The sequence below is a fragment of the Lonsdalea britannica genome, assembly GCF_002111595.1.
Classification (GTDB): Bacteria; Pseudomonadota; Gammaproteobacteria; order Enterobacterales; family Enterobacteriaceae; genus Lonsdalea; species Lonsdalea britannica.
Genome location: NZ_LUTN01000001.1, coordinates 288358 through 331568, shown reverse-complemented (window position 1 = coordinate 331568; position 43211 = coordinate 288358). Strand labels below are relative to the sequence as shown.

Below are 43211 nucleotides of genomic sequence, written 5' to 3'. Positions count from 1 at the left end.
GTCGTATTAGGCTCGAAGGAACACGCCTGTTGTTCGTTAAATGCGGGCACGTTAGACATCAACGCCAACCGAAACTTTTCCAACACCGTCCAAAACGCCTACGCCCGCGCCAAGGTCAACGCCCCGGCGCAAAAAGCGGGCTGGGGGTTTGCGCCTCGCCCGGCCATACCGCGAACCGAACCCGAGCCGACGCTTAAAGTCACCGAAATGACCGATACCACCAGTGCGACGCGTATCCATGTCCCCGTTTTGGTATATCAGTCGCCGCGTAAACCCGGTTTTAACGCTGATGGCAGCCCGGCTGCGGATATGACCTATGGCGATATGACCGAAGAAGAAATCAGAGCCATACCTAACTTTGGCCATTTACCTCTCTTCGTAAAAGACGGTTATTTATTTGGCTTCGATTCACCGACCATCAACTTTATAAAATTTAGGGTGATGGCGGCAACGTTGTTCTCTTCCGGGGATCTGAGAAACGTTATTCTCGCAATGATTGCCAAATTTGAAAAAAATGAAGGGGGCGAGTTTAGGCATCCGGCCTTAACCCAGGCCGCTCGCGCACATCCGAAAACACAGAAGTTTATGACTCTATTACTGGATGGCATGAAAAAAGCGATTAAGCAAAGCAATGGTGAAATAAACTCGCTGCAACTGGTTGATTGGATGGATAAATATGTTTATATCGATGATAAAAACAACGAAAGACCTCTTCTTCCTCCTGCATTCAATACCACAAAAGACAAATGGCTGGGATGGTGGAATGGTGGTCTGACAATCACGGTTAACGATGTATGGGGTGCTAAAGCGGAGATCGTCGAATTCGATCGTTGTGGGCGTTTCTATAAAGGAAAGGTACACGTAACGTTTTACGACCATTTCGGCTTGGATATTCCAGATATCGGTCCTGACCCGTCGAATGGTTCAATAAAATCTTATAGTGTATTAGGCGGATTTCGGTCCTGGTTTATTTTGCAACACTTGGACCGTTTTGGATATAAGCCTTTATAACCGTGATGGAAATGGATTACTCCATTAAGGGAGAGCTATGAAGTTAACCTTTGCCTTTCTGGTGATGAATTATTTATTGCTCATCATTGGACGTTTATATCAGTTCGACAACAGTACATTCCTATGGATGCACTATTCCACCATGTTGCCGCTGATCTGGCTTATCGCCCCAATATGCATCATCGTATTTCTGTGCCGTCGCTTCCGGCAGAAATGGATTTACATTGGCAGCACGCTGGCGCTTCATGTCTTTATGACAGTATGGATCAATTATATTGGTGACATTTCCGCAAAGTTTACCTTCGGGACAACTACCATTTATCCAGGCCAGAATGGTCGCTTTATTGTTGTTAATCCTCCTCATGGGCAGCAGGCTCTAATTAACTTGATCATGAGCTATTTTGAGCGACATCCCTTTGACAAAAAAGAGGATCGATATTACGCCAGTTTTTATCGCCGCAGCGTGGATACCCCCATTAGCGGTAAAATTCCATTAGCGCATTGGTGGGATCAATCACCCACTGGACCTTATGAGGATAACTTAGACACCATTGATTATAGAATGGCAGCTTTCGCTTCTTTTAATAGCCACAACACAAGCGAACTACCTGGGACTATGAGAATTTGGTTTGATGGCGACTATTATTATAGCTGCGAAAAAAACGAATTTAACATTGTCGATATTCAATCAAATGGCACCCAAGACCCCACCTGTGATTAGCCCTATTACGCTATGAAATTCACGCTTATTTTACTAATAATTAATTATTTATTGCTAATTATTGGCCGTTTATTCCAGTTCGACGACAGCACGTTTCTGTGGACGTATTACTCCACCATTTTGCCGCTGATCTGGCTTATCGCCCCAATATGCATCATCGTATTTCTACGCCGTCGCTTCCGGCGGAAATGGATTTACATTGGCAGCACGCTGGCGCTTCATGTCTTCATGTCTTCATGACGGTATGGATCAATTATATTGGTGACATTTCCGCGAAGTTTACCTTTGGGGCAGCGGCCATCTATCCAAGTCAGGATGAACGCTTTGTCGTCGTCAATCCACCTCAAGGGCAGCAGGCTTTGATTGACTTGATAATGAAGTATTTTGAACAACATCCCTTTGATAAAAAAGAAGATCGATACTATGCAAGTTTTTATCGACGTAGCGTGGATACACCGATAAGCGGTGAAATTCCGTTAACGCATTGGTGGGATCAGTCGCCCACAGGCCCCGACGAACATTACCTAGACATTACCGATTATCGGATCAGTAGCTTCGCTTCTTTTCATAATGTTAATATCAAGGGGCTGCGCGGTATTATGCGTTTTTGGTTTAGCAACTCTTATAATCTCACATGTGAGAAAAATCAGAACTCTATTGTAGATATCACCCCGAATGGTACCCAAGACCCCACCTGCGATTAACCCCTCTAGGCAAAAAACAGCGCGACGCTGGGCACCTCTTTCAGCGCCGCCTTGATATTCGGCAGCGGATCGGTATGCAGGGGGATCGCCTGCTCCGCCTGCCGATGTACCGCCATCCAGCCGTCATCGTTGAATACCGCATAGCTATCAATCGGACAGTCAATCAGACTGTCTCCGGCATCCAGCACATAAATCGTCACGCCCAATAAATTCCACTAACACATCCTTGCCTCTTCGATTGTGCCATCCTGATACAGCTGCGCGGTATTACTGTGCCTTTCACCATACCAGAGCTCATATCGCCTACCACGCAATTCATTCAGCGCGAACTGATGCTGATTTAGCCGGACTTTATCGCATGGGCAACCGAGCGCGCTGGGACTGCGGGCCAAAATCGAAGAGCAAACCGGCTGGCATAAAACCCTGTCTAACGTTGGCGTCAACGGCGTGACCGGCATTTCCGCCGACGTCTTCTGGGATCTGCAAGATCCGGAGACCGATGCGGGCCTGCTGAATCAGCAATGACGTCACCACCCTGATCCGCAAAGACGGCTTTCGCTTTTGGGGGTCGCGCACCTGCAGCGACGATCCGCTGTTCGCCTTCGAGTCCTACACCCGCACCACCTGGGTGCTGGCCGACACGATGGCCGAGGCGCACATGTGGGCCCGCGACATTATCGAGAGTATCCGTGCTAAGCTGCGTGAAATGACCACCCACGGCTATCTGCTCGGCGGCGACTGCTGAATTGATGAAGCGGCCAACACCAAAGACATGCTGACCCTCGACTACTACGACACGCCGGTTCCGCCGCTGTAAAACGTGATGCTGCGCTAGGGTGGCGTCGCCTCATTCTCCATCACGCTGGCAAGAGGACGGGCCGAGCTGTACCCGGAACTGCCAGCGAAAGTCAGTGGCTTTAAGCAGGAAATCGACGCAGTGGAGTGGACGATCGCAACGGTGACGCTCTCGCTCAGTGGGAAGGGGTTTACGACCGCGCTGGAGTTGGAGGTGAAGATTGACAACCTATCGATTGAATGATCAAATATTCGAAAATGCGAAATAATCTTGATAATTTGAATTTAAAGAGGGAAAGCCGATGATGAAATGCCCGCTGTGTGGATGCGCAGCCCACACCCGTTCCAGTCAGGAAATTACGCCGCAGACGAAAGAGCGCTACAACCAATGCACGAATATCAATTGCGGCCATACCTTTATTACGATGGAGACCTTTATTCGCTCCATTGCGATTCCTGCAAGTGTAAATACCGTGCCCGTACATACCAAAGGCGGAAATCAGAGCACATTGAATATTTAACCAGCACCACAGAATAAAAGAATTTCCTGTCGCGGTTTATTTTTCTTATTCGAAGACGAAATAATGCGCGCTCAAAAAATACCTGTCGCCACTTTTCGCTATTGAGATTTATTACAGACACAAAAAAACCGCCATAGGGCGGCCGATGACTTTTTGCTAGGAGATTGATTATTATGGGTTTTATTCAATGGTGCCCAGGGCGGGACTTGAACCCGCACAGCGCGAACGCCGAGGGATTTTAAATCCCTTGTGTCTACCGATTCCACCACCTGGGCCAAAACTGGAGGCGCGTCCCGGAGTCGAACCGAGGTAGGCGGATTTGCAATCCGCTGCATGGCCACTCTGCCAACGCGCCTTAATAACTTACCTACACTGATAACGATAATGTAGTTTTGAATGGGGACCAGATTGTCATTTCTCTTCTAACCATTTGATTAGAATCGATTTTCTTATTCCCTAACCAGGAATGGACGCTATTATGGACTGGTTAGGAATGGATGGCAAGCCCTTTGTACCCCACAAAATATCAAGTGCCTAAAAGTTGATCGCCTTGCATTATACCGCCCGTAACCACCGCAAGGAATGCTCGATTTTTATTCGGATGAAGCGGTAATACTCCTGACCATTGCTTCCCACAAGGGCGTTACCCCGCATCACCCCATGCTGTCGCTATGGAGAGGTAGACACAAGCTGACCAACTTGTCATAAAGTGCGACCTTAAGAGTAGACGATATCTCGCACCTTAACTCCCCATCCCAGAGAGTCATCAGGTTTGGCTGTCCCTCTCAACAGCGCTAGCTTGGCGTTTCATCGCCTGAAATGTCATCAGGATGATTCGCGTTCGTGATGCTCGTGTTAGCCAACTAGTCGATGTTGTTCATTCTCGCCTCTTTCCTTCTTATATATAGCACTACCCGTCACCAGACATGACCACGCTCTAGTAGAGCAAAAAAACATCAAAAGTATCGGCTGATGAATATAGGGAGAGAATGCGAGGCCAAATAAACTTCTTCAATAGCATGCTTTATTAAAAAGCCAATTATTTTGAGCTGACTATTTCCTATTCAACATGTTCAACCGTAATTAAATAACACATCGGTGATGACAGCATAATCACACTTTGTTTAAGCTCAGGATAGAAAATATAAATGGCGTGATATTCATTGCCTATCAACAAACGGATGCTGACGCCACAAGGTGTATTCAAATTAGCAAGTAAAATAAAATATGATTTTATTCAAAACACCCTCTAATTTTGATTAAGGACAGTATGTTAAAACACAGGCTTGATAAAATGTTCGTAAATGGAGAATTGGGATTTAAGAATGCGCCGGATATTTATCGCGAACAGCATAAATAAGCATTTCTCCCTAATAAATTGCCTGCTGTGTAATAGGTTATAAACGTTGCAATTACGCCTTTGTTTTGAACAGAAAATTTTATAATAATTAGAAGGATACGCATAAAATACTGAGCTAGCGAATAATATGTATTTTGAGAAATCCACATTGCGGTATATCAGTTGGCAAAGTTTGTCCGGGTTAGACTATACCGCCGATAAATCAAGTGATGACAGGTAAGCATCTTCTGCGTTCATACTTGTGATTTTCTCGTGACAATAACTTAAGATTTGTACGAAATTAATCCATCAGTAACGATGGAAAATAACTCGTGTGCGACTGTCATCGGGAGAAAATACAAATTTTAAAATAATGGCGAAGAGGTATTTACATTTTTTTATCGATTGTGTTCTTCCCGGCTTCCGAGATCACAACCGATAAATTGATGACAACATAAATCAAATATCACCGCCAAAATATTTTGCATTTCACGATGCCAATTTAGGCATTCTCAAATGAGGTATTTGGGTGGCCGTCATTTTAATGACAGATAACAGAATTGTTAATTCATAAATACTTAGAGGTCACAATGAAAACTCAGATGAAGAAGACATCGGCAGAGGCATGCCCTTTATCTCAACAGGAGGAGAAACAACGTACGCTTTCCAGGCGTAAATTCCTGCTGTATGGTAGCTGCGTCGCCGCCGGAACGGTTGCACTGGCCGGCACCGCGCATAAGACGATGGCGAAAGAGGCCGTAGCGAATGCCACCGCACCGGGAAAATGCCCTCCTGGCGTGATAGCGTCCTCCTGTGTCGCCGCCGATCCGACATTGGCTCCCGGCGCGAACCCCGCGGCGCCGAAAACCGTCACTATTACGCCTCGCGCTGCCGAAAATGTGGTGACGGAATACCCTTTCAACGGCGGACTACTGTTCGGCGTAATGGTCAGTCAGCTGCACGAATTCGACACCGCCGGGCTTTTCGCCCATCAAGATAACACCGACGTCATTCTTACCAATCTGGGCACTCAGCCGGTCTATGTCGCTGCGACAGCGCACGTCAACAGCGATTTGCATCATGACACCCCGCTGCGTCATGCCGTTCCCTCGCTACAAAGCATCATCATCCGTGCAGGAGCGGTCATCACGACGGCTGACGCCTCTGCAAACGGGGTCATCTCGCTGATCCAGGTCCGCAATACGCGCAATGTCGAATCGGATATTTTTTCACGCGATACCCAGTGGGCGAAATACGCTTTCCCAGCCGGCACCCCTGCGCTTCCGCTGTGGATCTCTAATCAGCTTCATCTGAACCACAAAATCCAGGTGAATCCGTGGCAATTGACCGGTTTACCTGCGCCTGCGGGCAGCAAGGCGTTGCCTTACGAACTGTATGTCAATCTGTGGTGGCTGCCGGCCGGTTCCGATGCTGGGATCCACGCGGCGCATGGCAGCAATCTGTTCGAGGTCCATACCCAACTGATTGGCTGTGGCCGTATGCAGAAGTTCACCGACATCGACAAAGCCCGTGCCGCGATTGCCGGCAAACGGGCCGTACTGCCGGAAGGCGGCGTTGCATCGCCGTTTGATACAGGTAAAGCCTTCCCTGAACTCTACGAAGAATTTAGACTCGCGCCCGGGAACACGCATCTGCCGATGCCGATCGTCACGGAATACGACGCCTGGAAAGGCGTGTCGGACATCGCTAAAAATGCCAGCATGGACGATCCCTGCTTCTTCTACCCGCCCCATCAGTATTACGCCGACACCGATAGCGTGTGGATTGCCTTTGAATTTCACCGTTCAGCAGACAAGCACTAATCGACTATCAAGGACAGCGTAATGATGAAAAACAGAGAACTTCCCACGTCGTGGCGTGCTTATAACACCTATGACTATGTCCCCGTGGACGATTGGTCCGTTGGCGACGACATTGAGCTTTATTCAGTCTACTGGGATGGCAAACCCCATTCCCCCAACGGTTTCGACGCGGACTGGACGATTTATATCAATGCCAAGGCCAAACCGAAATCCGGCGCGGCGACCGCCGAGCGGGACGTGTATCTCGTATTGCAGGTCACATCTTGTGAGAAAGATGCCTTCCGGGTTCGGTTTTCCCCTTCCGCCGAGAGCATCGACGACTACCCGAACAAAGTCTATGGACCGATCATAGTAGAACGGCTGGATCAGATACGTCGACACGAGCAGACGGCCGGATACCACCCGCTGCTGCGCTGGAATCGCGATGGCGTGAGCATCCAACTGAAATCTATCCAGATTCAGTTCTTACGTGACAACAACGACCTCCTGTCGATCCAGATCAAACGCCTGTCTGATGGCGCCATCACTGACATTTCATCCGGCCCGCTCTGCCATGCCAAACCCGGCGTGGGCACCGTCGCCAACATGAAGCGTAAAGCCGAGGCGGCGACTCACTACTTCGGTCTGGGCGAGATAGTTAATTACAATCTGACCGGCAAAAGCCATGCGACCGTCGGGCACGCTGTTGAGGATTGCTATAGCTACAGCGGCTATTCGCTGCTGGATCACACCGGCTCGCAGATCACCTGCTACAACTACGACAACCTCTGGTACAACCAACCGGAAGTCTTCTCAAATAAGACGAAGTACAAAGACGCGTTCAAAGCCAACGCCAGCATCCCGCTTTATCTGAACGCGCCTTTTTATATCGAGCGCGCCGTGGTGGAGGGCCACCAGCAGTTTCTTGGCGTGTTCCTGGATAATACCGGCCAGAGCTACTTCTCCCTCAAAAACCCGTCTCGCGACAAAAATGCGGTAGAAGCTGGCGTTCAGCACGGCGAATTCGACTGCCATTATATGTTCGCGGAACAGGGGGCGGGAGTAATGGATGCCTTCACCTACCTGATGGGGAAAGGCGAACTGAATGCGCCGGCGGCAAAAGACGTGACGTTGAATGACCGCGCGGTCATGCCGCCCAAATACATCTTTGGTTATTTTCAGGCCAAATACGGTAGTCCCGGCCTGCTGCGCCCGGATGATGTCAACGATCCCATCAAGGTGTATGTGGAGGACATCGTCAAAGGGCATAAAAAATCCGGTATTCCGATTGAAGGCCTGGGGATCGATATCGATATCCAGGAAGACAAAAAGGTCTTCACCATCAAGGATAGCTTCTGGACGAAAGGCAAGGTCGACGAAGGGATCTCGGTATTCGACTGGGCGGCCCAGTTCAATCTGCAATGCCAAACTAATATCACACCGTTTATCCGCGCGGACAAAGTCGCCTATAACCCAGCCGATAAAGCGAAAAAACAGTATGTCACCGCTCAGGGACTGATTGAGAAAGGCTACTGCGTCGCTAACGAGGGTGAAGCCAACATTCCCAAATTCCGGGGGCCGAAACGTGAAAGCGATTATCCTGGTCTGACTTACACCCGTATCGGCGAGGTTAACTATCCCGACCAGAACCTGTTGGTGCTGGATTACGGCATCAATGCGCAAACGTCGGAACGCGATATGATCGGCGCCGTTGTCACCGACTACGGCAACCCGGACGCCGCGCGTTTTTGGGGTGACCAATATGCCTATCTGCTCAAAAATGGGCTTGGATTCATCTGGCAGGATATGCCGGCGCCCGACTCCATGCCTCACGTTGAAGACGGTAAAAATTTCGCGGATACGGAAGCGCCGCGTAACCAATTCGGCTGGTCGCTCACCGGGGAATCGCCCGATGACGACAGAAGAAGAACCAATACTTTCAACTGGCGTAGCTACCACGGTCAGGCGCATCTGACGGATCCCCGTTTCGGCGATGGTCGTAAAACGCCGTACGTCGAGCTGCGCAACTTCCATGCCTACATGCTGGCGAAGTCCAGCTACGAGTACGGACTCAGCGCACACGAAGATATGCTCAAGGGGTACAAACGCAGCTATATCATCTGTCGCAGCGGCTACCCCGGCCTCCAGCACTATGCAGGTCACTGGGTGGGCGATAACGCCTCCACCTGGCATCACCTGCAGGCCACCCTGCCGATGGTGCTTAACCTGGGGATGTCCGGGCTGCCCATCTCCGGTTCCGACGTTGGCGGATTTGCGCCGGGTGAAGCGCCAGAAGATCCCAGCAGTATTTTCTTCGGCGCTCAGCACTGCCGCAATCACAATCCCATGGTGTATGACCGGCTGGTGCTGGGTCCCGATGACATCGACATCGGCGACATCTGCGAGCACGAGCTGATGACCCGTTGGGTTCAGGCGGCGTGCCTGTTGCCGTGGATGCGCAACCATTACGATGCGATGAAACCTTATCAGGAAATTTATCGCTACGACGAGAAGGTGCCGGGCAGCAGCGATCGTTCCTTCGCCGATATCATGACGGCCTTCGTCTGCTTCCGCGTACGCTGGCATCACCTGCTGTATGACGCTATGTATCAGAATACCCAGACCGGTATTCCGATCTTGCAGGCGATGTGTTTGTGGCAGGGCGACGACGCGATCTTCGATAAATGCAACAAGGACGTACTGGCGACACAGTGCTTCATCGACAGCTCCGTGCTTTATGCCCCAATCATGACGCGCAGCATCGCCGGGAGCGAAGCCGCCTACGTGGCGGAAAAGGACATTTACTTCCCTAATGCGGTCAAAGGGCAGACGCTGAACTGGTATCGTTACCATGTCATCGAAGACACCGTGGATATCGCCAATCCCATTAAAGGGGGCCAGCGCCGTACCGTCAGCGCAGACATCACCAACGTGCCGCTGTTTATTCGTGAAGGCGCAATTATCCCTGAACGCCACACGCAGTCTGATCTCCCTGCGCCGTTCAAGAATATTCAGGTGATGGATAAGTTCGAGCAGCCGCTGGTGCTCGCGCTCTATCCCCTCGGCGAATCTGACGAAGGCGACCATCAACTTTACTGGGACGATGGCGGCGTCACCCGTTCAGCAGAACGTCAGGGACAGTTCTCGGTGATCGATGTTCGCCAACGTCGAATCGACGGTTCGCTGGAGGTTAGCCTGACACCGCGCAAGTACGATTACCCGCTGCACGCATTTGTCTACCTGCGCCTGCGCACGGACAAACCTGCGTTGCAACGGCTGACGGTCGGCTCGTCTACCCTCAGCACTCGCGTAGATTCGACGGACGCACTCTTCAAACACGAGGGAGAGGCGGCTTATGTTGACCCACGCGGCAGCGTCTGGATTAAAGTCAGCACCCGCACGCTATCCGCAACCCACGCGTTGACGATGAATATCGTGTCATAACGCATTCGACCTCATCACGGGCAGGCTTTCCGCCTGTCCGTGATTTTTTACCGCCTTCCACCAGCCAACGCCCCACCCCATTTCTCTTCCTGAGTCCTGTTTCATTATCCTGTCATACAGCAGAGATATACCTGCCGCATTGTTCGGTTTCCACGAAAGTCAGCGCCGACAAGAAACCAAGAAAAGCAAATCGTGGAGCGTAAAGACCAACCACAGATAACAATACGGGCCTTCCATTTTGCATGGAAAGCCCGTTGATAAGACGGTCAAGCGCCGAGGATTAATGGCGCTAAAGCATGATTAGGCCAGACACATACCCGCGTCAAAACCTTCACGCGCAGCCACCAGCGCATTGCTGGTTTTCACGGCGCCACCGATGACGATCGCATCGTCGGCAACGCCTTCCAGCTCTTCAGCCAGTTCTTTGACCGGCGCGTATCCCAGTGCGATAACGACGGTATCCGCTTCTAACTCCATTCGTCCTTGCGCATTTTCGAGGATCACTTGATGCTCGCCAATTTCGCACAGCTTGGTGTTGGGGTACTGCTTCACGTCATACTCTTCCAGTACGGACATCAGATGCAGTTTGCTGACGCCATCCAGCTCTTGCAACAGGCGGTCGCGCATTTCAACCACGGTGACCTCTTTCTGCTGCATGGCCAGATGTGCCGCGGTTTCGCCACCGACTTCACCGCCGCCCGCGATCACCACGCGCTGACCGGTCACCACATTGCCCAACAGGACATCTTCCGCCAGCACTACGTGCGGCTGATTGATGCCCTTAATCGGCGGAACCGCCGGTTTACCCCCGGTGGCGACGATAACGGAGTCCGGGCGACCTTCCGCCACGATCGCTTTGGTCAGCGGCGTATTCAGCTTGATCTCCACGCCCAGTTTTTCCAGCTCCCGGCCCAGCCAGGCCGTGTAGGTCGCCAGCTCGCCTTTACCCGGAGGGAAAGCCGCAGAGCGGAACTGACCGCCCAGATAGCCGGTTTTTTCAAACAGCGTCACACGGTGACCACGCATCGCCGCCACGCGGGCCGCTTCCAGCCCTGCCGGACCCGCCCCCGCGATGAAGACGCGTTTAGGGCTATCGACCTTGCTGTAGTCCAGGCTACTTTCACGCGCCAGCGACGGGTTGACCAGACAGGTGAACGGCACGCCAAGCGGCAAACTGGCCAGACAACCCTGCATGCAGCCGATGCAGTAACGAATAGACGCGACATCACCCGCTTTCGCTTTGTTGGGCAGATGTGGGTCGGCCAACGAACCACGTCCCATCGCGATAAAGTCCGCTTTGCCCAAGGCCAAAACGTTGTCCGCCATACGCGGATCGTTAATGCGGTTCACGGTGATGATGGGCATACTCACCGTTTTTTTCAGCTCTTCGGAGAAAGAGACGGCCCAGGCATGGCCCACATACATCGGCGGCACAGTACAAGCCTTGTTGTGATCGCCATAAACGCCCATAGTCATGTGCAGCGCATCCACGCCCCACTCTTCGAAGATCTGCGCCAAAACGCGGGTTTCGGCGATATCACGCCCGCCCAGGAAACCTTCGTCAGCGGAAAGTCGGATGGTCACAGGATAGTCAGCGCCCACTTCCTTACGCACCGCCTCATAAATCTCTTTTAAGAACAGGATGCGGCCGTCGAGGCTACCGCCATATTTATCGGTACGCTTATTGGCATAAGGCGATAAAAATTCGGCAATCAGATAACCATGACCGGCATGAATTTCAACACCGTCAAAGCCCGCCTCTTTCACACGGCGAGCGCAATCTGCAAATTCTGAAACCAACTGCTGAATTTCGTCGATACCCAGTTCCCGAGGCATTTCTTTTAACGCGGGGCAAGGGATTGCCGAAGGGGCCACTGGCTGCACACCGCCGTTCACATTTTCTGACGTCTGGCGGCCCGCATGGTAAATCTGGCAGAAGATTTTACTGTCGTATTGATGGATGGTGTCGGTGAGTTTTCGATGACTGGCGATTTGCTCGTCGCGCCAGAGTCCACCGATATATTTACAGCCCATCGCATTTTCGTTGATGGCGTAGTTCTCCGTGATGATCAGCCCCCAGCCGCCTTTTGCTTTTTCTTCGTGATAGGCGATATAGCGGTCTGATGCCGTACCATCGCTGTTACACAGGTTGGTGACCATGGCAGGAACGACGAGCCGGTTCGGAATAACGCACTGATTAATTTTTTCGGGGTGAAATAATTTTTTGAACATATTTTATATTTTTCCTGCTAATGAATATAAAAGATATTATTCTAATAGCATTAGAAATGCCTTTTAAAAAATATCGTCCTCGAATTTCATTATAATAATTCACACCTTTCTCAAACAATGACTATTTATTAATACCCACCCCAACCATGAAGCACGTCAAAATAACGCTAAAAACAGAGCTCATCTGAAAAATGAATAAAAACAAAAAAGATAATAAGATGTTCTATAAATGGAGAGAATAACGTTATCAACCTGTTCGGGATTAAATAGGCTGCAATCAGTCATCCTTTGATATCGTTTTTCTGTTAATTAATTCAACAAGGACCAGTACAAAGAAATGTTATTTTTATTCGGGTTAACGGGCTGAGATTTCCTGCAGAAGAAAGATACCCATGCTGGCAAAACGCCGCGGTGAAAGATTGCCTGGGTTATCGGCACAGCGTAGGGCTGAACATACCGTGGACAGGGGCTGCTTCCCCGCCGGTGAGCCAGTGTATGAGGGTGGTTGCTGCATTCAGGCTGCCTTTCCCCTAGCTTTTATTTCTCCTGATAATGGTGATTATTTTTACTCGGTGGAAATGTTTCACCTTTTTCGACACGACGATCATAAGCTGAACCCGCGCATGAATTATCCGTGTCATGATACTGCCCATCGGTTGCTGTTTTGGCGCGCGTTTTGGCAGTTCAATGTTTAGGCATAATTAACGCCTCATTTAATTTAACTTGAACACGGGTAAGATAATTATGGATTGTGATATTTTCGTGAAGGCCTATGTTTTTATTTTTAAATAAGCGGTTTTATGTATCTATCCCGCCATTGTCGATATAGTATTTTCTGAAAATATTATTCTTCAATGCGTTTATGGAAAAGACTCACCATACCATTGAGCCTCTGTATGACTTTCTTTTTGACAACACGTCTTGAATCGCCCAATTCACGACTCATGCTAACTTGCGATTTTTTCTTCCCTGATAGCATCATTTTATCCAGCGAGTCAATGCTGAACCCGCGTCATATAGATACATCCTCCCTTTCACGACAGCCGCGTTTTGATAAGCGGTTTTGCAGGTTGGCTCACCGGTGAATACCCTATTCGGTTGGAATATCAGACCTATTGCGCCATACAAATCGCGTCTCGGACGCGTGAAAACGAACCTCACAAAACACCACAAAATGAGAGGTTTTTTGTTAGAAGAGAACACTGATAACATCAGAAGATATTTATCAACGGAAGCCGTCCATTTTAGCCAAGCGGGTACCGACTCTTTTCGGGAAGTGAAGCACGATAAACAACGTTTCGCTTCCCAGAACGACAACAAACTGAACGAAAAATCAGGGGGAAAAATGTATAAAATAGAGCAGGTTGGCTCTTTGCTTAGACCAGAATGGTTAAAAGAGGCACGAGTGCGTTTTCAGGCAGGCGAAATCTCTGCGGTGGAATTCAAGCGTATCGAGGATCGCGCGGTACGTGAGGCCGTCGCCGTTCAGGAAGCGGCTGGCGTCGAGGTCGTGACCGACGGCGAACAACGTCGTTCGATGTTTTTCTCATGGTTTTTTGATGCGCTGTCCGGATTTGATCTTACCGCATCCTCCAATTTTCCCGGTCTGGAATGGCGGGGTCTGAAAGGAACAGCGCAGGCGACGAATGCGAAAACGCCTGTTGTGCCTGTCGTAACCCGCAAGCTTGCCCGTAAGAAAGCGGTATCGGTCGAGGAGTTCACTTTCCTGCGCGCTATCACTGACCGGCCCAAGAAGATCACGCTGCCCTCTCCGCTTCTTGCCTGGTCATTCTGGTCTGCATCGCATTCAGCTGAAGCCTATCCCGATATCTTCGACCTTTTCCATGATGTAGCCAGACTGCTGCGGGAAGAAATCGAAGAACTGCGCGATCTCGGCTGTGAATATGTGCAGATCGATGCGCCGGAACTGGCGATCCTCATCGACCCTCAGCTAAGGGAAGACGTGAAAGCTCAGACGGGCATTGATACTGAGCGCTTACTCGAAGAGGGGATCGCGTGCATCGACGAAGTGGTCAACGGCCTCGAGGGCATCACCACCTGCCTGCACATCTGTCGCGGCAACAATGCGGGACAGTTCTACGCGGAAGGCGGTTATGAGAGCATCGCCGAAGCGCTGTTTAAAGGTGCGCGGAGCTTCGACCTTTATTCTCTGGAATATGATGATCTCGCTCGGGAAGCTTTGAACCTCTGGCATTGGTTCCGAAAGGCAAAGGGGTCATTCTCGGGTTAATCTCAACTAAGCGACCCGATCTGGAAGCAAAAGATCTGCTCAAGGCGCGCATTAGCGAGGCGACCCGCTTCATCCCGCTAGAACGTATTGGCCTTTCACCTCAATGCGGTTTCGCATCAACATGGGAAGGCAATCCGTTAACCATGGACGATCAGACCAAAAAGCTGCAGCTGGTCCGCGAGGTAGCGGAAGAGGTACTGCAAGCGCCGTCGACTGAATCCTCTTCAGACTAACAAAAACCCATAAAGTGATGGGGGCGGCGTAACTGTGCAGATGGTCAACCTCCCCCATCCACCTTATCAGCCCATAGGATATGAACATTTCTATGGGCTGTTTACTTTTAAGTTTGCGATGCTTGGGTCAAAAGAAATGAACGACGCTGATACGCTACCGGCGTCCCAATGCGAGACCCGCTGATTTGATTTTACGAAAAGTTCTGGGATGAGTACTTCAGCTAACAACGAGCAAACGTCGCTGCTAGTCATAACGATGTTGAAAGGCTGGGGTAGATAATTGAGATTGACGTGCTTCAGAAACAAAAAAAGAGCTTTCGCTCTTTTTTTTTGATTCTGCAGACTTAAGGAGCCATCTGCAGATAAGAATTGGAGCGGGAAACGAGACTCGAACTCGCGACCCCGACCTTGGCAAGGTCGTGCTCTACCAACTGAGCTATTCCCGCGTAACAGATTGACTTCATCTGTTAAAGTGACTGACAAGCCATGCTTGCTGTCGATGCGGTGCATTCTACTGACCTATCGCAGCGAGTCAATGAAATTATCGGCCGAAATCACTCACTCGCTGATTTTTGCGTCAGCTCGATTAATGTTCGAACAAATCGTGCCGCGAAGCGTTCAAGTATTGGAACATTGACCAGAACGTTAACACCGCAGCCACGTATAACGCCGCAACGCCAACACCCTGGACCAACATATCAGGACGCCACAGCAAAGCGAACAGCGCCAGCATTTGGGCGGTCGTTTTCACTTTTCCGATCCAGGAAACGGCCACACTACTCCGCTTTCCAATCTCCGCCATCCACTCACGCAGCGCGGAAATAATGATCTCACGGGCGATCATCGTGGCAGCGGGCAAGGTGATCCACCAGGAGTGGTAATGCTCGGCGACTAAAACCAAAGCAACGGCAACCATCACTTTATCCGCTACCGGGTCGAGAAAAGCCCCAAAACGGGTCGTTTGTTTCCAACGACGCGCCAAAAATCCATCAAACCAGTCAGTGACCGCCGCTCCGACAAAAATGACGGCGCAGGCCAGAGGTGCCCAGGCGAAAGGAAGATAGAACGCCAGCACAAAGAAAGGAATTAATGCAACGCGAAACAGGGTAAGCCACGTAGGTATATTAAATTGCATAGTTCTTTTGATAACTGTCTGGCCGGAGTGGGTATTGTGAGTATGTTGCTACATTGTCCCTAGTGTTTCAATGCATAGTAAATTTTTTCTGCCAAAGCTGAAGAAATTCCCGGCACATTAGCAATTTCTTCGATACTGGCATTCTGAAGCGGTTGCAGCCCGCCCATATACTTAAGCAACGTTTGACGACGCTTCGGCCCCACCCCCTCGATCAGTTCCAGGCTACTGGTATTTTTGACCTTGGCTCTTTTCTTCCGATGACCGGAGATGGCGTGATCGTGGGAATCATCGCGAATGTGCTGAATGACATGTAGCGCAGGCGAATCGGGCGGCAAGGCGAAGCCTCTCCCGTCGCCTCAAAAAACAGCGTTTCCAGCCCGGCTTTTCGATCGCTCCCTTTCGCGACGCCCAAAAGCAGCGGCTGTGTTTTATCCCAGGGAACCTGGAGTTCATCGAAAACGGCTTTAGCCTGCCCCAACTGCCCTTTCCCGCCATCAATCACGATGACATCCGGAATTTTACTGTCATCCAGCGCTTTGCCGTAACGCCGTTTCAGCACCTGAGTCATCGCCGCGTAATCATCGCCTGGGGTGATCCCGGTAATATTATAGCGCCGATACTCGGAACGAAGCGGTCCGTTTGCGTCGAAGACACGCAGGATGCGACCGTCTGCTCCCCCATCGTGTGGCTGATGTCGAAACATTCCATGCGTTTGATTTCGGGCAGCTGCAAAACATTGGCTAATGCCGTCAAACGCTGATGAATAGTTGATTGCTGAGACAGTTTGCTGATCAGCGCGGTATTGGCATTCGTTCGCGCCAGCTTGAGATAACGAGCGCGGTCGCCGCGAGGACGGCTTTGGATCTGCACTTTGCGTCCTGCGATCTCGGTTAATGAGTCCGTCAGAAGCTGTTGTTCCGGCAACGAAAAATCCAACAAAATTTCGGTAGGCAACGTCCGGGAAAGACTTCCCTGCAAGTAGAATTGCCCCACGAAAGTTTGTACGACTTCAGCCAGTTCCGTGCCTCCCGGAATTTTGGGGAAGTAACTGCGGCTACCCAGCACCTTGCCCTGGCGAACGAACAAAACATGTACGCAGGCCAGACCCGCATCGAAGGCAACGCCGATGACATCGAGATCTTCGCCATCTCCTGCGCCGGAAACGAACTGTTTTTCCGTTACCCGGCGTACCGATTGAATTTGATCGCGTATCCGCGCCGCTTCTTCGAAGTTCAGCGTTTTGCTTGCGGCTTCCATCTGAGCGATTAGACGCGTCAGCACCTGCTGGTCTTTTCCCAGCAAGAACAATCGGACGTATTCCACCTGCTGACGGTACTCTTCATCGCTGACGAGTCCGGAGACGCAGGGGCCGAGACAACGACCAATCTGATATTGCAGACACGGACGGGAGCGATTGCGATAAACGCTATCTTCGCACTGACGAATGGGAAACAGCTTTTGCAGCAGCATCAAGGTTTCGCGTACCGCATTCCCATTGGGGAAAGGCCCAAAATATTCGCCCTTCGCATGCTTGGCGCCGCGATGAATGGAAATTCTGGGATGTTTATCAGAGCTCAGGAAGATCAGCGGATAAGATTTATCATCGCGTAATAACACGTTGTAGCGAGGCTGGTAACGCTTGATGTAGGTATGTTCTAGCAGCAGCGCTTCCGTTTCGGTATGCGTGATGGTCACATCGATCTGATGAATGCATTTGACGAGCGCCTCTGTTTTGCGGCTACCTACGTTGCGACGGAAGTAGCTGGAGAGACGCTTTTTCAGGTCCTTCGCCTTACCGACATAAATAACCGTATCGTCAGCATCATACATACGGTAAACCCCAGGTTGGCTGGTTACCGTTTTTAAGAACGCCGGGGCATCAAAGCTTTCACTCACTACTGGTCAACGTCTCCGCATTAAAAAGACCATGCCGGATGGCAAGGTGGGTCAACTCCACGTCCCCGCTGATATTCAATTTACTGAACATTCGATAACGATAACTGTTCACCGTTTTAGGACTGAGGTTCAGTTTATCTGAAATCTCGACCACTTTCTGCCCCTTAGTGATCATCAGCATAATCTGTAATTCGCGGTCGGAAAGGCACTCCAGGGGAGTTTTTGTTTGCGGAGCCAACTGACTCAGCGCCATCTGCTGAGCGATGTCAGATGCGATATAACGTTTCCCGGCGTGCACAGAGCGAATGGCGCAGATCACTTCCTGAGGCGTCGCGCCCTTGCTCAGATAACCTGCGGCACCCGCCTGCATCACTTTGGCGGGAAGAGGACTCTCTGTATAAATAGTCAGCATGATGACTTTTATTTCAGGAGAAAATCGCACGATTTTGCGTGTTGCTTCCAGACCGCCGATACCCGGCATGTTCATGTCCATCAGGACAACGTCCACGCTATTGTTACGGCACCATTTGGCCGCATCCTCGCCACACGCGGCCTCGCCTACCACTTTGAGGCCTTTGATGTCGTCAAGAATGCGCCGTATCCCTGCCCGCACCAATTCGTGGTCATCAACAAGAAAAACGCTAATCAAAGAACAATTCTCCAAAAAGAGAGTAACACTTAAAATTGCTAATTCCCGTGGTGATACTCTATGGCTTAATTACAATGAATACACTTTTCCATCAAAAATGTATTTTTATTGACTATGTGCAATAGATTTCATATTGGTTATATGTTCTCGCGACGTCAACAGCAATCTGTTTGACTACGATACAGCATGATTATTACAAAAACCGGATTTTTAAGAAAAAAGGGACAATTGTCACCTTAAAATAAAAAACAATGCCAAATCAACATATTAAGAATAATCTTTCTTCATATATATGTTGTGACTTTGCTAACGGAACGATTATAGCCGCACTTGTGCCTCAGGGCGACTATTTTCTACAGCATAAAATGCATCCTAAAAATACCAAAATAATGCCATATAGATACATCTTTTTCATATTTAAGTGGGAAGGTACATTTAGAAAAATATAACCACCAGCGAAATAATATCTCTAATTCCATATATAAAAACAGGCTATTCATTATCTGAAACCGAACAGCGATTACCTATGTTATAATGCGCCCCAATTTTTTGGTATGTCGGTCATCTCAGGGTCCTGGCGACATAACATATCGATCTTACTGGACTTATCTCTATAAGGAGCAAATATGAATAAGGCCGATTTTTCGACAGAAACCTCTGTCGAAGCTCTAGCTCATGAAGTCACCTGTCTTAAAGCTGTACTCACACTGTTGCTGAAATCCATCGGACAGGCCGATGCAGGTAAAGTGATGGTGAGAATGGAAAAATATATCGATCAATTAGAAGACCAAAATCAGTCGGATGTTCTTAGTCATACGATGAAACAAATTAAAACGGTTTACCGCAGATAACTTTCTTCCTGCCGGTCAGTATCAGCCGATCGGCAAGATATCCTCTACTCCTGAGCTCCCTCGACATAAAAAATCAACGTAGACAGCCCCCACCGTGTTCAGATTAACGCGATCACTCTTTTGGCAGGCCAACCCCGTAAATGACTTTTTACGCGGTTAACATTCCAAACACATATTAGAAATAAAATACATTTAAGATAATAATGAAAAATTAACTATTGGAAGAGAGTCGATAGATTTAGATGAGGAACTGGAATTGAAATATAATAAAACACGAGGTAATAAAGGGGTGTTGGTGGGTCGTCGGGGCTCGAACCCCGGACCAATTGATTAAGAGTCAACTGCTCTACCAACTGAGCTAACGACCCAACGGGACGGATTATTCACTCTCCACTACTTCATGTCAAATGGTTATTATTGTTTTTTGTATCCAGCGACAAAAAAGAAATTGAATTAAACATCGGCGACTTCATGGTTCGGCTGGTTTCACCATAGCCAGAAGTATCATCTTTATATTGAAGGCCCACCTAAAATCTTGATTGCTATTATTCTCACCTGTCTGAGCATTATTTCATCATGCTTGAATCACGCTGTTTTACTCCTATATCAGCATCTATGAGCATCGCCGTCACAATGTGATATTATTCCCCGCTTTCAGCATCACAAGCCAAGAGCCACTCAAGAGCTCAACAAAACACCACATCACGGACAAGAACAGGAAACACACTTGAATGTCTGAACAATCCAAAACGGTTAACCAGACCGCCGAAGCGAAACCGCAAGGCGACCTGCGGAGAAACCTAAACAACCGACACATTCAGCTCATTGCCATCGGGGGCGCGATTGGTACCGGTCTTTTCATGGGGTCGGGAAAAACAATCAGCCTGGCCGGCCCCTCCATCATTTTCGTTTACATGATCATCGGCTTTATGCTGTTCTTCGTTATGAGAGCGATGGGCGAACTCTTACTCTCCAACCTGAACTATAAATCCTTCAGCGATTTCGCCGCGGATTTATTGGGACCTTGGGCCGGCTTCTTCACCGGTTGGACCTATTGGTTCTGCTGGGTCGTCACCGGGATCGCCGATGTCGTGGCCATCAGTTCCTACGCCCAGTTCTGGTTCCCAGGACTATCACAATGGATATCGTCCCTACTGTGTGTGCTGCTCCTGTTAACGTTGAACCTGGCGACGGTCAAACTGTTTGGCGAAATGGAGTTTTGGTTCGCCATGATTAAAATCATCGCCATCGCCGCCTTGATTATAATCGGCGCCGGGCTGGTGTTCATGCACTACCCGTCACCCTCAGGAAATATCGCATCCTTCACCAACTTGTGGAGCCACGGCGGCATGTTCCCACAAGGGGTAACCGGATTTTTTGCCGGATTCCAGATCGCGGTGTTTGCTTTCGTCGGTATTGAACTGGTGGGAACGACCGCCGCTGAGACCAAAAACCCGACGGTCGTTCTGCCACGAGCCATCAACGCAATCCCTGTCCGCATCATCATGTTCTACGTTTTCTCGTTGGTGATGATTATGTCGGTGACGTCCTGGGATCACATTGCACCCGATCGTAGCCCGTTCGTGGATATGTTTATCCTGGTCGGCCTACCCGCAGCGGCCAGCGTCATCAACTTCGTGGTGCTGACATCCGCCGCGTCCTCCGCCAACAGTGGCGTATTTTCCACCAGCCGTATGCTGTTCGGGTTGGCCAAGCAAGGCGACGCTCCGCGACGTTTTAGTGTGCTATCGAAACGCGCCGTCCCCTCAGCAGGACTCCTGTTCTCCTGTACCTGCATGCTATCTGGCGTCGTGCTGATTTATTTAATCCCGAACGTCATGACCGTGTTTACGTTGGTTACCACCGTCTCAGCGATCCTGTTTATGTTTATCTGGAGCATCATCCTCTGCTCCTATCTCGCCTACCGTAAACAGCGACCAGAGCTGCACAAAAAGTCCCAGTACAAAATGCCTCTGGGAAAATTGATGTGCTGGGTGTGCCTTGCGTTCTTCGCGTTTGTCTTGGTATTGCTGACGCTTCAGCCGGATACGCGCCAGGCGCTCATCGTGACGCCGCTATGGTTCCTGGTACTAGCCGTCGTTTATATCTTTATGCGCAGGAAAAAACAGAACGCCTGATCCACAATGGCCATCGAGACCAGAGATTTTATGGTCAGCTTGATTATCGAAGAGATAGATATATCGGGTGGGTTATAAGAAGAACGGCCAGCAATGAATTGATTGCTGGCCGTTTTCTTTTTCAGACGTTAACAGTCTGTCGAACTCCGTTAACGGCCGTCTTAGCTTGTTCGCACTGGTGTAAAATGGCTTGCGCATGGGAATATAAAACTTTACCTGCATCAGTCGGGGTAACGCCACGGCGACTGCGCACCAGCAATTGCTGTTCAAGTTCGCTCTCCAACGTGGCGACTTGTTGACTCAGCGCGGGTTGCGCAATGTGCAGCATCTCTGCTGCCTGCGTGAGGCTACCGATATCTACAATTTTCACAAAGTATTTGAGCCGTCTTAGATTCATGCGTACCTCCAGAATGGTTACCTCACAAGAGGTAGCAAGAACTACGCCAAATCCAAATCGTTCAGGGAAAAAATGCGTTTTAGGACTTAACTCACTTATAAATAAGTAAAAGCAATGGTCAGCGAGTGCGACGCTTCCACCTCAGAACTGACCGATTTCAGTCCACCCCACCTGACGGCACCATGATGGTGCAATCGCTGCCACGGTGAAGTGCATATGGCGTCTATCGCCATAGTGCTCACAATCGAATACGTCCACTAAATCCGAAAATTCAATGAGTTGATTATAAGTTCATCAAACGATCACGGAGATTCATATCTTGCTTTGACAAGCCCCGGCACTCCCGCTATCATCCACCGCACTTACCGATTCCTCTGTAGTTCAGTCGGTAGAACGGCGGACTGTTAATCCGTATGTCACTGGTTCGAGTCCAGTCAGAGGAGCCATATTTAGAAAATCCCGCTTAAGGAAACTTAAGCGGGATTTTTGTTTTTCATGTGTCTGAGCAAGTTTTCGTATCGCTTTGATGCGGTAAGGTAACGAGAACGCTTTCAACTGCGTTTTAGGCTTTTTCTCCGCATCGGGAAAAAATGGTGGTCAGATTTGGGGTCAGGTTGGTTTGGACTGCCCCCAACTCTTCACTTGGAATAGCAACTACCTGACGATCATCGTGGCCCGAAGCAAGCAGTGAAATAAGTTCGAATCTACCCTTCGCGCTTCTGATAGCCAGACACAATCTTCACCTTATTGATTGGGCTCGTGAACGGGGGGCGCATTGACTTCGCGCTACCGGGCACGACAACGGATGCACGAATTAATATCCATCCCCCTCTCGTTCAGCCAATGGCGCTCATCAGTTCATCAATGTGGCTCTCTTTCAGTAACTGATAGTGGTCTGCTTTCAAGGTGATTATGTTGGGGGGGACAACAGAAAAGCATTCGCTGCCTTCGATAAATGAGTAATCATCACCCTGTGCTTTTATCACGGTCACTGGCGCCTTTATTTTGCGTTGATTGAGTTCATGGAAGCTGTAAGTAAACTCGAATGTCTGCCCCACAATATTCGTTATACGTGCGATCTGCTCGTACACTAGCGCTTCATGGTGCCTGGCAATGAAATCAATAAAGTCATCACGTGTTGTGACCTGCAATAGGCACTGTTCCAGCAATGGATGCTGAATGCTTCCCATAAAAACCGAGAACAAAATTGTCAGGTAAGTTGGATTGGTAAAACTAGCTTCATAAGCATGAAGTGCAGCTGATTCTTGACGCACTGTTGGCGATCCCGGCGCGATTAGAATCAGCTCTTTCACTTGTTCGCCTGCACATTCAAGTTGCCAGGCGGTTTCAAATGCCACACGCGCACCAAATGAGTATCCCCAAAGCACATATGGCCCCTGCGGCTGTTTTTGTTTGATAAGCTGAATATCGCGTTCCGCCATTTCTTTTATGGTTGGGAAGATAGCTTCGCCAGCGTTAATACCACTGGCCTGAATGCCGTAAAATGGCCGAGTTGATGAAAGCGTAACAGCCAGCGTTCTCAGGTTCATGCAATAGCCGCCTAAACCTGGCCAACAGAATACCGGGTTCTGGCGCCCCCGCGGCTGCAAAGGGATCAATCGTGAAGTATCAGCAGCGTCTAATGAACTGGCGACAATATACAGAGCCAGTTTTTCGATGGTCGGCGCAGTAAAAATCACCTGAACCGGTAAATGACAATTCAGCGATTTATTTAAGCGTGTCAAAAAAGCCACGGCGATGAGCGAATTGCCACCGGCTTCAAAAAAATTATCGTCGATTGAGTATTGCGGTTGTTTGAGGCAGGTTTGCCATATCTCCGCAATTTGTTTTTCTAATGCTGTACGAGGTAAAACAATCGTCTTATGGGCAAGCTCAATCTTATGCGCGGACAGACTCTGAATATCAATTTTCCCGTTTGCCGTCTGCGGCAATTTCTCTAGCACGATAATCTTATTTGGCACCATATATATGGGCAGGAAACGCACTAGATCATCTCGCAAAATCTCCGCAGGCCCCTTCATATGAACAATGTCTTCTTTCATTCCCTCGCTTTGTTTTTGCTGTTCGGTAATACGTCCGCCTACACAGAAATAGGAAGCTCCGCGCCGCATTGAGAGAATGTTCTTTAATACAATGGCGGAAGGCAAATCATTACCGGTTTCAGAGCTGTAGCCTGACGCCATTAGCCCCATTAGCCCCATTAGCCAGTTATTACTCATCAGGCGCTGCATTTGCCTCCCCAAGGTGACATATTTCTGCCAGCCCGTTTGTTCCCTACTCAGCAGGGCAATACCAAAGGAAGCGTTTTCGTACACTTTCTGGTTAATCGCGATAACGTGTTTTTTCTGCACCAGCTGGCGGCTTACTAATTGGAATGTATTATTTTGATAGCGATAGAGACCTGCCTCCAACCCGGCAACTTTATCCGACATCGCCTGCACCAGAATATCCACCGGCAGTGGCGGATTCTGCCGATAGCTATCGATACGACAACTGGTCAGATAATAGTCCTCATCCGCAGCGCCGAGGTGTAACTTCACTTCAGGACAAGGCTGTTGAGCAACGATGCTAAAACCAAAACCCGGCAGAATATAGTCCAGCACGCCCTGCATGTGCCCCGCCTCAAAATTGAGCACCTCCTCAATATTGTTTTTATAAATAGGTTCTATCGCCATTTTTTTGCCGATGAAGTGGCAGCGGAAAAAAGGTGATTCGTCAACTAAGGTCTCAGAGCAAAATACCAGCTGATGTTTCACTGGATGATAATAATAAATCCCCTTCTCAAGACTAGCGATACCCACCAGTTCGACATAAAGCTGGGTTGCATATAATGCTCCCGGCGAGGACCAGGTATATTTCGGCAGAATACGTTCATCGCTCGTAAAACGCCCAAAGTAGCGCAGTAGCGTTCCTAAAGAAGCCAATGACAGTGTGGAAAGCTCCGCCGGCTGCCCTAATGGCGGCTGTTCACTAAGCATATTCCGAAGATCTTGTTCGCTAACAATTCCGCCTTCATAGTGACGATAAGTTTTACGGCCAAACGCCATCGCCCGCTGCTGCGGCGTTTCCTGAGAACCCGGTAGGTTGATAACCCAATCATTTTCGTTTTCATCGCGACATCCTGTATTCGCGAGTTGCATATAAACCTGAGCCTTATTTGCCTTTGAATAATGATGACTTTCCGCATTCCCTTGGTCCATCAGCGTGGCTTCTTTATTATTCAATTCGACGAAACTAATTAAATTCTGGTAGCCCGTGTGAGGATCATTTTTGACGATAACGGCGGCGTTTCTGACCCAGTCATGTTTCTCAATGGCGGAGCGTATCTCATCCAGCTCAATGCGGTAGCCGCGTAATTTAATCTGGTTGTCAGTACGGCCAGAATAACTAACGGTGCCATTCTCCCCCCAGCGAGCCAGATCGCCCGTTTTATACATCCTTGCCAACCGGTTTCCCGTCTGAGAGGGATCGAGCAGGAAACGTTCTCGGGTCATTTCAGGCCGGTGCAAATAACCCCGCGCTAATCCCACCCCGCTGATATACAGCTCCCCCGTTTCTCCCGCCTCGACCGGACGCAACGTTTCATCCAAAATAGAGTAGCGCATGTTATCAATGGGACGACCGATCGAAACCATGTCTGATTCTTTTTCCAGCACCTCTTTATTAACGGTCAGAGCCGAGCTATTAATCGTACATTCTGTCGGCCCATAAAGATTCACCAGCTGACAACGGGGTAATGTCTCAAGACAGAGCATCGCCAAACGTTTATGCAGTACCTCACCGCCGCTGAAAATCTGCTTAAGGCTGACACATTGCAGAATGTCATCATCATCCAAAATAGCCTTTAAAAGGGTGGGAACGCATTGCAAGGCCGTCACCTGGTAGCGGCGAATAGTGGCGATGAGACGCGGAGGGTCTTTATAAATACCTGGCTCTCCCATAATGACGGTGGAGCCGCAGGCCGGAGCGAGAATTTCCCATTGCGCCGCATCAAAACTCATCGGCGTTTTTTGCAGAATACGCGTTTGTGCATTGAGCTGATATTCACGGGCCAGCCATTGCATTTGATTGACGATGCTACGCTGCTCAATCATCACGCCTTTCGGTTTGCCTGTACTACCTGAGGTGTAAATAACGTAAGCCAGCGTATCTGGTGATAAGGGATATTCCTCCCGTGCTGTTATTGAGGAAGTCAATTGCGCCAAATATTTCTTCACATCCTGTTCGGTAAAAATATGAACCTCAGGCGGCGCTAATTGTGCAAGCTGTGGACGCAGGTGCTCCTGGGTAAAAACGACGGCCGCCCGGCTGTCTTCCAGCATATAGCGCAAGCGTTCCTTAGGATATTCGGGGGACAGCGGCAAATAGCCATTACCGGATAACATAATGCCCCATGCCCCGCTTATTAGTGACACGGATGGCTCAACAAACAACCCCACGCATTGGTCTTTGCAGTCAACGTTTTCCATCAGATAACGAGCCATTGATGCGGCTTGTTGCCAGAGATTTATTCTGGTCACAATTTCCTGGCGGAATATGATGGCAGGAGCTAAGGGTTCATATTCCATTTGTTGTTTAAATAAAGAAATAAGCGTAGCAGCAGAATCAACAACAAACGGACGAGCGTCATCAATGACCCTGGCCAAGTCACTATTATTTGTATTCAGAGACATTATTAACTTCCTCGAAAAATATAACGTATTTCTTCTAATATCAGTCTAATGACAGTGCCATTTTATTATCTTTAAATACTATCATCGGCTTGCTGTAAAAAACTTTCCGGAAGTTCAGGTGTCGTAGTAAAAGAACCGGCTGATTCGCGATAAATAGAGAGCCCGTGCGTTCTTTCCCATAATTTTCGCATAACATAAACCAATTTTGGATTATGCTCTTCTGCTTCAGCAATCGCGGCGGTAATAATGTTTTGCCAGTATTGTTGCACGTCCGGTTTCTGCATATCGTCAAACTGATTTTTAAGTCTGGAATCCAGATGGGCCATCGTCTGTGCATCAGGAAAATCACCACTGGAGAACAGAATGCCCATCATCCCCTGCCAGTATAGCCGCACGACGTCACGATGCTGGTGCTCCGGAAGCTGGCTGGCGATGTGTTCCATCGCATGCAGTGAGGTAATTAAATGCAGATTAACGAAATCACCAGGCCGCGCCAGATAAATAATGGCAACAGCGTAGTAGAGTTGCTGCCACACTGTGTCCATTTGTCCATGGCATAACCAGCCGGGTACTGCATCCATAAGCGGGTGGCCTTCCGCAACCGACATTGCAATAAGATATTGCAAACCCGAGCGTTTCAATTCCGAGTGGCAAGCGGCTTTTTCTGGCGCGATCTCGCCATTCTGAACCCGCTGCACCCACGTCTGATATTCAGTATTGCGCTGTTCCAGCGCTGTGCTGATAGCGATCAGGGACTCGAGAGCCGTGGCATCCCCGGTAAGACAAGATGCGGTTTGACGTTCCGGATGACACGAAACCCATGAGAACGCCATGTACGCCATTCCTTCGGTAATCATGCGTGGATGCCCATAGTCCAGCCCCCACCCCAAGTGGATCGTCGCATGCGTAAAAGCGCCAACCCAGCCGGGTAGCAGGACGGGCATCCATTTTTCCAGCACGGCAGGCAGCCCCTCCCGTTCCGTAAGGGAAGAAAAATAGTGACACCAGCTGGAAAAACTGGTCCGTCGCCCTAGCAATGACAGACAGTTTTCATCAGTCACCGTGTAACGTGAAGGTCGTTTGGGCTCGAGGCCAAAGCCATAAGTCGTTTCTTTAGCATACTGGTAATAATATTCTTCGATTCTGTTCGCTGACGCGCCCAGTCCCGCCAGCGCCACGACGGCATGCTTACTATGATTCGAAAGGTGCCCATTAAATTCAATATGATGGGAAGTATCAGCCAACAGTGCATCAATTCGTGCCTCACGGGACTGACCGGCGTCAGTCATCCTCTCAGCAGGGGAGATAGTAGAAGCCATAACGTATTCGTCCACTCGCAAACGCAAAATACTTTGTTGTTGAAGCTATTTTGCTGAGGTTAAAGGTCAGTCAGGCGCCCGTTGAGTTTGCATCGTCAGAATCGCATCGACTGTTTGATCAAAAGTGGTGGCGATCTGTCGTGGTTGCCGTCGCCCGAGTTGTTCCCTGCTATGCACGCCCCACGCTACTCCCAGCCCGATAATTCCCGCCTGTTGCGCCATCAGCAAATCATGGGAAGTATCGCCGACCATACAGGTTTGGGCGGCGGGGACCTGAAAGGCCGCCATCAAAACCTGCGCCATTTCAGGATGGGGTTTCGGATGAGCCACATCATCAGCGCCCAGGACTTTGGCAAAAAAAGGTGATAACCCTGCTGCTTCCAGCAAAGCATGCGCGCTTTTAGACACTTTACTGGTCGCCACGGTAAGGATAACGCCACGAGCCTGCAGTTTTTTCAGCCCATCGATAACCCCAGGGAAAACAAGTTGCGCAGCCCGGGGCAGAACCTGCTGACGAAAAGCCTGCTGGTATGCAGCCACCAGTTGCGGCATCCGCGAGTCCTCGGCGGGAATATCCATCAAATGCGTGAAGGCGATTTCCAGCGGTAGTCCAATAGTTTGCCGGATATCCTGTTGATGAATGGCGGGCCGTCCGTTCTCGCGCAAGACACTGCTGAAAGCCTGAACAATGCCTGAGGGCGTATCCACTAATGTTCCATCAAGGTCGAAAATGGCCAGCACCGGAGACATGTTCAGACCTCACCCTGTAGGAGGCGCGCATGAGCAGCCGCCAGCCGTGCCCCGACACCCGCATTGCTGATCAAGACTGAAATATTGGCTTTGACGGTTTTGCCTTTAGTCGCTTTGGCGACCGCGCGCATCAGGTAAGGCGTTGCGCCGGGACCGTGAATACCCTCCCGCTCAGCCTGTTCCGCAGCCTGCTGAATAATACCCTCAACTTCATCGCGATCGATCGCGTCCGCTTTGTTAACAGGCGCAGTAATCAGTACGGCGCTGTTATTTCCCAGCCGCCAGTGTTGCTCAATAATACTGGCGACCTGCATGTCGTCATCAATGCGATGTGGACTACGGAATCCGCTGCTTTCGCAATAAAAAGCCGGAAAATCATCCGACTGCCAGGAAATGATGGGGACACATTGCGTTTCTAAATATTCCAGCGTTAAGCCAAGATCCAAAATATTCTTGCTCCGGCGCACACCACCGCCACTTTCGAACGGGTAAACTGAATAAGGTCGGCGGATATATCCATACTTTTCTCTGCGCCACGATGCACCCCGCCAATGCCGGCGGAAGCAAGAAACGCAATACCTGCAAGTTCTGCCGCCACCAGCGAAGAAGCCACCGTCGTCGCGCCCATTCCACGCTGCGCCATAACAACAGGTAAATCCCGGCTGGTGATTTTCGAAATACCTTTCGCCGAAGCGAAGCGATCGATCTCTTTTTCTGTCATGCCAATGAGGAATTTGCCATTTTCCAGCCCGATAGTAGCGGGAGTAGCGCCTTGATGTCTGACCTCTTGTTCTATTTTTAATGCTGTGGCCAGATTTTCTGGATAGGGAAGGCCGTGAGAAATAAAGGTCGACTCCAGCGCAACAACGGGTTTCCCGCTATTTAATGCGTCCAGGACCTCTTCACTATAAGATAATAAATCAGTATTTCGATACGGTTTCATTTCGATGCCTTCTCCGTGGTGACGTTATAATTAGGAAAAGTATGCGTGAATTGCTTTTTCTGTAATATTTCATTCTGATAAATGTCATTCATCCATATTTCAGGTTCGACAGGCTCAAAAGCTACAGAAATAAATTCAGGCGGGCAGTTAACAATACGGCTTATTTCATGAATAAAGATACTGGCGAGATCATCGCGCTGTTTATTAGTTAATGACGGGAAATGCTTCATGTTGATATGCGGCATAAGTCAACCCACTCCATTGATATCCTAATAAACCGTAGAATGGATATTATGTGGTTGGTCACATTTTACTAGCTGATATCAAGGAAAATAACAGTTTCCTTTAACTCAACAGTTTTATTTTTTTTATATAAATCGAAATTATTATGTTTTTCATGCCAACGATGGGCTATAGATTACCCGTCAACTACCGATTTCAAATACCCTGCCGTGATAATCATCAGTGTAAGTTTTCCCCTCACATCTCCCACATCATATTTAAGAGAAACCTTATGGATAATAGCCAACTTGAAGCAAGCCCATCGGCAAAATACGCTTAGTCGATAATTAGACCATTTTATATTGCGACTGCAGCCACTCATCTTCACACCTAAATCGCCAGCATAAGCCATCGGGAGTGGGGTCTTAAATCCGATATTATTGTGAAAAAAATGAAACAGAAAGCGCTTCTCTGTTATTGCCGGCAGGATGATGAAGGGAGACGAATAGACCACTGCGTCAGGCAGATAATAAATCGACGCAGCCTAAGTTGAGCGTAGATGAAACGCGCCCTAATAATCCAAACCGTGACGCATGCATCATCAAAGATCTTTCTCTTTATGTTTATCCTTAAACAATAACGGCTGTGCGCTTTTTTTTGCCGATGATATTTTCGATACCCAAATACCTGAAATAATGAGCACTACCGCGAGTAAATCAAGCCACACGTTATTTGCTGGATGGATAATCTGATCGATCACCACACCGGAAATCATCTGACCACTGATAATCATCAATGCCGCCTGTGTCGACCCGGCTCGTGGCAATACGAAGCTGTTAATCGCCACAAACAGCGCCCCCATTGCCCCCCCTAAGTACGCATAAAAAGGCGCATCAAAATGAAAAGAGGAGAAGCCTTTCCCTGAACGACAATGATAATGGTCAGGAAAACAAAACCGACAATGTGGTTCCACAACGAAGCATAGAAAGCGTTACGCTCCATGCTCAGACGACCATTGATGGAGCGACTCAGGCTGATACATACGCCATTAAACAGAGCAATAACGATGAAAGTTATCATAAGATTATCTATATATTATCAGCAACGCGCTGCCGCTTAGGATGAGCGAGAGAGAGAGAAGATCCAGCCCAGAAAAGCGGCACTTGATGACGCCAAACCATCCTCGCAGGTCCGATAACAAACCGAAAATGATCTGCCCCGTGAGCATGAGTCCCAGTGTTCCGGCAAGTTCTAGTGGGCTGTTTACCGCAATGGCCGCCAATAGTACCGTGAAGGCCCCGGGGATCCCGCCGAGATAGCTCCACGTCGGCGCTTTACCCTGTCCGGGATGCGCAAAAACGTTTTTGCGTCTGCTCAATCCCAACAGCAACAGCCAGGCGACGATAGCGCCCGAACCATGCGCAAACCAGGAGGCTATCAGCGGTGAATTCCATGTCGCAAGGTAGCTGTTAGTCGTGATCATTACGGTTAGCAACACCCCCGCGCCGACAGCCAGTGAGAGAATACCGCCAGTGGTACGCATAACTTAAACACTCCTGAACAATTCAGTAATATTTTAAAAAAAAATCAGATAAGGTATAAGCCAATCCGAAAGAAACACATTGTTTACGAGTGGTTGCCAATAAAATGGATAATTTCGATACAATTCCGTTTTTCATTGCGGTGGTTGAAACAGGAAGCTTCTCGAGCGCAGCCCGTAAACTGGCGGTCACTAAGTCCGCAGTGAGTAAACGAATCAGCCAGTTCGAAGACGAACTCGGTATCAGATTACTAAACAGAACCACGCGTAAAATCAGCCTGACAGAAGCCGGCCTGAAATATTATGAATATGCCAGGGCCGCTAATTTGCTGGTCAAGGAGGGGCAGGACGCGATATCCAAAATGCAGGACACCGCGCAAGGTCTGTTGCGGATAACCGTTCCGATGGTATTCGGCAGGCTACATATCTCTCCGCTTATTCCGCGGTTTCTGCAGCAAAACCCACAAATCGAACTGCATATGTCAATGGACGACAGGATGGTGGATTTAGTCGGTGAGGGATTCGATATGGGGATTCGTATTGGACAGCTCAGTGACTCTTCCCTTATCGCCCGCCCTTTGTCACCCTGTACCAGCGTTCTTTGCGCCTCCCCCCAGTATCTTCACCAGTACGGCACACCCAACACGCCAGATGAATTAAATAAGCATAACTGCCTGCTCTATTCTTATTATCGTGGTGGCGCGGCCTGGACCTTTGATGGCCCGTATGGCCAGGAGCGTGTCTTCCCCCGTGGCAACTATAAGGTAAACAATAGTGAGGTACTGTATGAAGCCTTGCTGACCGGGACTGGGATCGCTCAGATGCCGACATTCATCGTTGGCCCGGCGCTGGCTGACGGTCGGCTCGTGCCCCTGCTCCCCGGTTATCTGCTGCCGCAGCATCATATTTTTGCGGTCTATCCACACCGCCGCTTTATGCCGGAAAAAATGCGTCTGTTACTGGATTTTTTCTTACGCGCTTTTGATGAGGATTCAGCGTACCGAAAACGGTATGAATATAAATCTGCTGAACATCCAACTCTCTGAATTTGAGGGCAATCAGTCAGATCGAACGCCGTAAAATCTATCTCCCTGGACTGGCTTTGTTATGAGACTCAATCAAGGTCATGGGCTCATTAGCCCGTGACTGACAGAGACTGTCCCAGCGCGAGAATCTCCAATGAGAAAAGCCCGCGCAGGGAAACTTAAGCGGGCTTTTTGTTTTCTGTGTTGACTGTCAGATGCGAGCGGTCAACGGGCGTGACGTTCTCATTCAGGCACTCCTGCCGCAGCCTGCCGTTAAAAGACTCCACCGTGGCATTATCTGTGGGGGGCCCGGGTCGGGAAAAGTCAATCCTTACCGCCCGTTCTTACCCCCATTTATCCAGCATTTTCCCTGCAAATTCAGAACCATTGTCGGTTTTCAAGTAACTGTGGCGAAGGTCGCCTGAGCGCTATGCTGTTCAGCATCGCTGCAACTTCGCTTGAGCGAAGATTCTGACCCATGCAGATCCCCAAACATTCGCGTGGATGGAGGTCAATCACTGTCAGCAGATGCAACCGACGCCCGTAGAACAAGGCGTCAGAGACAAAATCCATGCCCCACACGAGGTTTGGATAGGGGTATCCACTATTTTTCGTGAGCACCATCGCGTAAGCCACTTGCCAGTAACGTGAATACCTCAATCATTTTTGGGAGCGCCTGCTGCGGATCGTCGCTCGTCGCTATCCAAAGTGCGGCGTTCATCGCGGCGCTATTTAACAGATGTGCAGCGGCATCCGCGTTTACAGATTTGAGCACGCCGCGTTCTATCATATTTTCAATACTCTGTCGGGTGGACTCCAGGCAGCTGTTCTGGCTGGGCCATTGTGAGGGGTCGCCGAGAAAAGCCGGACCATCGAGAAGAACGATGCGGCGCACTTCTGCATCCAGCGCCATCTGGATATAAGCAATGCCTTCGGCCAAAAGTCTCTCCCAATCGTCATCGGCAGAGGCCGCAGCCGCTTTCGCGCGTTGCGCCATTTCACCATCAACCTGCGCGACAACTGCGGCCAGCAATCCTTTCTTATCGCCAAAATTGTGATATAGCGCCCCACGAGTCAAACCGACGCTCGCGGTCAGGTCATCCATAGATGCGGCGGCAAACCCCTTGTCAGCGAATGCTTTTCGCCCTGCCGCGATTAATTTGACGCGATTCTCTTCCATTTTTTGAGTACGGCGTTTAGCAACCATGCGATCTCCTTTTCACATACGTGACGTATGCAATTTTACATACGCTCCGTATGTGTGCTAGTTTTAATATACGCCGCGTATATTAAATCACTTACACGCGCCTTGCATTGCCCACGACACGCTGATTAAAGAAAAAGGAAACACGATGACCCAACCTGAACCCATTTTTCCCGCTGGCCGCCATGCGCTTTATGAAGAACACGGTTATTCCGCAGCAATGCGCTCAGGCGATATGCTGTTTGTTTCTGGTCAGGTCGGCAGCCGCCCGGACGGTACGCCGGAGCCGGATTACGCCGCACAGGTACAGCTTGCTTTCGATAACCTCAAGGCAACTCTTGCCGCCGCAGGATGTACATTTGACGATCTGGTGGACGTGACCACTTTCCATACGGACCCTGATAATCAATTTTCGACGTTTATGCGGGTGAAAAACGTTATTTTTCCTCAACCTCCTTATCCAAACTGGACTGCCGTAGGTGTTAACTGGCTGGCGGGATTCGATTTTGAAATCAAGGTGATTGCCCGAATTCCAGCGCGTCAGCAATAACGCCCAGACATGTTTCTGTGCAAAGCTCGCTAGCACCGGAACAGGCGTAAAGTGCGCAAAATATGAATACGATGCTTTCGCTTAGCGAGATCAACTTCAGTACCAAAACGCATTGCGCGTTGTTTAATTCATAGATCAAAACAACGACCTATTCATATTATTATTCATCATGTTAGCAGGTGAAATCTGTCCTAATATGTGCGGCTTCCGCATCCAATAAAGCGCGATTTAGCGACGCCATTAACGCGGTATATGCCATCCCCCTGAATACAGGTGAGTGTCTTATTCTTTTAAAGTTAATGACCAAATTACCGATGATAATTTAAGCTTAGAGTTAAGTCGCAGTTCGTTCCTTTTTCTTATATTGAATAGGAGAACAATATGGATGTATCGCAAATCGCTTCACTGGCTACCAGCCTTGATAGCCAAGAACTTAGTAGCCAGGTGAGTACCGCTCTACTGAAAAAGACCTTGGATAACCAAGAGTCCACCGCAGCCAGCCTTCTCAACTCTATCCCGCAGTTACCTGCGAATCCGGCGGTGGGACGTAATATCAATACCACCGCCTGAATAGCGTTTTGATTGGCTGATCGGCGAAATCAAAACTAAAAGGCCGCTTTAGGAAACTGAAGCGGCCTTTTGCTTTCTGGCATCAAGCGACAGATACCCTCATGAGTTAACGCCTGCCTACGCGGCGCTTACCGAGGATCATTGCGCGCTCCCCTCCCCCTCATCAAACGCCTGCCGCGCAGCTTCAACCTGAGGGAGATAATTCCGGGTCCATGCGCACAGCGCCTCGATAGGTTCCTTCAGCGTGCGGCCTAACGGGGTTATTTCATATTCCACCGCAATAGGTGACGTGGTGATAATTCGCCGCGTGATGATGCCGTTGCGTTGCAGCCGCCGGAGAGTTTGCGTTAGCGACTTTTGGGTGATGCCTCTCAGCTCGCGTTTCAGCACGTTAAAACGCAACGGTTTTTCACATAGCGAATCAAGGATCAGCACTGACCATTTATCCGCTATCTGGTCGAGCAGCAGGCGATGGGGGCATGGCGTTAGGGAGCAGTCTGCCGCTTGTTTCAGCATCGAAGTTTCCTCAAAGATACCAGGTAGCATCAGGGTACCTGATTGACGAGTGGTATACATAATATACTATAAACGGCGCTAACCTAACCGGAGAGATACTATGGCTTCATCCAAAGTCGACGTCCTGTTTCAGCCTTTTCATTTTAAAAATCTCACCCTGAAAAACCGCATCGTGATGGCGCCAATGACCCGTTCATTCGCCGTCGGCGGCGTACCGGATGAACACATCGCGGCCTATTACCAACGCCGCGCCGAAGGCGAGGTGGGCCTGATTCTTTCTGAAGGCACGGTCATCGACCGACCGGCTTCACGCAACGACGCTCAAATCCCCTTTTTCCACGGTGAGAAAGCCTTAGCGGGCTGGAAACGAGTCATCGACGATGTTCATGCCGCAGGCGGAAAAATGGGGCCGCAGCTGTGGCACACAGGCTCCACCGTCAGCTTTTTGACGGACTGGACGCCGGATGCCGAGGTGGAAAGTCCTTCCGGCCTGATTGCCCCCGATCAACCGCGCGGTGTGGCGATGAGCGAGGAAGATATCGCCGATACGGTCGCCGCCTTCGGTCAGGCCGCGGCCGACGCCAAGCGTCTGGGCTTTGACGTCGCGGAAATTCACGGCGCACACGGTTATCTGATCGATCAGTTTTTCTGGGCGGGGACCAACCTGCGCACGGACGGCTACGGCGGCGCGACGCTGAAACAGCGCTCCCGTTTCGCGGCCGAGATTGTGAAGGCTATGCGTAAAGCGGTCGGGCCTGACTTCCCTCTCATCCTGCGCGTCAGTCAGTGGAAGCAACAAGACTACGCGGCGCGTCTCGCGCCAACGCCTGAGGAAATGGCGGACTGGCTGGTTCCGTTGGTGGATGCCGGTGTCGATATCCTTCACTGTTCACAGCGGCGGTTCTGGGAACCTGAGTTTCCAGAAGTAGACGGGGAAAAAGGACTAAACTTTGCCGGTTGGGCGAAGAAACTGACCGGGGCGGCGACAATCAGCGTCGGTTCCGTTGGCCTGTCGAGCGACTTCATGAGCGCTTTTGCCGGTGAAGGCGCCAAACCGGATAATCTCGACAATCTGGTTGAGCGGATGGAACGTGACGAGTTTGATTTGATTGCCGTCGGCCGCGCTTTGTTGAGCGATCCGAACTGGGTCACCAAAATCAAAACGGGCCGGCAGGACGCATTGGAAGATTTCACCCCCGAGGCGCTGAAGACGCTGGTTTAACACCTCACACCGTTTTCCCCCAGCCCGGGCGTGTATCGCTAACGCCCTCTTCCCGACGGTCAGCGTTTAGCTGGCCGTTTCTTATTGGGCAAGTACGCCTATCCTCTGAACCGAAGCTAACTCCCAAAAATCGCCGTCACATCAATAATCCTCGCGTCAGATTCGCAACACGCTCAACGCGTCGTAACGCGGCTCCCATACCGATGAACCCGCCTCCATGGTTCTCCCTAAAGGATAAAACGCGGGTCTCTATCACCTTCTCGCCTGCGTAATACCCTCGTTTGATAGACCTACGCATTGGCGGTTATGTTGTCTTCCCAGCGTTTTAGAGGCGACACCGCTCCCCCGCCTTCGCCTCATTAACGGCACACGGAAACGTCCACGTTGCCTTTCTTTAGGCTGGTCAGCAGATGATCTGCGGGCGTGCTGTCGGTGATCACGCGATCGATCGACGACCAGGTGGCGTAGCTGGAAGGAAATGCCATGTCGAATTTCGAATGATCCACCACGACCATGCTCTGGTTCGAACGTTGGATCATGGTGTTATAAATAATGCCGCAATCGATCAGGGCTTCGCTTGGCCCGCCAGAGGTCACGCCGCTGGCGCCAAGAATGGCGTAGTCGGCGTAATACTGGTGCAGGAAATTCAGCGTTTGTCCGCCGACCATCGCCCCTTCCGAAGCGATGTAATCGCCCGGCGCGACGATGACCCGAATGGTGGGATTCATCGACAGCACGGTCGCCACCCCGAATGAGTGCGTGATGACGGTGATATCGCGGAGATCGACCGCCATCCGGCGCGCGACATGCACGGTCGTTGCCCCCGACCCCATCATGAACAGTTTGCCGTCGCGCAGATACTGCATCGCTTCCCGGGCAATGTGTTCACGCTCTTCCGTAAACAGGCGATGACGTTCTGTGACGGTAGGCTCTGTATTCATCGCCCGTACCGCGCCGCCGTAGGTGCGATTTAACAACCCTTGTTGGGTCAGCTCATCCAAATCGCGCCGGATGGTTTCCGTTGAAACCTGATGAGCCCGCGCCAGATCGACAATACGCAAACTGGGCGATTCACTCAGTTCGCTCAGTATGTTCTGCTGGCGTACTGTTTTCCTTTTTGACATTGACCGTCATCTCTCCTGATAAAACGTCACCGGAACGCCAGTATATCCGGCGCCGTCAGGCAACAAAAACGCAAAGCGCCGGTTATCACGTATTACCGCCGTTTTTTTAATGCTGTCGGCGGCGGCTCATGACGGCGGAGAATTTATCGATAAAAAAGTTGGCATTGCTGGTGCTGAAACACAGCGGAGGACGGATTTTCAGGCTGTTGCCATACGCCCCCGCTGCCCCGATCAAAATGCCCTCTTCTTTGAGTTCATTGATCACCCAGCGCGCCAGCGCCATGTCCGGTTCCTGGCTATCCGGGTGCCGGAATTCGACTGCGTTAAACAACCCCGCTCCGCGCACATCGCTTATCGCCGGATGAAGCTTCGACAGGCTGCGCAGCCCGGCTCGCAGATAGTGGCCGCAGCTATCCGCGTTGGCCAGCAGCGCTTCTTCCTGAATCACCTGTAACACGGACAGGCCGGTGGCCGCGGCCACCGGGTTGCCGCCAAAGGTGTTGAAATACTCGGTTTGCTGACTGAATCGGTCGAGCAGTTCCGGTCGTGTGATAACCCCGGCCATTGGGAAACCGTTCCCCATCGGCTTGCCGAGCGTCACAATATCCGGCACCACGTCATGGCGCTGGAAGCACCAGTAATGCGAGCCCGTGCGGCCGAAGCCGGGCTGTACCTCATCAGCAATGAAGACGCCGCCGTTTGCCCGAACGCGCTCGACGGCCTGACCGAGGAACCCCGCGGGCTCGGCGTAAACGCCATCGCTTGAGAAAATGGTATCCACCAGCAAAGCGGCACAGCCGAAGCCGTCCGCATTCAGCGAATCGATGGCCGCTTGCACCGCATCGGCAAAGACCTGCGCCACCGGCTGTCCTGGCTGCGACGTATTGGCATCCGGCGCCGGCACCGTGCGGACATAAGGCGGCAACTGAGGCCGTTTATGCCCGGATGGCGACACTTCCATCACCGCCGTGGTATTACCGTGATAGGCCGTTTCGGTCACGATGATGCCCTGCTTGCCCGTCGCCATTCTGGCGATACGCAGCGCGATATCATTACTTTCGCTGCCCGTGCAGGTGAAAATGACGTTGGTGAGCGGCGCGGGGAACGTCGCCAGCAGCGCTTCCGAATACTGCTCCAGCACCGGGAACAAATAGCGGGTGTTGGTGTTGAGCAACCCGGCCTGACGGCACATAGCTTCCACCACGCGCGGATGACAGTGGCCCACGCTCGGCACATTGTTATACATATCCAAATAGCTGTTGCCCGCCGCATCGAACATCCAGACGCCGCGCGCGCTGACCATTTCAATCGGCTGCTGGTAGAACAATACCGACGAAGCGCCCTGCGTGTGTTGGCGACGAACAATCTGTTCGGTCAGCGCCGCATCGAGCGTCACGACATCGCTTTTCTCGAAGCGATTGAGGCCGAGAATCTGTTTTTTCTCTTTCATTGCGAAGGCTCCTGCTGCGCGCTCCGCGCGACGCGTTGTGTCTGTCCACGCAGATACTGCCGGGCCAGCGCCACGGTGCCTGCGGGATAATCGGCGGCTAACTGCCGGGCGGTGGGGGTTTCGGCATGACTGGCGATCCAAGCGCTCAACTGAAGCCGACGCAGCATGACCAGCGTGGGCAAGATGGCCTCGTCCTGAGGGTCAAGCGGACGGACGCTCCGATAGCCTTCCACCCATGCCGACTGGTAATCCGCCAAGAGCGGATCGTTTTCGATGAAACTCACCGCGGTCGCGAAGTCCCAGCCAAACCAGCAAATACCGCAGTCATCAAAATCGATAACCGTCATCTTATCGCCGTCCACCAGCAGGTTAGCAAGTCTCATGTCGCTGTGTACCAGCCCGAAGCGGTTCGGTGAGCACCCATAGTCGTCTAGCCGCGTTTCCAGCACGGTTTCGGTCTCTTCCAGCAGGGCGAGATCATCAGGCGCAAATTCACTCAGGCAGCGCCAGTCCCCCCAGAGCGCCTGTTGGCCAATAATGGTGTCAAACGTCCATACCTTGCGGGTGAAGGTCGACGGCCTTTGCCAACTCAGGCTATGCAGATGCAGGCGGGCCGCAATTTGCCCCAGATGGCGATACCACGCAGACAGATCGCACGCGCTATCCGGCTCCGCGCCGGCGATAAACTCAAACGCCACCACAAAGGTCTCAGCCGTTTCATCCGCCAGCCGCGCCACGCGTTCGCCATCCAACTGTGGAAGCGGCGCCGCCACGTCGATAACCCCGCTGCTTTTCAGAGCCAGCAGCCAGTCGAGCTCGGACACAATTTCAGCGTGGTCGCAATAATTGGGCCGATGCACACGCAAAACCAAGCGGTGACTGGTGATCGCATCCGTCACCAGAAAAGTGGCATTTTCGGAAAAGGTCAGCAGCGCGAGATCAGAACCTTCACTGACGCCCCATCGAGGCAATTCTGCGCGCAGTAACCGGCTGATAGTCTCTATATACGTTTCGTCATAAAGCATTAGTGAACATCCAACAACTGACAGAAGTACAACATTTTTATGTTGAAGCTGGATTTTATGCAAGAACAACGACAAAAATAGTTATCATCCAATACAACCACTCCAAATATAACCTTTTATATTAATGGCTTAATAGAAAATATGATCACTAATAAGATCAGACGCCCCGCAATGGGGCATGTTTTGTATATTATCGGCTATTGCGTATAAACCGCAGCCAGAAAAACCCGATAAAATAAATATAATCAACAATATAAAAATCCCCTTATCGCACCAAAACAGCTCACCATTAAGTCGCAGATTAAACCTTGCGAAAACCCAGCAAATAATGTTGATCATTCAACATTTACGTGATTATTCTTTATCGACATTGGCAATCGTTTCCCGGCGGCATCTGTGAAAAGCGGCGGAGCGATGATTCCCTACACAGCCCGGTCTGACGTAAGCAAGGAGACCCACATGTTCGACGATATACGCGGCAAGAACGTACTGATTACCGGTGGCAGCAGCGGCATTGGGCTGGGGCTGGCGCTGAATTTTGCTCGTCAGGGGGCCCATGTGGCGATCACCGCAAGAAATGCGGCCAAGCTGGAGTCCGCCCTCCAGCATGCCAGCGCCACAGGCGTGAACCTGACGGGCTATCTCTGTGATGTGAGCGTGGCGCTACAGGTGAAAGAGACCGTTGCCCAGTGCGCGGAGCACTTTGGCGGGCTGGACGTGCTGTGTTGCAACGCGGGCATTTTCCCTTCCGCGCCGCTCAGCGAAATGACGGAAGCGCAGTGGGATGAAGTGCATGCGGTGAACAGTAAAGGCACTTTTTTGTGCGTGCAGGCCGCCATGCCGTGGCTCAAGACCGCCGGCCACGGTCGCATCATTTTGACCTCCTCCATCACCGGCCCCGTCACCGGTTATCCGGGCTGGGCGCACTATGCCTCCAGCAAGGCGTCCCAGTTGGGTTTCATGCGCACCGCCGCGTTAGAGCTGGCGAAAGATCGCGTGACCATCAATGCCATCCTCCCTGGCAACATCGTGACGGAAGGGTTGGCCGACATGGGAGATGACTATATTGCCGCGATGGCGAAGTCCGTCCCCCTGAATCGCCTCGGCAGCGTTGACGACATTGCCGCCGCCGCGCTGTTTTTTGCCTCTCAGGCGTCCGGGTATATCACCGGGCAAACGCTGATTGTGGACGGCGGCCAGATTCTTCCCGAATCCTTATCCTGCATTTCCTGACGGAGTGGTCATCGCATGAGTAATCAAATAATGACTCACCTGGCCGGGAATGACGCGGGTACCCCGCCGATCCGGCGCCTGCGCCCCAACGCCGTCGGACTGACCGGCGTCTTGTTTATGACCGTCGCCACTGCCGCGCCCATCACGGCGATGCTGGGGAATGTCCCCATCGCGGTGGGGAGCGGTAACGGACAGTACGCACCCGCGGGATTTCTGGTCGCGACGATCATTCTGGCGCTGTTCGCCGTCGGTTATGCGCAGATGGCGAAGTACATCACGGCCACCGGCGCGTTTTATGGCTTCATCTCTCACGGGCTGGGACGCGTCATCGGTATGGCCGCCGGGGTCGCGGTGACGCTCACCTATATCGTGTTTGAAGCGGCGCTGGTCGGCATTTTCGCATTCTTCTGCGAAGACTTGGTCCACGGGCTGTCCGGGATACAGGTGCACTGGATCGTCTTCGCGCTGGGCATGCTGGTGGCGAACGGCGTCCTCAGCTACTTCGATATCTCGCTCACGTCGAAAATGCTGGGCGTCTGTCTGGTGCTGGAAATTATCATCCTTACCGTCGTGGCGGGCGCGGTGCTGTTACACGGCGGCGGGCCGCAGGGCTTTGTTCCTGAGTCGATCAACCCATTGAAGGCGTTTACGCCCGCGCTGGGCGTATCGGGGGCGAACGCCGGTATCGGCCTGTTCTTCGCCTTCTGGTCTTGGGTCGGGTTTGAATCCTCCGCCATGTATGGCGAAGAGTCGCGGAATCCGAAGAAAATCATTCCGCTGGCGACACTGCTGGCCGTGATTGGCATCGGCCTGTTCTATGTGTTTATTTCCTGGATGGCGATTGCCGGGACAGGCCCGGAGAAAGCCATCGCGCTGGCGCAAGACCCGAATCAAGCGGCTGAAATTTTCTATGGCCCGGCGCGCCAATACCTGGGCGAGTGGGCGGTTTCCGTGTTCAAAATTCTGGTGATCACCGGCTCCTTCGCCTGCGGGATGGCCTTCCACAACTGCGCCGCGCGCTACCTCTATGCGCTCGGACGGGAGAATCTGTTCCCACGTTCAGGCAACACGCTGGGCCTGACCCACCCCAAACATGGCTCGCCTCATGTCGCGTCGACGGTGCAAACGCTGATCGCCAGCGCCATCGTTCTCCTGTTCCTTATGGCGGGGAAAGATCCCTATGCGGATATCTACACGCTGCTGGCGATACTCGGCACGATGGGGATCATGATCGTTCAAGCGTTGTGCGCCTTCGCCGTCATCTTCTACTTCCACGCGCATGCGGAAAACCGCAAGAACGGCCACTGGTTTAAAACCTTTCTGGCGCCGTTACTGGGCGGGATTGGCATGCTTTACGTCGTCTATCTGCTGTTCGCCAATATGGATTTCGCGGCCGGCGCGTCAGCCAATTCACTGTTCTACAAAGCGATTCCGTGGATTGTGCTAGCCAGCTTTGTCGTCGGTGCCGCCATCGCCACCTGGTTTAAGCTTTTTGATCGTCAAAAATTCCAGGTGATTGGCCGCATCGTGTTGAATGACGAAAAATAGAGGGCCGGATCATGTCTGATAACCCACGTCTTGTTCTGCTCAACGCGCATCAACTTTCCGCGTTAATCAGGAATAAAGACATCTCCTGTCGGGAAGTGATGGCGATCTATCTCGACCATATTGAAGCGTTTAATCCACAGATTAATGCCATCGTCAG

At 50.8% G+C, this 43211-nt stretch carries 33 protein-coding genes, 5 tRNA genes and 6 pseudogenes (1 of these 44 running past the window's edge); 20 read left to right on the top strand and 24 right to left on the bottom strand.

What is annotated here, in order from left to right; translation table 11 throughout:
* The 3 genes from AU509_RS01430 to AU509_RS01415 all read left to right on the top strand — a co-directional run.
* A partial coding sequence (locus AU509_RS01430) for a DUF3289 family protein (RefSeq protein WP_094117473.1) occupies positions 1–1011 on the top strand: 1011 nt, incomplete at its 5' end.
* Between the two features lie 37 nt (positions 1012–1048).
* Complete coding sequence (locus AU509_RS01425) at positions 1049–1732, top strand: hypothetical protein (protein ID WP_094117472.1); 684 nt, start codon at positions 1049–1051, stop codon at positions 1730–1732.
* Positions 1733–1830: 98 nt separating this feature from the next.
* A complete protein-coding gene (locus AU509_RS01415) occupies positions 1831–2436 on the top strand; it encodes a hypothetical protein (RefSeq protein ID WP_139824002.1) in 606 nt (201 codons plus the stop codon).
* A gap of 5 nt (positions 2437–2441) precedes the next feature.
* Here AU509_RS01415 and AU509_RS01410 read toward each other — a convergent pair whose 3' ends face one another.
* On the bottom strand, positions 2442–2636 hold the full coding sequence (locus AU509_RS01410; RefSeq protein ID WP_139824001.1) for a hypothetical protein: 195 nt from the start codon (positions 2634–2636) through the stop codon (positions 2442–2444).
* 81 nt (positions 2637–2717) lie between these two features.
* Between AU509_RS01410 and AU509_RS01405 the strand changes: the two are divergent.
* From AU509_RS01405 to AU509_RS01395, 3 genes and pseudogenes are all read left to right on the top strand, one after another.
* A pseudogene (locus tag AU509_RS01405) lies at positions 2718–3253 on the top strand (phage tail sheath subtilisin-like domain-containing protein); the annotation flags it as partial.
* 21 nt (positions 3254–3274) lie between these two features.
* Positions 3275–3475 (top strand): annotated as a pseudogene (locus tag AU509_RS18400) (phage late control D family protein); the annotation flags it as partial.
* 58 nt (positions 3476–3533) lie between these two features.
* The gene (locus tag AU509_RS01395) at positions 3534–3752 is read left to right on the top strand and encodes an ogr/Delta-like zinc finger family protein (protein WP_094117469.1); all 219 of its coding nucleotides are present in this window, start codon (positions 3534–3536) and stop codon (positions 3750–3752) included.
* A 188-nt stretch (positions 3753–3940) separates the two neighbouring features.
* Here AU509_RS01395 and AU509_RS01390 read toward each other — a convergent pair.
* Together AU509_RS01390 and AU509_RS01385 are read right to left on the bottom strand one after the other, a co-directional pair.
* Positions 3941–4027: transfer RNA gene (locus AU509_RS01390), tRNA-Leu, on the bottom strand.
* 6 nt (positions 4028–4033) lie between these two features.
* Positions 4034–4107: transfer RNA gene (locus AU509_RS01385), tRNA-Cys, on the bottom strand.
* 1586 nt (positions 4108–5693) lie between these two features.
* Between AU509_RS01385 and AU509_RS01380 the strand changes: the two genes are divergently transcribed.
* Both AU509_RS01380 and AU509_RS01375 read left to right on the top strand, forming a co-directional pair.
* Complete coding sequence (locus AU509_RS01380) at positions 5694–6914, top strand: hypothetical protein (protein ID WP_094117468.1); 1221 nt, start codon at positions 5694–5696, stop codon at positions 6912–6914.
* Between the two features lie 21 nt (positions 6915–6935).
* Positions 6936–10337 (top strand): TIM-barrel domain-containing protein, encoded by a 3402-nt coding sequence (locus tag AU509_RS01375; RefSeq protein ID WP_094117467.1) that lies wholly within the window; start codon positions 6936–6938, stop codon positions 10335–10337.
* A 300-nt stretch (positions 10338–10637) separates the two neighbouring features.
* Here the strand turns inward: AU509_RS01375 and AU509_RS01370 are convergent, their stop codons facing one another.
* A complete protein-coding gene (locus AU509_RS01370) occupies positions 10638–12569 on the bottom strand; it encodes an oxidoreductase (RefSeq protein WP_094117466.1) in 1932 nt (643 codons plus the stop codon).
* A gap of 1186 nt (positions 12570–13755) precedes the next feature.
* On the opposite strand from AU509_RS01370, the gene AU509_RS01365 reads away from it, so the two are divergent.
* Positions 13756–14820, top strand: coding sequence for a cobalamin-independent methionine synthase II family protein (locus tag AU509_RS01365; protein ID WP_176223439.1), 1065 nt, complete (start codon positions 13756–13758; stop codon positions 14818–14820).
* Positions 14784–15053, top strand: a complete 270-nt coding sequence (locus tag AU509_RS17885) for a uroporphyrinogen decarboxylase/cobalamine-independent methonine synthase family protein (RefSeq protein ID WP_176223438.1) — start codon at positions 14784–14786, stop codon at positions 15051–15053. The genes AU509_RS01365 and AU509_RS17885 overlap by 37 nt, the downstream gene beginning before the upstream one ends.
* Before the next feature lie 370 nt (positions 15054–15423).
* Here AU509_RS17885 and AU509_RS01360 read toward each other — a convergent pair.
* The 4 genes and pseudogenes from AU509_RS01360 to uvrY all read right to left on the bottom strand — a co-directional run bounded on the left by AU509_RS01360 (position 15424) and on the right by uvrY (position 18733).
* Positions 15424–15499: transfer RNA gene (locus AU509_RS01360), tRNA-Gly, on the bottom strand.
* 140 nt (positions 15500–15639) lie between these two features.
* Entirely contained in the window at positions 15640–16188 is a 549-nt protein-coding gene (pgsA, locus tag AU509_RS01355; RefSeq protein ID WP_085653485.1) for a CDP-diacylglycerol--glycerol-3-phosphate 3-phosphatidyltransferase, read from the bottom strand.
* 59 nt (positions 16189–16247) lie between these two features.
* Positions 16248–18084, bottom strand: a pseudogene (uvrC, locus tag AU509_RS01350) (excinuclease ABC subunit UvrC).
* The gene (gene uvrY / locus AU509_RS01345) at positions 18077–18733 is read right to left on the bottom strand and encodes a UvrY/SirA/GacA family response regulator transcription factor (protein WP_085653487.1); all 657 of its coding nucleotides are present in this window, start codon (positions 18731–18733) and stop codon (positions 18077–18079) included. The pseudogene uvrC and the gene uvrY overlap by 8 nt, the downstream one beginning before the upstream one ends.
* 626 nt (positions 18734–19359) lie before the next feature.
* On the opposite strand from uvrY, the gene AU509_RS01340 reads away from it, so the two are divergent.
* The gene (locus tag AU509_RS01340; RefSeq protein WP_085653488.1) at positions 19360–19584 is read left to right on the top strand and encodes a DUF2594 family protein; all 225 of its coding nucleotides are present in this window, start codon (positions 19360–19362) and stop codon (positions 19582–19584) included.
* A gap of 293 nt (positions 19585–19877) precedes the next feature.
* On the opposite strand, the gene AU509_RS01335 is transcribed toward AU509_RS01340, so the two are convergent.
* A tRNA-Lys gene (locus AU509_RS01335) sits at positions 19878–19952 on the bottom strand.
* 363 nt (positions 19953–20315) lie between these two features.
* Between AU509_RS01335 and cycA the strand changes: the two genes are divergently transcribed.
* The gene (gene cycA / locus AU509_RS01330) at positions 20316–21722 is read left to right on the top strand and encodes a D-serine/D-alanine/glycine transporter (RefSeq protein ID WP_085653489.1); all 1407 of its coding nucleotides are present in this window, start codon (positions 20316–20318) and stop codon (positions 21720–21722) included.
* Between the two features lie 130 nt (positions 21723–21852).
* On the opposite strand, the pseudogene AU509_RS01325 reads toward cycA, so the two are convergent.
* Positions 21853–22119 (bottom strand): annotated as a pseudogene (locus AU509_RS01325) (LysR family transcriptional regulator); the annotation flags it as partial.
* Between the two features lie 370 nt (positions 22120–22489).
* Between AU509_RS01325 and AU509_RS01320 the strand changes: the two are divergent.
* Positions 22490–22565: transfer RNA gene (locus tag AU509_RS01320), tRNA-Asn, on the top strand.
* A 390-nt stretch (positions 22566–22955) separates the two neighbouring features.
* Here the strand turns inward: AU509_RS01320 and AU509_RS01315 are convergent.
* The 8 genes and pseudogenes from AU509_RS01315 to AU509_RS01285 form a co-directional block, all read right to left on the bottom strand.
* Positions 22956–26813, bottom strand: coding sequence for an amino acid adenylation domain-containing protein (locus tag AU509_RS01315; RefSeq protein WP_094117464.1), 3858 nt, complete (start codon positions 26811–26813; stop codon positions 22956–22958).
* Positions 26814–26884: 71 nt separating this feature from the next.
* Positions 26885–28132 (bottom strand): questin oxidase family protein, encoded by a 1248-nt coding sequence (locus AU509_RS01310; protein ID WP_094117463.1) that lies wholly within the window; start codon positions 28130–28132, stop codon positions 26885–26887.
* Positions 28133–28198: 66 nt separating this feature from the next.
* Positions 28199–28882, bottom strand: a complete 684-nt coding sequence (locus tag AU509_RS01305; protein ID WP_094117462.1) for an HAD family hydrolase — start codon at positions 28880–28882, stop codon at positions 28199–28201.
* Positions 28883–28884: 2 nt separating this feature from the next.
* Positions 28885–29825, bottom strand: a pseudogene (locus AU509_RS01300) (pseudouridine-5'-phosphate glycosidase).
* Positions 29822–30070, bottom strand: a complete 249-nt coding sequence (locus AU509_RS01295) for a tautomerase family protein (RefSeq protein ID WP_094117461.1) — start codon at positions 30068–30070, stop codon at positions 29822–29824. Before AU509_RS01295 ends, AU509_RS01300 begins: the two are co-directional and overlap by 4 nt.
* Positions 30071–30648: 578 nt before the next feature.
* Positions 30649–30909 (bottom strand): DMT family transporter, encoded by a 261-nt coding sequence (locus AU509_RS18395; protein WP_244200967.1) that lies wholly within the window; start codon positions 30907–30909, stop codon positions 30649–30651.
* 8 nt (positions 30910–30917) lie between these two features.
* A complete protein-coding gene (locus AU509_RS18390) occupies positions 30918–31127 on the bottom strand; it encodes a DMT family transporter (RefSeq protein WP_254901494.1) in 210 nt (69 codons plus the stop codon).
* Between the two features lie 4 nt (positions 31128–31131).
* Positions 31132–31590 (bottom strand): DMT family transporter, encoded by a 459-nt coding sequence (locus AU509_RS01285; protein ID WP_094117460.1) that lies wholly within the window; start codon positions 31588–31590, stop codon positions 31132–31134.
* Positions 31591–31694: 104 nt separating this feature from the next.
* Between AU509_RS01285 and AU509_RS01280 the strand changes: the two genes are divergently transcribed.
* Positions 31695–32633, top strand: a complete 939-nt coding sequence (locus AU509_RS01280) for a LysR family transcriptional regulator (protein WP_094117459.1) — start codon at positions 31695–31697, stop codon at positions 32631–32633.
* A gap of 224 nt (positions 32634–32857) precedes the next feature.
* Here AU509_RS01280 and AU509_RS18385 read toward each other — a convergent pair.
* Positions 32858–33203 (bottom strand): annotated as a pseudogene (locus AU509_RS18385) (DDE-type integrase/transposase/recombinase); the annotation flags it as partial.
* Between the two features lie 13 nt (positions 33204–33216).
* Entirely contained in the window at positions 33217–33819 is a 603-nt protein-coding gene (locus AU509_RS01270; protein WP_085650911.1) for a TetR/AcrR family transcriptional regulator, read from the bottom strand.
* 145 nt (positions 33820–33964) lie between these two features.
* Here AU509_RS01270 and AU509_RS01265 point away from each other — a divergent pair, with 145 nt between their 5' ends.
* Both AU509_RS01265 and AU509_RS01260 read left to right on the top strand, forming a co-directional pair.
* The gene (locus AU509_RS01265) at positions 33965–34366 is read left to right on the top strand and encodes a RidA family protein (protein WP_094117458.1); all 402 of its coding nucleotides are present in this window, start codon (positions 33965–33967) and stop codon (positions 34364–34366) included.
* Positions 34367–34747: 381 nt separating this feature from the next.
* Positions 34748–34936, top strand: a complete 189-nt coding sequence (locus AU509_RS01260; RefSeq protein ID WP_085650913.1) for a YjfB family protein — start codon at positions 34748–34750, stop codon at positions 34934–34936.
* A gap of 138 nt (positions 34937–35074) precedes the next feature.
* On the opposite strand, the gene AU509_RS01255 is transcribed toward AU509_RS01260, so the two are convergent.
* Entirely contained in the window at positions 35075–35452 is a 378-nt protein-coding gene (locus tag AU509_RS01255; protein ID WP_244200969.1) for a winged helix-turn-helix transcriptional regulator, read from the bottom strand.
* Positions 35453–35552: 100 nt separating this feature from the next.
* Between AU509_RS01255 and AU509_RS01250 the strand changes: the two genes are divergently transcribed.
* The gene (locus AU509_RS01250) at positions 35553–36674 is read left to right on the top strand and encodes an NADH:flavin oxidoreductase (RefSeq protein WP_085650915.1); all 1122 of its coding nucleotides are present in this window, start codon (positions 35553–35555) and stop codon (positions 36672–36674) included.
* Positions 36675–37033: 359 nt separating this feature from the next.
* On the opposite strand, the gene AU509_RS01245 is transcribed toward AU509_RS01250, so the two are convergent.
* The 3 genes from AU509_RS01245 to AU509_RS01235 form a co-directional block, all read right to left on the bottom strand.
* Complete coding sequence (locus AU509_RS01245; RefSeq protein ID WP_094117457.1) at positions 37034–37798, bottom strand: DeoR/GlpR family DNA-binding transcription regulator; 765 nt, start codon at positions 37796–37798, stop codon at positions 37034–37036.
* A 106-nt stretch (positions 37799–37904) separates the two neighbouring features.
* The gene (locus AU509_RS01240; protein ID WP_094117456.1) at positions 37905–39248 is read right to left on the bottom strand and encodes an aspartate aminotransferase family protein; all 1344 of its coding nucleotides are present in this window, start codon (positions 39246–39248) and stop codon (positions 37905–37907) included.
* A complete protein-coding gene (locus AU509_RS01235; RefSeq protein ID WP_094117455.1) occupies positions 39245–40273 on the bottom strand; it encodes a phosphotransferase enzyme family protein in 1029 nt (342 codons plus the stop codon). Before AU509_RS01235 ends, AU509_RS01240 begins: the two co-directional genes overlap by 4 nt.
* Before the next feature lie 459 nt (positions 40274–40732).
* On the opposite strand from AU509_RS01235, the gene fabG reads away from it, so the two are divergent.
* The 3 genes in view from fabG to AU509_RS18245 are tightly spaced (at most 15 nt apart) and all read left to right on the top strand, a layout consistent with a single transcriptional unit that may run on beyond the window.
* Complete coding sequence (gene fabG, locus AU509_RS01230; protein WP_094117454.1) at positions 40733–41506, top strand: 3-oxoacyl-ACP reductase FabG; 774 nt, start codon at positions 40733–40735, stop codon at positions 41504–41506.
* A gap of 15 nt (positions 41507–41521) precedes the next feature.
* Complete coding sequence (locus AU509_RS01225; RefSeq protein WP_094117453.1) at positions 41522–43054, top strand: APC family permease; 1533 nt, start codon at positions 41522–41524, stop codon at positions 43052–43054.
* Between the two features lie 11 nt (positions 43055–43065).
* On the top strand, positions 43066–43211 hold the 5' portion of the coding sequence (locus tag AU509_RS18245) for a hypothetical protein (RefSeq protein ID WP_217809646.1). The gene runs 103 nt beyond the window's last position; the window shows 146 of its 249 coding nt (coding positions 1–146); it begins with the start codon at positions 43066–43068; the stop codon falls past the right edge of the window.

Coding starts and splice junctions, on each gene's coding strand:
- AU509_RS01305 (WP_094117462.1), bottom strand. CDS start 28,882: ATGTCTCCGGTGCTGGCCATTTTCGACCTTGATGGAACATTAGTGGAT.
- AU509_RS01260 (WP_085650913.1), top strand. CDS start 34,748: ATGGATGTATCGCAAATCGCTTCACTGGCTACCAGCCTTGATAGCCAA.
- AU509_RS01265 (WP_094117458.1), top strand. CDS start 33,965: ATGACCCAACCTGAACCCATTTTTCCCGCTGGCCGCCATGCGCTTTAT.
- AU509_RS01255 (WP_244200969.1), bottom strand. CDS start 35,452: ATGCTGAAACAAGCGGCAGACTGCTCCCTAACGCCATGCCCCCATCGC.
- fabG (WP_094117454.1), top strand. CDS start 40,733: ATGTTCGACGATATACGCGGCAAGAACGTACTGATTACCGGTGGCAGC.
- AU509_RS01310 (WP_094117463.1), bottom strand. CDS start 28,132: ATGGCTTCTACTATCTCCCCTGCTGAGAGGATGACTGACGCCGGTCAG.
- AU509_RS01285 (WP_094117460.1), bottom strand. CDS start 31,590: ATGCGTACCACTGGCGGTATTCTCTCACTGGCTGTCGGCGCGGGGGTG.
- AU509_RS18395 (WP_244200967.1), bottom strand. CDS start 30,909: ATGGGGGCGCTGTTTGTGGCGATTAACAGCTTCGTATTGCCACGAGCC.
- AU509_RS01235 (WP_094117455.1), bottom strand. CDS start 40,273: ATGCTTTATGACGAAACGTATATAGAGACTATCAGCCGGTTACTGCGC.
- AU509_RS01370 (WP_094117466.1), bottom strand. CDS start 12,569: ATGTTCAAAAAATTATTTCACCCCGAAAAAATTAATCAGTGCGTTATT.
- AU509_RS01315 (WP_094117464.1), bottom strand. CDS start 26,813: ATGTCTCTGAATACAAATAATAGTGACTTGGCCAGGGTCATTGATGAC.
- AU509_RS01225 (WP_094117453.1), top strand. CDS start 41,522: ATGAGTAATCAAATAATGACTCACCTGGCCGGGAATGACGCGGGTACC.
- pgsA (WP_085653485.1), bottom strand. CDS start 16,188: ATGCAATTTAATATACCTACGTGGCTTACCCTGTTTCGCGTTGCATTA.
- AU509_RS01295 (WP_094117461.1), bottom strand. CDS start 30,070: ATGCCGCATATCAACATGAAGCATTTCCCGTCATTAACTAATAAACAG.
- AU509_RS01250 (WP_085650915.1), top strand. CDS start 35,553: ATGGCTTCATCCAAAGTCGACGTCCTGTTTCAGCCTTTTCATTTTAAA.
- AU509_RS01340 (WP_085653488.1), top strand. CDS start 19,360: ATGAATAAGGCCGATTTTTCGACAGAAACCTCTGTCGAAGCTCTAGCT.
- AU509_RS01270 (WP_085650911.1), bottom strand. CDS start 33,819: ATGGTTGCTAAACGCCGTACTCAAAAAATGGAAGAGAATCGCGTCAAA.
- AU509_RS01240 (WP_094117456.1), bottom strand. CDS start 39,248: ATGAAAGAGAAAAAACAGATTCTCGGCCTCAATCGCTTCGAGAAAAGC.
- AU509_RS01245 (WP_094117457.1), bottom strand. CDS start 37,798: ATGTCAAAAAGGAAAACAGTACGCCAGCAGAACATACTGAGCGAACTG.
- AU509_RS01395 (WP_094117469.1), top strand. CDS start 3,534: ATGATGAAATGCCCGCTGTGTGGATGCGCAGCCCACACCCGTTCCAGT.
- AU509_RS01280 (WP_094117459.1), top strand. CDS start 31,695: ATGGATAATTTCGATACAATTCCGTTTTTCATTGCGGTGGTTGAAACA.
- AU509_RS01380 (WP_094117468.1), top strand. CDS start 5,694: ATGAAGAAGACATCGGCAGAGGCATGCCCTTTATCTCAACAGGAGGAG.
- AU509_RS18390 (WP_254901494.1), bottom strand. CDS start 31,127: ATGATAACTTTCATCGTTATTGCTCTGTTTAATGGCGTATGTATCAGC.
- cycA (WP_085653489.1), top strand. CDS start 20,316: ATGTCTGAACAATCCAAAACGGTTAACCAGACCGCCGAAGCGAAACCG.
- AU509_RS01425 (WP_094117472.1), top strand. CDS start 1,049: ATGAAGTTAACCTTTGCCTTTCTGGTGATGAATTATTTATTGCTCATC.
- AU509_RS01375 (WP_094117467.1), top strand. CDS start 6,936: ATGATGAAAAACAGAGAACTTCCCACGTCGTGGCGTGCTTATAACACC.